Source organism: Curvibacter microcysteis (assembly GCF_028649455.1).
Classification (GTDB): domain Bacteria; phylum Pseudomonadota; class Gammaproteobacteria; order Burkholderiales; family Burkholderiaceae_C; genus Curvibacter; species Curvibacter microcysteis.
This window is the reverse complement of record NZ_JAQSIO010000015.1, coordinates 1-42290: the sequence shown is the minus strand read 5'-3', so window position 1 is coordinate 42290 and position 42290 is coordinate 1. Positions and strand designations below refer to the sequence as shown.

The window sequence follows — 42290 nt, the reverse complement described above, 5'->3', positions numbered from 1 at the left end:
TTCACAGCTACAGCTCAACGCGATCGCGAGACAATTGAACGAGAGGCCACGTAAGACACTTGGCTTCAAGACGCCCGCTGAGATGTTCAGCGAATCTGTTGCATCGACCGGTTGAATCCGCCGGCCTGAGCGGCCCGATGTCCCCGCACTGGCCCCGGTGGCCAGTGCCCGGCGCCCACCCAGCCTTGTGGTTGGGTGGGCGTTTTTCCAGGGGGGGGCTGGCCATGGGGTTTGCCGACCATGGGTGAGCTGAGTAAACTGTATGTATATACAGTTTGGAGGCCCATGGACGATTTCAGTCAGCCGGTGGTGTTTCAGCGGCCACCGACCGCCCTCAAGGGGCGAGGGGCTGCCAGCGGCATGGCGCACCGCTTTGAGCGCGATCAGCGCGAAGCCGTGGACGATGGCTGGCCAGTCTCCGAGGACGAGGCCTTTGCAGCCCAGACCTTTCCCACCCGCGTCATCCGCGAAACGGCTCGCAGCGCGCTGAGCCGCAACGACTCCCCCGACATTGCATTTGACCAAGCCATCAACCCCTACCGGGGCTGTGAGCATGGCTGCAGCTATTGCTATGCCCGGCCCACCCACAGCTACCTGGGTCTGTCACCGGGCTTGGACTTCGAAACCCAGATCGTGGCCAAGCACAACTTGCCCGAGTTGCTGGACCAGGCTTTGTCACGACCGGGCTACGTGCCCCGTTTGACCAATGTGGGTTCGGCCACCGACTGCTACCAGCCCGTGGAGCGTGAGCTGGGTCTGACGCGCCGCTTGATCGAGGTGTTTCAGCGCCACCGCCACCCGTTTTCCATCATCACCAAGTCCAGTCTGATCGAGCGCGACTTGGACTTGCTGGCGCCGCTGGCCCAGCAGGGCCTGGTGGCGGTCTACATCACCATCACAACGCTGGACGCGACGCTGGCGCGCCGCCTGGAGCCCCGTGCCGCCTCTCCCCTGCGGCGCCTGCGCACGGTGAAGACCTTGGCCGAGGCGGGCATCCCAGTGGGGGTCAGCGTGGCCCCGCAGATCCCGTTTCTCAATGAGGACATGGAGCGCGTGCTCAGCGCCGCAGCCGAGGCGGGGGCCGGTTCGGCCTTCTACACCGTGTTGCGCCTGCCCTGGGAGCTCAATGAGCTGTTTCAGCAGTGGTTGCAGCAGCATTACCCCGAACGCGCCGATCGCATCATGGCCCGGGTGCGTGATTTTCGAGGCGGGCAGGACTACCAGAGTGACTTCAAAACCCGCATGAAGGGCCATGGCTTGTGGGCCGATTTGCTGAACCAGCGCTTCCACAAAGCCTGCGCACGCTTGGGCCTCAACCGCGAGCGCCATGAGCTGGATGTGAGTCAGTTCTTGCGGGATCCGGATCAGGCGTTTCGTCAGCCAAGCTTGTTCGATGACCCGATCCAGGTGGACGCCGGCCCCAGTTCGCGCCGGGCGCCGGCCCATCCCGTGCGAACCGATTGAGCCCTCAGCCCGCTCAGAGCTGGGCGGCGTGGTGGCGCAGGTGGTCTTCGATCACGCTGGCCACGAAGTAGTAGCCGTGGTCGTAGCCGGCATGGCGACGCAGCGTCAGGGCCTGGCCCACTTGGGCGCAGGCGGCCTCCAGCAAGTGCGGGTGCAGTTGCTCTGCCAGAAACTTGTCGTTCAAACCCTGGTCGACCAGGATGGTCTGGTCCAGCAAGGCTTCACCGCGGGAGGCCAGCAGCTCGCAGGCATCATGTCCCACCCAGGCATGGCGGTCGCTTCCCAGGTAAGCCGTGAAGGCTTTTTCGCCCCAGGGGCAGCGCGTCGGGGCGCAGATGGGGGCCAGGGCCGACAAGGACTTGAAGCGCCCGGGGTGGCGCAGCGCCAGGGTCAGCGCGCCGTGGCCCCCCATGGAATGGCCAGTGATGCCCAGGCGCTGGCCATCGATGGGCAGGTGCTGGCTCAGTTGCGGCAGCAGCTCTTGCGTCAGATAGCTTTCCATGCGCCAGTGCGGGGCCCAGGGGGACTCGGTGGCGTCCAGGTAAAAGCCCGCGCCCACGCCCAGGTCCCAGGCTTCGGCTTCACCGGCCACCCTGGCGCCCCGGGGGCTGGTGTCGGGGCTGATCAGGGCCAGGCCCAGCTCGGCCGCCACGCGTTGCGCGCCGGCCTTGATGGCGAACGTTTCTTCGGTGCAGGTCAGCCCCGCCAGGTAGAGCAGGGCGGGCACAGGGCCCTGCTCGGCCTGCGGCGGCAGGTAGACCCCGACGCGCATGGGCAGGCCGATTTCGGCCGAAGCATGCTGGTAGAAGGTCTGGGTGCCGCCAAAGCAGGTGTGCTGGCTCAGGACTTGAAAGGGCGAGGTGGGGCTCATGGTCGCTGGGGTGAGGGAGCTCAGTAGATGACCACGCCGCGGATCGACTCGCCGCGCTTCATCAGGTCAAAGCCTTTGTTGATGTCTTCCAGCGGCATGGTGTGGGTGATCAGGTCGTCGATGTTGATCTTGCCTTCCATGTACCAGTCGACGATCTTGGGCACGTCGGTGCGGCCGCGTGCGCCACCAAAGGCCGAGCCTTCCCATTTGCGGCCTGTCACCAGCTGGAAGGGGCGGGTGCTGATTTCGGCGCCGGCCTCGGCCACGCCGATGATGATGCTGCGACCCCAGCCCTTGTGCGTGCATTCCAGCGCGTCGCGCATCACCTTGGTGTTGCCGATGCACTCGAAGCTGTAGTCGGCACCGCCGTCGGTGAGCTGCACGATGGCATCCACCACATTGGGCACTTCCTTGGGGTTGATGAAGTGGGTCATGCCGAACTGGCGGGCCATTTCCTGGCGGGCGGGGTTGATGTCCACGCCGATGATCTTGTCAGCGCCCACCATCTTGGCACCCTGGATCACGTTCAGGCCAATGCCGCCCAGGCCGAACACCACCACATTGGCACCCGCTTCGACCTTGGCGGTGAACAGCACGGCACCGATGCCGGTGGTGACGCCGCAGCCGATGTAGCACACTTTGTCAAAAGGGGCATCCTCACGGATCTTGGCCAATGAAATTTCAGGCGCCACCGTGTAATTGCTGAAGGTGCTGGTGCCCATGTAGTGGAAGATGGGCTTGCCGTCCAGGCTGAAGCGGCTGGTGGCGTCGGGCATCAGGCCCTTGCCTTGGGTGCCGCGGATCAGCTGGCACAGGTTGGTCTTGCGGCTCAGGCAGAACTTGCACTGGCGGCATTCAGGGGTGTAGAGCGGAATCACGTGGTCACCCTTTTTGAGCGTGGTCACGCCTGGGCCCACGTCGACCACCACACCGGCGCCTTCATGGCCCAGGATGGCGGGAAAGATGCCTTCCGGATCGGCACCCGACAGCGTGTAGTAGTCGGTGTGGCAGATGCCAGTGGCCTTGATTTCGACCAACACCTCGCCGAATTTCGGGCCTTGCAGGTCCACGGTTTCGATGGTCAGGGGTTGGCCTGCTTGCCAGGCGACGGCGGCGCGGGTTTTCATGGGGTGTGCTTTCTGCGGAAGTTGCTGGCATCGCAGATCGGATGCCTTGGCGCGCACTCTAGCGGAGTGACAAGGCCTTGGAAACCAAGGGGTCGGCTGTGCCTCACAATTTGGCCGTTGGCGGCGCCAGATTGGCCGCTGACATTCGCTGTGACCGCCTGCCTTGTTTGATGCTTTGTCCCGACATGACTTCGTCCCCCGTTTCGCTCCCCCCGCAGACCGTCCAGATCGTGGTCTACCCCGGCTTCAAGGCTTTGGAGGCCGTGGGCCCGCTGTCGGTGTTTGACTACGCCAACGTGCACCTCGCGCGCCGCGGGCAGGGGCCTGGTTATGTGGTCTCGGTGGCCGCCGAGGCGCTGGGCCCGGTGCGATCGGACACGGCCATGTCCTTGGAGGCGACCCAGGTGGTGGGGCAGGGGGCGGCTCCGGACACGGCGCTGATCGTGGGTTCGCGCGAGATCGAGCGCGCCTTGGCCGCCTCACCGGGCCTGGTGCACTGGGCGCAGACGGTGGCGCCCCAGCTCAAACGCTTGGTGGCCCTGTGTTCTGGCAGCTTTTTCTTGGCCGCCGCGGGCCTGCTGGACGGCCGCGCCGCCGCAACCCATTGGAGCGTTACCGACCTGTTACAGCAGCGTTACCCTGCGGTGCAGGTGGACCCCGATGCGATCTACGTGCACAGCGGCAAGTTCTGGACCTCGGCAGGCGTGACCGCCGGCATCGACCTGGCGCTGGCTTTGGTGGAGGAGGATTTCGGCCGCACCCTGGCGCTGGAGGTGGCGCGCGACCTGGTGATGTACCTCAAGCGCCCCGGCGGGCAGTCGCAGTTCAGCATGCACCTGGCCAGCCAGGCCACACGCCACCCGGGCATCCGCGAAGTGCAGACCTGGATCTTGTCGCATCTGGACCAAGCCATCAGCCTGGGGGAACTGGCCTCCCAGGCGGCCATGAGCGAACGCAATTTCCGCCGCGTGTTCTTGCAGGAGTGCGGCAGCAGCCCGTCCGAGTTCATCGAGACAGCCCGCCTGGAGGCCGCTCGCCGACGCCTGGAAGAGGCCAACAACCTGCCGCTCAAGACGGTGGCGGCCCAGGTGGGTTTTCAGTCTGAGCAGGCCTTGCGCAGCCTGTTCCTGCGCCGCCTGGGCATCACCCCCCAGGCATACCGTGAGCGCTTTGGTGGCGCCGCCCAAAGCAAGCCAGATGACTGAGTGGCCGCCTGCTTGGACGCCGGGCTGACGCGAAGGCCTGGCCCCATGAAAAAAGCCCGCCAGAAGGCGGGCTCGGAGCCTGATCGGAGCGGCCGAGGCGCGCTCCGAAAAGGGCCAGGATCAACGTTGATCCAGGGGCTTGACGTCGCGGCGCGGCGAGCCGGTGAACAGCTGACGCGGACGGCCGATCTTGTACTCGGGGTCACCGATCATTTCGTTCAGTTGGGCAATCCAACCCACGGTGCGGGCCAGCGCGAAGATCGCGGTGAACAGGCTGACGGGGATGCCGATGGCGCGTTGCACGATGCCCGAGTAGAAGTCGACGTTCGGGTACAGCTTGCGCGACACGAAGTAGTCGTCTTCCAGAGCGATGCGTTCCAGTTCCTTGGCCAACTTGAACAGCGGGTCGTTTTCCAGACCCAGGGCCTGCAGCACCTCGTTGCAGGTTTCTTGCATCAGCTTGGCGCGCGGGTCGTAGTTCTTGTAGACACGGTGACCGAAGCCCATCAGGCGCACGCCCGAGTTCTTGTCCTTCACCTTTTCCATGAACTCGCCGACTTTGGCCACGCCGCCCATGGCTTGGATTTCTTCCAGCATGTTCAGGCAGGCTTCGTTGGCGCCGCCGTGGGCAGGGCCCCACAGGCAGGCCACGCCCGCAGCGATGGCTGCAAACGGGTTGGTGCCCGACGAGCCGCACAGGCGCACGGTGGAGGTGGAGGCGTTTTGCTCGTGGTCAGCGTGCAGGATGAAGATGCGGTCCAGCGCCTTCTCGATGACCGGGTTCACCTTGTACTCTTCGCAGGGCGTGGCGAACATCATGTGCAGGAAGTTGCCGGCATAGCTCAGCGAGTTCTTCGGGTACATGAAAGGCTGGCCAATGCTGTACTTGTAAGCCATGGCGACCAGGGTCGGCAGCTTGGCAATCAAGCGGATGGCCGCGATTTCGCGGTGTTCCGGGTTGTTGATGTCCGTGCTGTCGTGGTAGAAGGCCGACAGACCGCCGACCAGACCGGTCAACACAGCCATCGGGTGAGCATCACGGCGGAAGCCACGCAGGAAGAACTGCATTTGCTCGTTGACCATGGTGTGCTGGGTCACGCGGTTCGTGAAGTCAGCCTTTTGGGTCTCGTTCGGCAGCTCTCCGTACAGCAGCAGGTGGCAGGTTTCGAGGAAGTCGCAGTTCACGGCGAGTTGCTCGATGGGGTAGCCGCGGTACAGCAGCTCGCCCTTGTCGCCATCGATGTAGGTGATGGCCGACTGGCACGAAGCCGTCGACAGGAAGCCGGGGTCATAGGTGAACATGCCCGTCTGCGCGTACAGCTTGCGGATGTCGATGACGTCCGGTCCGATGTTGCCGTGGTAGACCGGCAGGTCAACGCTGGGGCTGCCGTTGCTGAACGACAGGGTGGCTTTATTGTCAGCTAGCTTCATATTCACTTTTCCTATGGTTATTTGCCCATCTTCCGGTGGGGCACTGGCGTTGGGGTGGCTTGAGCGATCTCAAGGCACCAACAAAGCCAGGACCTCACGAACTTCTTGCGTGTCCAACGGTCCCACCGGCTGCTTGCGGCGCAACAGCAGGTCGAGGAGGTCGTTGTCTGCCAAATCCATCAAGGCGTACATGCCTCGTGCATGGGCCACCGTGAGGTGCTCCCCGTGCCGGGCAAAGAACTTCTCGATGAACAGGTCGTTTTCCAGCAGACCACGGCGGCAACGCCACTGCAGCTTGCTGTAGGCGCGCTGGCCCAGGGGCTCTCCTGCAGCGCGTCCGACGAGTTCACCGTCATCCCCCAGGTGGCTTGGCAGATCAAGTTTCATGCCAGTAGTCAATCAGACGGCCCGGCGGACCATCAATTCCTTGATCTTGCCAATCGCCTTGGTCGGGTTCAGGCCCTTCGGGCAGACGTCGACGCAATTCATGATGGTGTGGCAACGGAACAGACGGTACGGGTCTTCCAGGTTGTCCAGGCGCTCGCTGGTGGCTTCGTCGCGGCTGTCGGCGATGAAGCGGTAGGCCTGCAGCAGACCGGCGGGGCCGACAAACTTGTCAGGGTTCCACCAGAAGCTGGGGCAGCTGGTCGAGCAGCTGGCGCACAGAATGCACTCGTACAGGCCGTTCAGCTCTTCACGCTCTTCAGGCGACTGCAGGCGTTCCTTTTCGGGCGGCACGTTGTCGTTGATGAGGTAAGGCTTGATCGAGTTGTACTGCTTGAAGAACTGTGTCATGTCCACGATCAGGTCGCGGATGACCGGCAGGCCCGGCAGCGGCTTCAGGACGATGGTGCCCTTGAGCGTGTTCATGTTGGTCAAGCAGGCCAGGCCGTTCTTGCCATTGATGTTCATGGCGTCCGAACCGCACACGCCTTCGCGGCAGGAGCGGCGGAAGGAGATGGTCGGGTCCTGGGCCTTGAGTTTGATCAGGGCGTCGAGCAGCATGCGCTCGTGACCGTCGAGTTCGATCTCGATGGTCTGCATGTAGGGCTTGGCGTCCTTGTCCGGGTCGTAGCGGTAGATCTGAAAAGTACGTTTCGTCATATCGTGGGCTTTCGTGCAGGACGGAATCAGAACGTGCGGACCTTGGGCGGCACGCTCTCAACCGTGCGCGGCTTCAGGTTCACAGGCTTGTAGGTCAGGTTGTTGCCAGCGCTGTGCCACAGGGTGTGCTTCATCCAGTTGGCATCGTCGCGACCCAGCGGAGCGGTCGGGTGATCGGCCGGGTGTTCGTAGTCGTCCACGGTGTGGGCGCCACGGCATTCACGGCGAGCGGCGGCAGACACCATGGTGGCTTGAGCAGCTTCGATCAGGTTGTCGACTTCCAGTGCTTCGATGCGCGCGGTGTTGAACACCTTGGAGTTGTCGGCCAGGCCCACAGCCTTGGAGCGTTCACGCAGTTCAGCGATCTTGACCACACCTTGGTCCATGCTGGCTTGGGTGCGGAACACACCGGCGTGCTGTTGCATAGCTGCACGGATGTCGTTGGCCACGTTTTGCGCGTACTCGCCACCCTTGGCGTTGTCCAGGCGGTTCAGGCGCGACAGCGTGAAGTCAGCGGCGTCCGCCGGCAGCGGCTTGTGCGACTTGGTCTTGCTGGCGAAGTCGACGATGTGGTTGCCAGCGGCGCGGCCGAACACCAGCAAGTCGAGCAGCGAGTTGGTGCCCAGGCGGTTGGCGCCGTGCACCGACACGCAGGAGCATTCGCCCACCGCGTACAGACCGTTGACCACTTGGTTGTGCACGTCACCGTTTTGCACCACGACTTGGCCGTTGATGTTGGTGGAGATACCGCCCATTTGGTAATGGATGGTGGGCACGACCGGGATCGGCTCGCGGGTGATGTCGACGTTGGCGAAGTTGACGCCAATTTCGTACACCGAGGGCAGGCGCTTGTGGATGGTGTCGGCACCCAGGTGATCCAGCTTGAGCAGGATGTAGTCCTTGTTGGGGCCGCAGCCACGGCCTTCCTTGATTTCCTGGTCCATGGAGCGGGACACGAAGTCACGCGGGGCCAAATCCTTCAAGGTGGGCGCATAGCGCTCCATGAAGCGCTCGCCATTGCTGTTGAGCAAAATAGCGCCTTCGCCGCGGCAGCCTTCGGTCAGCAGCACGCCAGCACCGGCCACGCCGGTGGGGTGGAACTGCCAGAACTCCATGTCTTGCAGCGCGATGCCAGCGCGAGCTGCCATGCCCAGGCCGTCACCGGTGTTGATGAAGGCGTTGGTCGAGGCTGCAAAGATGCGGCCAGCGCCGCCGGTGGCCAGCAGCACGGTCTTGGCGTGCAGGATGTGCAGGTCGCCAGTTTCCATTTCGAGGGCGGTGACACCGACCACGTCGCCTTCGGCGTCACGGATCAGGTCCAGTGCCATCCACTCGACGAAGAAGCTGGTCTTGGCCTTGACGTTTTGCTGGTACAGCGTGTGCAGCATGGCGTGACCCGTGCGGTCAGCGGCTGCGCAAGCGCGTTGCACCGGCTTTTCGCCGTAGTTGGCGGTGTGGCCGCCGAAAGGACGTTGGTAGATCGTACCGTCGGGGTTGCGGTCAAACGGCATGCCCATGTGCTCCAGGTCGTACACGACCTTGGGGGCTTCCTGGCACATGAATTCGATCGCGTCTTGGTCGCCGAGCCAGTCGGAGCCCTTGACGGTGTCGTAGAAGTGGTAATGCCAGTTGTCCTCGTTCATGTTGCCCAGCGAGGCGCCAATGCCGCCTTGTGCCGCCACGGTGTGCGAGCGGGTGGGGAACACTTTGGACAGAACGGCCACGTTCAAGCCAGCGCGGGCCAGCTGCAGCGAGGCACGCATGCCGGAGCCGCCTGCGCCCACGATGACAACGTCAAACTTACGGGTGGTGATGCCAGATTTGGAGTAAGTCATTTTTTACAGTCTCCACAGAACTTGAATGGCCCAGCCAGCGCAAGCGACCAGCCACACGATGGAGAAAATTTGCAGGGAAAGACGAATGGAGACGGGCTTGACGTAGTCCATCCAGATGTCGCGCACACCGATCCACACGTGGTAGAGCAGGGCGATGATCACGGCGAAGGTCAGGGCCTTCATCCATTGGGTCGAGAAGATGCCCGCCCACTTGTCGTAGCCGATGGGGCCCGACGAGAAGATGACCTGAGCCAGCAGGATCACCGTGAACAAGGCCATCAGGCCGGCGGTCACGCGCTGGGCCAGCCAGTCGCGCAGGCCATAGTGGGCACCGACGACGATGCGCTTGGAGCCGTAGTTAACAGACATGGGTTGCTCCTTCAATCAATCAGTACAGGCCAAACAGCTTGGCGCCCAGCACCACGGTCAAACCGATGCTCAGGGCCAGGGTCACGAGTGCCGAGCTCTTGCCGAACTCTTTGCTCACCGCGTGGTTCACGTCCATCCAGAGGTGGCGCAGACCGGCGATGAAGTGGTGCAGGTAAGCCCAGATCAGGGCCAGTGCCACCAGCTTGATGAAGGCACCCGGCACAAAACCAAGGCCGCTGTTGAAAGCGGCCTTGAACTTCGAGAACGAAATTTCGGAGGAGACGGAAACGTCAAACATCCAGATGATGAAAGGCATCAACAGGAACATGATGAGACCGCTGACGCGATGCAGGATCGACACCCAGCCGGCCGGAGGCAGGCGGTAGGTGGTCAAATCCTTGAAGGCATTGATGTTGCGGAACTCAGGCCGCTTTTTTGCGAGTTCAGACATGGGAGGGTGCTTTCGTGGATGTAACTGCTCGGTAATTTCGTAAATGCAAACAACCCAAAATTCTATTGCAATGCAGCAAAGCGGACTCGGGTCGTTGCCTATTTTCGACGTTTCTCTTGGCTTTGCTCGCCTGAGGGAGATTAGTTGAGTTCGTTTCTGTAGTGATGTGTGTCGGTGCGGTAAAGGCCTCGCCGGAGCTCCATGGGGGTGTCGTTGTAGGTGTAAGCCACGCGCTCCACGCTGAGGAGCGGTGTCTGGGGCGGAATCTGCAGCAAGCGGGCCTGGGTTTCGTCGGGCAAAACCGCTTTCAACTTTTCTTCGGCGCGCACCATGCGCACGCCAAATTCAAGCTCAAACATCGCGTAGGTGGCGCCGTGATACTGAGCCATTTGCTCGGCTGTCAGGCCTTTGAAAGCATGTCCGGGCAGCCACAGGTCTTCGAGAATGGTGGGTGTGCCGCCGAAGGACAGGATGCGGCGCACCTGCAGCACCGAGTCGCCGCTGCGCAGCGCCAGTGGGCGCGCGACTTCGGCGCTGGCGCGGGTGCGTTTGCACTCGATGATGGTGCGCTGGGCCGGGCCTTCTGCGCTGCTGTCGCCGGTGTCCGGGATCAGCTTGAGGAAGCGGTATTGCACATGCTGCTCGGCATGGGTGGCCACAAAGGTCCCCTTGCCTTGGCGGCGCACCACCAGGTTGTCGGCCGCCAGTTCGTCAATGGCTTTGCGCACCGTGCCCTGGCTGACCCGGTAGCGGGCCGCCAGGTCCATCTCGCTGGGGATGGATTCCCCGGGCTTCCAGTCGCCTGCCTGCAGGCTTTGCAGAATCAAGCCCTTGATTTGCTGATAGAGCGGGCTGAATGCCGGCGTGGCCAGGCCAATGTCGTCGACAGCGGCGACATCGTTGGGGCTGGTGTTAGGCGGCGGCATGGTGGTGAGCGGTTGAACCGGTGTTGTCTCGTTCGGCGAGCCTATTTTTTGCGTTCGGCTCGGGTTCGCATCATATCTTATATAAGACATAAGACAAATTGACCAGGGTGCCGTAACCCGAGTACACTCCTTGGCTGTTTCGCAGGGCTCGGGCCTATGGTTCCTGAAACAGGTCCAGCACTGTGGCGACACCCGTTTTACACAACCTCCTGGAGTCCCTCATGAGCAAAAAGCCCGTCCGAGTTGCCGTTACCGGCGCCGCTGGCCAAATCGGTTACGCCCTGCTGTTCCGCATCGCCTCCGGCGAAATGCTGGGCAAGGATCAGCCCGTGATCCTGCAATTGCTGGAAATCCCCGACGAGAAGGCCCAGAACGCGCTCAAGGGCGTGATCATGGAGCTGGAAGACTGCGCTTTCCCGCTGCTGGCCGGCATTGAAGCCCACAGCGACCCGATGACCGCTTTCAAGGACACCGACTACGCTTTGCTGGTGGGCTCGCGTCCGCGCGGCCCGGGCATGGAACGTGCCGAGCTGCTGGCTGTCAATGGCGCCATCTTCATTGGCCAAGGCAAGGCGCTGAACGCCGTGGCTTCGCGCAATGTGAAGGTGCTGGTCGTTGGCAACCCCGCCAACACCAACGCCTACATCGCCATGAAGTCGGCTCCGGACCTGCCGGCCAAGAACTTCACCGCCATGCTGCGTCTGGACCACAACCGCGCTGCGTCGCAACTGGCTGCCAAGACGGGCATGGCCGTGTCGGACATCGAAAAGTTGACCGTGTGGGGCAACCACTCGCCCACCATGTACGCCGACTACCGTTTCGCCACCATCGGTGGTGAGTCGGTGAAGGGCCTGATCAACGACGAAACCTGGAACCGCGAAACCTTCTTGCCCACCGTGGGCAAGCGTGGCGCTGCCATCATCGCCGCTCGCGGTCTGTCGTCGGCTGCTTCGGCTGCCAACGCCGCCATCGACCACATGCGCGATTGGGCCCTGGGCTCGAACGGCAAGTGGGTCACCATGGGCATCCCGTCGGATGGCTCCTATGGCATCCCCAAGGACGTCATGTTCGGCTTCCCGGTGACCACCGAAAACGGCGAATACAAGATCGTCCAAGGCCTGGACATCGATGCCTTCTCGCAAGAATGCATCAACAAGACGCTCAAGGAACTGACCGACGAGCAAGCTGGCGTGGCCCACCTGCTCTGATCGGCCAGGTTGTGTCCATGAAGCATCCGCGCGAGGTCTTGCTCGAAGCTCAGGCCCAACAGGGCTTGCTGCCAGTCTGTGATCACTACAGCGGCGTGGAGCTGCGGATGCGAAAAAGCCTGCTGCTGCAGGCTGAGATGACCGAGCGCCTGGGCACCTGTGTTTTCGACGTCACTTTGGACTGCGAAGACGGTGCTCCGGCCGGTGCCGAGGCAGAACACGCCGCCTTGGTCGCCGAGTTGGCTTTGGGCGCTGCGCCCCAAGCCCGCGTGGCGGCCCGGGTGCACCCGGTCGACCACCCCTCTTTTGACGCTGACGTGCAGACCATCGTGGGTCGCGCCGGGTCCCGCCTGTGCCATGTGATGGTGCCCAAGGTGGAAACCGTGCAGGACGTCGAGCGTGCGGCCCGTGCCCTGGCGGCGGCGGGCCACCCTGACTTGCCCTTGCAGGTGCTGATCGAATCCCCCGGTGCCGTGCACCGCGCCTTCGACATCGCCGCCTGCCCGCAAGTGCAGTCCCTGAGTTTTGGGCTGATGGACTTTGTCTCCGCCCATGCGGGCGCCATACCTTCTGCTGGCATGGGGGCTGCGGGGCAGTTCACCCACCCGTTGGTGGTGCGTGCCAAGCTTGAAATCGCTTCGGCTGCCCATGCCTTTGGCAAAGTGCCCTCGCACTGCGTGGTCACCGAGTTCAGTGACCTGGCGGCCCTGCGTGCGGCGGCCCACAAGGCGGCGCGTGAATTTGGCTATGCCCGCATGTGGAGCATCCACCCGTCCCAAATTCAACCCATCCTCGACGCGTTTGCGCCCGAGGAGCGCGAGATCGAACTCGCCACCCGAATCATCACCTCGGCCCAAGCGGCCGACTGGGCGCCCATCAGCCATGCCGGTCAACTGCACGACCGGGCCAGCTACCGTTATTTCTGGCAAGTGCTGGAGCGGGCCCACCAAACTGGGCGCTCTTTGCCCATTGAAGCGCGGGCGTATTTCGCGCCCGTGCAGTCTTGACCCCCTGGAGGACCTCCTCATGAAATCCCTGCTCATTGCCGCCCTGATGCTGGGCGCCGCGTCCCTGGTCTCGGCCCAGTCGCCGAGTGCCGACGCGCACCACAAAGCAGCAGCCGACAGCAAGGCCAAGCCGGCCAAGCCCAAGCAAAGTGCCAGCCGCACCGAAATCAAAAGCACCGCCAAGAACATGGCGGCAGGTGTCGAGGCCGCTGAAGCCGCTTTGACGCTGGACGAGCTGGCCCTGGCCGAGCGCGTGCACACCGGCCGCATCACCTGCGAACTCGGTGCCTACGTCACGGTCAAGGCCGACGACAAGGCCCCGGGCTACTTTGACATCACCGGCAAGGGCTTCAAGTACCGCATGGCCCCGGTGGCCAGCCGCACCGGCGCCTTGCGCCTGGAAGACGAAAAAGCGGGCGCTGTGTGGATCCAGCTCGCCAACAAGTCCATGCTGATGAACCAGAAGCTGGGTCAGCGCCAGGCCGACGAATGCATGAGCCCAGAGCAAGCCATCGTGGCCGAGGCGCTGCGCAAGAACCCGGTGCCGGGCCTGCTGGACGCACCTGGCACGGCTTCTGCCTCGGCCAAATAACCCTTTCCAAAAACCGCCCCATTAGTGAACTGACAGGAGAACGACATGTTGCAAGCCTATCGCCAACACACTGCCGAACGCGCAGCCCTGGGCATTCCGCCCCTGCCGCTGGAAGCCAAGCAAGTGGCCGAACTGATCGAACTGATCAAGAACCCGCCCGCTGGCGAAGACGCCTTCCTGCTGGACCTGCTGACGCACCGCGTGCCCCCGGGCGTGGACGATGCCGCCAAGGTCAAGGCCAGCTTCCTGGCCGCTGTGGCCCATGGTGAACTGAGCGTGGCCCTGATCTCCAAGGCCAAGGCCACCGAGCTGCTGGGCACCATGGTGGGTGGCTACAACGTGCACCCCCTGATCGAACTGCTGGACGACGCCGATGTGGCGGGTGTGGCCGCCGAAGGTCTGAAGAAGACCTTGCTGATGTTCGACTTCTTCAACGATGTCGCTGAAAAAGCCAAGGCCGGCAACGCCAAGGCCAAGGAAGTGATCCAAAGCTGGGCTGACGCCGAGTGGTTCACCACCCGCCCTGAAGTCGAAAAGAAGATCACCGTCACCGTGTTCAAGGTGCCCGGTGAAACCAACACCGACGACCTGTCGCCCGCGCCCGACGCCTGGAGCCGCCCGGACATTCCGCTGCACTACCTGGCCATGCTGAAGAACACCCGCGAAGGCGCCGCCTTCAAGCCGGAAGAAGACGGCAAGCGCGGTCCGATGCAGTTCATTGAAGACCTGAAGAAGAAGGGCCACCTCGTGGCCTACGTGGGCGACGTGGTGGGCACGGGCTCGAGCCGCAAGTCGGCCACCAACAGCGTGATCTGGGCCACGGGCCAGGACATCCCCTTCGTGCCGAACAAGCGCTTTGGTGGCGTGACCCTGGGCGGCAAGATCGCTCCGATCTTCTTCAACACCCAAGAAGATTCTGGTTCGTTGCCGATCGAAGTCGACGTGTCCAAGCTCGAAATGGGCGACGTGGTCGACATCCTGCCCTACGAAGGCAAGATCGTGAAAGACGGCGCCACCGTCTCTGAGTTCAAGCTCAAGAGCGATGTGCTGTTTGACGAAGTGCGCGCCGGTGGCCGCATCAACCTGATCATTGGCCGCTCGCTGACCGCCAAGGCCCGCGAATTCCTGGGTCTGGCTGCTTCCACCCTGTTCCGCCTGCCGCAAGCACCGGCCGCCACCAACGCTGGCTTCACGCTGGCGCAAAAGATGGTTGGTCGCGCTGTGGGTCTGCCGGAAGGCCAGGGCGTGCGCCCAGGCACTTACTGCGAGCCGAAGATGACCACCGTGGGTTCGCAAGACACCACCGGCCCGATGACCCGCGATGAACTGAAGGACCTGGCTTGCCTGGGCTTCAGTGCTGACCTGGTGATGCAATCCTTCTGCCACACGGCCGCTTACCCCAAGCCGGTCGACGTCAAGACCCACCGCGAACTGCCTGCTTTCATCAGCAACCGTGGTGGCGTGGCCCTGCGTCCGGGCGACGGCGTGATCCACAGCTGGCTCAACCGCCTGCTGTTGCCTGATACCGTCGGCACCGGTGGTGACTCGCACACCCGTTTCCCGATCGGCATCTCCTTCCCGGCCGGCTCGGGCCTGGTGGCCTTCGGCGCCGCCACCGGCGTGATGCCCCTGGACATGCCTGAATCGGTGCTGGTGCGCTTCAAGGGCGCCATGCAACCCGGCGTGACCCTGCGCGATCTGGTGCACGCGATCCCGCTGTACGCCATCAAGGCCGGTCTGCTGACCGTGGCCAAGGCCGGCAAGAAGAACGTGTTCTCGGGCCGCATCCTGGAAATCGAAGGCCTGCCAGACCTCAAGGTCGAACAAGCATTCGAGTTGTCGGACGCTTCGGCTGAACGCTCGGCCGCTGGTTGCACGATCAAGCTCAACCCCGAGCCGATCAAGGAATACCTCACCAGCAACGTCGTGCTGATGAAGAACATGATCGCCGACGGTTACGCTGACGCTCGCACGCTGGCTCGCCGCATCGAGAAGGTCGAAGCCTGGTTGGCCAACCCCAACCTGCTCGAAGCCGACAAGGACGCCGAATACGCTGCCGTGATCGAGATCGACCTGGCCGACATCAAGGAACCCATCGTCTGCTGCCCGAACGACCCGGACGACGCCAAGTTCCTGTCTGAAGTCGCCGGCACCAAGATCGACGAGTCCTTCATCGGTTCGTGCATGACCAACATCGGCCACTTCCGTGCCGCCGCCAAGCTGCTGGGCAGCCAGCGCGACATCCCGGTGAAGATGTGGGTGGCTCCGCCGACCAAGATGGACCAGACCGAGCTGATCAAGGAAGGCCACTACGCCGCCTTCGGCAATGCCGGTGCGCGCACCGAAATGCCGGGCTGCTCGCTGTGCATGGGCAACCAAGCGCAAGTTCGTGAAGGCGCGACCGTGATCTCCACGTCGACCCGCAACTTCCCGAACCGCCTGGGCAAGAACACCAATGTGTTCCTGGGCTCGGCCGAATTGGCGGCCATCGCCTCCAAGCTGGGCAAGCTGCCCACCGTGGCCGAGTACCACGAAGCCATGGGCGTCGTGAACAAGGACGGCGCTTCGATCTACAAGTACCTGAACTTCAACCAGATTGAAGAGTACGCCGAGGTCGCCAAGGGCGTGTCGGCCTGATCAGGCTGCAAGGGGGGGGGCTGGTGCCCGACGGGCACCTCCCCACCAAGCCAACCCACCCGTGTCTGCGGGTGGGTTTTTTTTCGCCCGGCGCCAAGGTGAACATGCCGCCAAACGAGGCACATGGCGTGTGCCCTGGGGGTACGGCGGGCCTGTGCACCATCCCCAAAAAATGTGGATAAGTCTGGGGAAGACACTTGGGCATGCCGCCCAAAGCGAGTCCCCATGCGGCTTCCCACAGATTGCCTGTTCAATAGGCAGTGTGCAAAAGCAGCCCACCGGCGTGGCGGCTCACCCCGTTCAGGCCGGCTCAGTCAGCGCCTGCAGATGGACCGAGACCCCGCTGAGCACTGCATTGCCTGACAAGGGGTCACGCGCCTGATCCGACATCAGGGCATTGAGGTTGACCCCCGGCCTTTGCGCCGCGACCTGTTGGCGTGCCCCCGCCAGATCATGACCCCAGCCATGCGGCAGGCTGACCACGCCACGCATCATGCGTGGGCTCAGCTCCACCTGCACGCGCAGGCCTGGGGCGGTCGCTTGGGCATCCGTGGGCGGGGTTTTCAGCGCCAACCAGGCCCATGCACCATGTTGAAGCTGGAGGGTGGAGGCATCCTCGGGGTGCACAAGCAAGGTGCATCGCATCGGGCCTTTGGCCAAGGTGGGCAGGTTGTGCATCCAGCTGTTGTTGGAGCGAACCTCGCGTCGACCGATGAGCAGCAAGGCTTCTGACGACTCCTGAAGCGCTGCAGGCACCCGCTGCAGGTCAGCCAGCAGCCCGGCCGGCGCGAGGTCGATGCGCCCTGTTGTGGTGCGCAGCACCTCGGGCAGCCGGGGTGTCAGTGGCCCCAGGTCCAGTCCGCCTGGGGCTTGTTGCACCTCGGCCAGGGAGAGCGGGTAGGGCCCTTGGCACAAAGCCTGTGCCAATAGGCGTTGCGGCCCCTGCAGCCCGGCAGTGGCTTGGGCGACGGCCTCGCTTTGCGGCGGGGGGAGGCGGCGCAAATCGGTTTGGAACAGCTGCTCGTCCAGGGCCTGTGTGTCTTGCGGGCCCTGGGCGCCCTGGGCGATGGCCGCCAGGCGCAGCAGGGTCTGCCACTCCTCGGGCTGTCCAGGCGCCCGCTCGAAGACCGGCGCGCTGTAACGTGCGTGGTTGCGCCACGACATCTGCGGGTAGGGCACGTCGTAATGCAGGTCTTCCAGCGGCGAAGGGCCGGGCAGGATCACGTCGGCGTGGCAGCTGGTTTCATTGAGGTAGATGTCCAGGCTGAGCATGAACTCCAGGCCTTCGAAGGCCTTTGCCAGGCGCGCGCCGTTGGGGCTGGACAGCACCGGGTTGGTGGCCAGGGTGATCAGCGCACGGACTTGGTCGGCCCCAGGGGTTTCGATCTCTTCGGCCAGGCAGGTGATGGGCAGTTCACCCATCACCTCGGGGGCTTGGCTGACCCGGCTGTGGTGGCGGCCCAGCACCACGCCTCGGCCTTGACCCGCCGGGCCCAGGGTGTTGGCGGCAAAGGCGGCGGCCTTGGGGAACATCGTGCCCCCGACCTGGTCCATGTGGCCACTGAGCAGGTTGAGCAGGTCGATCAACCAGGTGTTGAGCGTGCCAAAGCTTTGGGTACAGGTGCCGATGCGGCCGTAGATCGCGGCGCGCGGTGTCTGCGCCAGTTCACGGGCCAGTCGTTCAATGGTTTCTGCGGGCACCGCGCAGCGGGCGCTCACTTGCTCAGGGCTGTAGGGGGACACGGCCTCGCGCACCGCCTCCAGGCCGTCGACCCAGGGGGCCGCAGCGCCCAGCTTCACCAGGTTTTGGGCGAACAGGCTGTGCAGCATGCCCAGCAACAAAAACACATCGCCTCCTGGGCGGATGAAGTGGTGCTCATCGGCCAGCTGGGCCGTCTCGGTTTGCCGAGGGTCGATCACCAACAGCTTGCCGCCTCGCGCTTGCAGGGCCTTGGCCTGGCCCCGAAAATCGGGCACGGTCCACATGCTGCCATTGCTGGCGACAGGGTTGGCGCCCAGCACCAGCAGCCAATCGCAATGGGCGATGTCGGGCACCGGCACCGTCATCCAGTGCCCATAGAGCAAGCCGCTGACCACATGGCGCGGCATTTGGTCCAAGGTGGCGGCGCTGAAGATCTGGCGCGTGCCCAAGGCTTTGAGCAATCGGGGGTAGTACAGCATCAGCCCCAGCTTGTGGGAGGTGGGGTTGCCGGCGACCATGGCCACGCTGTGTCGGCCGTGGGCCGCCTGAAGGGGCTGCAGGCGGCGCTCAATCTCCGCAAAGGCTTCTTCCCAGGTGGCTTCATGAAAGACGCCGTCGCGCTTGATCAGGGGCTGGCGCAGCCGGTCTGGGTCTTCATGCAGGTCTTTCAAGGCCACGCCTTTGGGGCAGATGTAGCCCCGGCTCAGCACATCGGCTTCATGGCCCCGGATGCTGATCACCCGGCCCTCGCTCACTTTGATCTCCAGCCCGCAGCAGGCCTCGCACAAGGGGCAGATGCGGTAGTGGGTCTGCTGGGGGCTGTCGCTCATGGGGCACCTCGGTATGGGCATGTGGGAATGCGCGCCATGGTGCCGCAGTGAGCTGGAACAAGGCGATCACCCGGGCGACAAACCAAAGGCCTGCTTGGCCACCATTCCGTCCACAGCTTCTGTGGACAAGTGTGTGGGTGACTCTGGGATGGACGCCGCAAACCCAGTATCCATGCGGGTTTCAACAGCATGCCTCATCTTTGTGCAGGGTTTACCCTGTATCGCAAAAATGCGCTCCATCAGGGTAAACAGAGCTCTGACAGGAGCCCAGTGTGGGGCGCCGGAGGGATGAGTGGCTTGGCAACAAAAGTTAGCAAAGGTGAGGACTTCGAGGCGTGTGGCGCCGTCCTTCGCACCCCGTCGGTCGCGGGTTGGCCTTGTGGCCCAGGACCTCTGATGGATTGCGCTACCGGCCCGCCTGAAAGTGCCCGTGTAAATGAAGCCCCCCTCCACTTGCATTGGCTTGCGTTTCTAAGAATGCCCCAGCAGGGCGATTTCTACACTCGCCCGACCAAGGCACTGGGCTGGCCTTGGGTCGTTTGAACCTGTTAACTGAGAGGTGATTTGAGATGAGCAAGATGAAATGGGCCGTGGCCGCGTTGATGGTGGGTGTTGCCGTGGCCGCCAATGCACAATCTGGAACCAAACCCGCCGCGCCTGCGGTGAAAGATGCGATCTTCATGGAAGACCAGTTGGTGAGCCGCTTCACCGTGCTGGGCGTGGACTTGGCCAAGCGCCAGCTGCAGCTGAAGTCGGGTGACGTCAGCTTCAAGGTTCGGGTGCGGGCGGGTGTGTCGATCGACAAGATCAAGGTGGGCGATGACATCGACACCTTGCTGGTCGTGCGTGAGGTGCTGGCCTTGCGCAAGGGCGATGGCATCAGCAAGAGCGAAACCAGCGTGGTGGAGGCCCCTGATGGCTCGCTCGAGGGCTTGCGCCTGGATCGCATCTACAACGTGGTGGCGGTGGACACCGGTGCATCGCGCATTCGACTCAGCGACGCGAATCACCAGATGGCCTGGCTGCGGGTGCGCAGCGTGGACGTCATGAAGGACGTCAAAGTGGGTGATCAGGTGCGGGCCATCTTGACGGTGGTCGAAGTCGCCGGCGTGCAAGCCAAGCCCTGAAGGACCTTCCTCGGCGGGGGCTGTGCCAGCCGGATCCAGGCTCAGGCACAGTACATCGGGCGAATGCAGTGCGAGCCGCCCAGGAGCGCCTCGCCGTCTTCAGGCTGCCGCCACAGCGGTGTCTGCTTCAAACACCCGGGCCAGCAGCGCCCCGGCAAAGCGGGCCTCCAGGGGAATCCGCACTTTCACCGGATTGCCTTGAGCCACCTCGATGGCTTGCCCTTCGGTGTTGCGCATCTGCTCCAGCTTCAGCATTTGGTTGCCACTGGGGTGGATCACCTCCAGCGTGTCGCCAACGGCGAAACGGTTCTTGGTTTCGACCTCGGCCCAGCCGTCTTCCACCTGACGCACCTCACCCACAAATTGGCTGCGGTGCGCCACCGAGTGACCGGTTTCGTAGTTCTGGTAGTCGTTGGCCGGACGCCGGTCCAGCAAGCCGGTGGTGTAACCCCGGTTGGCCAGGCCTTCGAGTTCGGTGATCAAGCCTGGGTTGAAGGGGCGGCCGGCCACCGCGTCGTCAATGGCGCGGCGATAGACCTGGGCCGTGCGCGACACGTAATACAGCGACTTGGTGCGGCCTTCGATCTTGAGCGAGTCGACACCGATCTTGGTCAATCGCTCCACGTATTCCACGGCGCGCAGGTCCTTGGAGTTGAGGATGTAGGTGCCGTGCTCGTCTTCCATGATGGGCATGAACTGGCCTGGGCGGCCAGCTTCTTCGAGCAGGTAAACCTGGTCGGCGGCGGGGTGACGCTGGCCGTCACCGCAGGCCGAGAAGCTGGTCTCAGCTTCTTGCTGGGCTTTGGCAAAGTCAAAACCCTTGTCCATGGGCACGGCCATCGCTTCGCCGGTGTTGGGGTCCACCGCCGTGGGGGTGGTGCTGTAGCTCCAACGGCAGGCGTTGGTGCAAGTGCCTTGGTTCGGGTCACGCCGGTTGAAATAGCCCGACAGCAGGCAGCGGCCTGAGTAGGCAATGCACAGCGCGCCGTGCACAAACACTTCGAGCTCCATGTCGGGGCACTCCTGGCGGATCTTTTCGATTTCGTCCAGGCTCAGTTCACGCGACAGGATGATGCGGGTGACCCCTACCTTCTGCCAGAACTTGACCGCCATGTAGTTGACCGTGTTGGCCTGCACCGACAGGTGGATCGGCACATCGGGGTAGTTGCCGGTGTCCATGCGCTCGCGCACCATCATGATCAGACCGGGGTCGGCCATGATCAGGCCGTCGGGCTTCATCTGGATCACGGGCTCGATGTCGCGCAGGTAAGTGCGCACCTTGTCGTTGTGCGGCAGCAGGTTGCTGGTGACAAAGAACTTCTTGCCCCGGGCATGGGCCTCGGCAATGCCTTGGCCAATCTGCTCTAGGCGGAACTCGTTGTTGCGTGCGCGCAGCGAGTAGCGCGGCTGGCCCGCGTAGATGGCGTCAGCGCCAAAGTCGTAGGCGGCTCGCATCTTGTCGAGCGAGCCCGCGGGCAAGAGCAGTTCGGGGGCTTTGAGGGTCATGGCTGGATTCTCCCCGGGATCGCCGGTGAAAGGGCTGGCGCGTCCTGGCGCCAGCGGGTCAATGGAGCGGCAGGCGGGTGGCCTGCCCGGGTTCTGGGTCAGTCCTTGGGGCGGAACGAAATGATCAGGCTGCTGGGTACCCGGCCATCGGTGTCACGCGGCAGGACCTCGGTTTTGTCGATGGCTTTCAGCACCGCCTCATCCCAGGCGGGTACACCGCTCGATTTGCTGAGCTTGCGGCCGACGATGGTGCCGTCCGGTGCGGCCCGCACTTCCACTTCGGCGACCGGGTTGCCAGCGATGTCATCGCTGAACACGATGTTGGGTTTGACCCGGGCCTTGATGCGTCCACCATAGCTCGCGGAAGGACCGGACGACTGCATCGCCGAACCCGTCGCATTGGGCCCGCCCGACGCGCCCGCCAGTCCCGCCATGCGCTTGAGGTTGTCAGCACGCTGCGCCTCCAGGCGCTTGGCCTCGGCGGCTTCTGCATCTTTCTTGCGCTTGGCGTCGGCTTCGGCCGCCTTGCGTTTTTCGGCCTCGGCCTCTTGCTTTTTGCGCTCTTGCTCTTTTTCCTTTTCACGCTGCAGCTGTTCTTGGCGCTTCTTCTCGGCCGCCTTTTCGGCGGCCTTGTCGGCCTCGCGCTTTTGCTGCAAGGCTTTTTCACGCTCTTGCTTCTCGCGCTCGGCCTTCTCCAGCTTCTCGCGTTTCTCGCGCTCTTTTTTGTCTTGCTCTTTTTTCTCGAGCTCGCGCTGGTGCTCCCGCTCTTTCTTTTCGAGCTCCTTGCGCTTGCGTTCTTTCTCCAGCGCGATCTGGGCGTCCTTGAGGGATTCGTCCGGGGCGGGCGCCGGTGGCGGCTTCACGGCGGGCTGTGGCTGCGGCGCTGGCGTTGGCTTGGGCGGCTCGATCTCGGGCGGCGGCGGGGGCGGCGGTTCGACCGCGCGCGGCGCTGCTTCCTGCGGCACGGCCGACCACAGCTCGGCCTCCACGGCGACCTCGACCGCATCGCGTTTCCATTGCACGCTGAAACTCAGCGCCAGCAGCAGCAGGCCGTGGGCCAGCAAGGCCATCACCACGGACGGACCGAGACCGCCCTGGGGTGGTGGGGCAAATTCGGAGCGGTGCAGGGCAGTCGTCGACATGTCGGACAGGGGGCGCCTCAGTTGCTCAGCTGGACCGACAGGCCCACGCGCTTGATTCCGGCGCGCTGCAACGCATCCATCACCTTGACCACCGATTCGTACTTCACATTGCGGTCGGCGCTGATCACGACGGGGTTGTTGTCATCGCCGTCCTGGGCCTCGCGCACCGCGGCCACCAGCTGCTTGGCACTGATGGATTGGGTTTTCTCAGGCTTGCCGGGGCTGCGCAGTTCGAGCTTTTCGTCTTTGCCAATGACCACCTGCACCACGCGATCGGGCTGCTTGGAGGCCTTGCCCACGCTGGGCAGATCGATGTTGCTGGGCGTGATCAGGGGCGCGGTCACCATGAAGATGATCAACAGCACCAGCATCACATCGATGAAGGGCACCATGTTGATCTCGTTGATGGTGCGGCGGCCGCGGCCGCGTGAAACCATGGCAGGCATGTGCTTCTCCTGGGGGCGCGAGCGGGCTCAGCGGCTGGTGGCCGAGGCAGCAGCCGCCTGGGCACCCAGGTTGCGCTGCAAGATGTTGGAGAACTCTTCGATGAAGGTCTCTTGGTGGATGGCCACGCGGTCAATGTCGCGCGCAAAACGGTTGTAGGCGACCACAGCGGGGATGGCCGAGAACAAGCCAATGGCCGTGGCCACCAGGGCCTCGGCGATGCCGGGTGCGACGGTGGCCAGCGTGACCTGCTGCAAGCCCGCCAGGCCCGTGAAGGCGTGCATGATGCCCCAGACCGTGCCAAACAGGCCCACGTAGGGGGAGACCGAACCCACCGAGGCCAGGAAGGACAGGTTGGACTCGATCACGTCCATCTCGCGCTGGAAGCTGGCGCGCATGGCGCGGCGCGCGCCGTCCATGAGCGTGCCCGCGTCACTGATGCGGCGTTCGCGCAGCTTTTGGAATTCGCGCATGCCACTGGCGAAGATGCGTTCCATCGGGCCCGATTGGCGGGCGTTTTGAGCCGCTGCGGCGAACAGGTCGTTCAGGCTGGTGCCGGACCAGAACTCGCGCTCGAAGTCCTCGTTGAGCGACTTCACCCGCTTGAGCGAAAACAGCTTGCGGAAGATGGCGGCCCAGCTGGCAATCGAGATGCCGACCAGCAGCAGCATGACCCCTTGGACCACCACGCTGGCGTGCAGCACCAGGTTGATGATGGACAGGTCTTGTGAGTTCATGAAAGTGCTTCCAGGATGTTCGAGGGAATGCGGGTCGGACGCAGGCTGGCCGCGTCAACCCAACCAATGCGGATCGTGCCTTCGCACAGAAGTTCCATGGGCTGGCCTTGGCCATCCAGCAGCCAGGCCTGCTGGGCGATCACCAGCGAGGCGCGGCCCCCGGTGTGCAGCGAGGCGCTGACCACGAGCTGGTCGTCCAGGCGGGCAGGGCGGTGGTAGCGGACGCTGGTCTCGCTGACCACGAACATGCCACCTGTGCTGTCGCGCAGCGCCTGCTGACCAATGCCCAGGCTGCGCAGCCACTCGGTGCGCGCCCGTTCAAAAAACTTCAGGTAATTGGCATAGAAAACAATGCCGCCCGCATCGGTGTCCTCCCAGTACACGCGCACGGGGTGGCGGAAGGCGGCTGCGGCCAAGCTGGCCGGGCTGGGGGGCGGGCTCATCCGGCCAAGGCCTTCAAGCGGGCCACCGCTTCTTGCAGGTGGGCCATGGAGCTGGCCGTTGAAAAACGCAGGAAGTCGGCTGTCTGGGCGGTACCAAAGTCGCGCCCCGGCGTGACCGCCAGATGGCTTTCCTTCATGAGGGTGTAGGCCAGGTCCCAGCTGCCTTGCACGCCCAGGCGAGCGCACCACTCGCGGCAATCCGCCCAGGCATAGAAGGCGCCATCAGGCTGCACCGGCACGCTCAGGCCAAGTTGCTCCAGCGCCGGGATGAAGTAGTCACGGCGCGCCTTGAACTCGGAGCGGCGCTGTTCGTAAACGGCCAGGGAATCCGGTTCAAAGCAGGCCAGGGCAGCATGCTGGGCCACGGTGCTGGCGCAAATGAACAGATTTTGCGCCAGGCGCTCGACCACGGGCACCAAGGCGTCGGGCACCACCAGCCAGCCCAGGCGCCAGCCGGTCATGTTGAAGTACTTGCTGAAGCTGTTGATGCTGATGATCTGGTCGTCGATGGCCAGGCCGGTGTGGCCGTAGGTGTCGTCGTAGCTCAAGCCGAGGTAGATCTCATCGACCAGGGTGACGCCGTCGTGCGACTTCACCACCTCATGAATGCGGCGCAACTCGTCGGGGTGGATCGAGGTGCCGGTGGGGTTGGAGGGCGAGGCCAGCAGCACGCCGCGTGTGCGCGGCGTCCAGGCTTGGCTGACCTTGTCGGCGCTCAACTGGTAGCGCTCGTCCGCCGTGGTCGGGATCAGCACCGCATTGCCTTCGGCCGCACTCACAAAGTGCCGGTTGCAGGGGTAGCTGGGGTCGGGCATGAGCACCTCGTCACCCGCGTCGATCAAGGCCAGGCAGGCCAGCTGCAAGGCGGCCGAGGCGCCTGCGGTGATCACGATGCGGCGCGCAGGCACGTCGGCGCCAAAGCGCTGTGCGTACCACTGGCTGATGCGTTCACGCAGCGGCTCCAGGCCGGTGGCCTGGGTGTACTGCGTGGCTCCGTCACGGATGGCTTTGTGCGCCGCTTCCTGCACCGCTTCGGGGGCGGTGAAATCGGGCTCGCCGATGTTCAGGAAGATCATGGGGCGGCTGCTGTTCGCCACCTCACGGGCCAGTTGCGAGGCGGCCTTGGCCACCTCCATCACGTAAAAGGGCTCAATGCGCCCAGCGCGGGTGGAGATTTTCATGCGTGCGGATCAGGCGCGGTTCAGGACGCGTCTGGGGTATCGGTCGAAGCAGCGGGCGGGGTGTCGGTCACAGCGGCGGCAGCCGCGGCCTTGGAACCGGCTTGGCCCTTGTCGGCGGCGACTTCGTCGGCGCGCAACTGAGGTGCCAGGCCGTTGAGCACGGCGTTCACGTACTTGTGGCCATCGGTGCCGCCAAATTCTTTGGTCAGCTCAATGCATTCGTTGAGCACCACGCGCCAGGGCACGTCAGGGCAGAACTGCAGTTCGTAGACGCCAATCCACATCACCGCGTGCTCGATGGGCGAGATCTCGGCCAGTTTGCGGTCCAGCAGCGGGTTGATGCGCGCGTCCAGCTCTTCGCTGATCGAGACGCAGCCATGCAGCAAGGTGTTGTAGTGGGCGGCGTCGGCCTTGTGGAAGCCCGACAGGTCGCGCGTGAAGTGGTCGATCGCGGTGGCGTCGTTCTTGCCGACCAGGAACTGGTACAGCGCCTGCAGCGCGAATTCGCGCGCACGGCTGCGGTCGGACTTGGACGCGGCCTTGCGGGCGCCGGTGCTCGTGGTGCCTTTGCGGGGCTGGCGCGGCGGGCGCGCGGAGGAGGGGGAGGTTTCGCTCATGACAGGTCTTCCAGCAGGTTGGCCATCTCGACCGCCACACGGGCTGCGTCGCGGCCCTTGTCGGTCTGGCGGGCCACCGCCTGCTCGAGGTTTTCGGTGGTGATGATCGCGTTGGCGATCGGGATCTGGTAGTCGAGGGTCAGTCGGGTCACGCCTGCGCCGGACTCATTGGCCACCAGTTCAAAGTGGTAGGTTTCGCCGCGGATGATGCAGCCCAGCGCGATCAGCGCGTCGAACTCATCTTTTTCGGCCAGCGCTTGCAGGGCCACAGGCACTTCCAGGGCCCCGGGCACGAACACGTGCTGGATGTGCTTGTCCTGCACGCCCAATGCCAGCAACTCGGCCTTGCAAGCCTCGGCCAACGCGTTGGTGATGCTCTCATTGAAGCGAGCCTGCACGATGCCGATGTGGAGTTTGCGGCCATCCAATTTGTCGGAAGTGCCTTTTTCTGCGCCAAACATGAGTCTTACTCCTTGGTGAGGTAGCCGGTGATTTCGAGGCCGTAACCCGCCATGCTGGGCATGCGGCGGGGGTTGCCCATCAGGCGCATGCGGTGCACACCGCAGGCGCGCAGAATTTGCGCCCCGATGCCGTAGGTGCGCAAGTCCATGCGGCCCCGTTCAGGGGCTTGGGCGGCACGTGCTCGGCCTTCGAACTGGGCCAACAATTCGTCAGCGCCTTCGCCGCAGTTGAGCAGCACGGCCACGCCCTTGCCGCTGGCGGCGAAGTGGGCCAGGCTGGCGTCCAGGCCCCAGGAGTGCATGCTGCGGTTGACTTCCAACGCGTCCAGCACCGACAGCGGTTCGTGCACGCGGGCGTCCACCACTTCATCGGCTTGCCACTGGCCTTTGACCAAGGCGATGTGAACGCCCTGGCTGGGCTTGTCGCGGAAGGCGTGGGCCGTGAACTCGCCATAGGCGGTTTTGATGCTGCGGCTGCCCAGTTTTTCGACCAGCGACTCGGTGCGGCTGCGGTATTCGATCAGGTCGGCGATGGTGCCAATCTTCAGGTCATGCTCGGCGGCGAAGAGTTGCAGGTCCGGCAAGCGGGCCATGGTGCCGTCTTCGTTCATCACCTCGCAGATCACCGAGGCGGGGCTGCAGCCGGCCATCGTGGCCAGGTCGCAACCTGCTTCGGTGTGGCCGGCGCGCATCAGCACGCCGCCTTCAACCGCTTGCAGCGGGAAGATGTGGCCAGGCTGCACCAGGTCGCTGGCTTGGGCATTGGGGGCCACGGCCGCTTGCACGGTGCGTGAGCGGTCAGCCGCCGAGATGCCGGTGGTCACGCCTTCAGCGGCCTCGATGGACACAGTGAAGGCCGTGGCGTGTTTGGCCCCGTTGTTGCTGACCATGGGCGGCAGGTTCAGGCGCTCGCACATCTCGCGCGACAGCGTCAGGCAGATCAGGCCGCGGGCGTAGCGGGCCATGAAGTTGATGTACTCGGGCGTGACGTGGTCTGCAGCCAGCACCAGGTCGCCTTCGTTTTCACGGTCTTCTTCGTCGACCAGAATGACCATGCGGCCGGCGCGCATGTCGGCCACGATGTCCTCGACCGGGGAAATGGCCACAGGCGTGATTTGTTTGCTAGTCATGGTTCTTGGGTTGAATGCAGGTTCCACGGGTCGTCTTGCGGGCTGGCAGGCCTTAGCGAGGGGACGGGTGGTACATGGTTGGTTCCGCAGCAGAATGCGCTTGGGCCAGGCCAAACCCGGCGGCGAGCCGGGGCTGGCGGTGGGCCGCCGTTCTTCAAGGGCCGGTTCAGCGGGCTGGGCCCGTCTGGGGACTGGCCTTCGACATCCCCCGATTATCGCCTCAAAGGTGGGTCGGGGTCTGCTTCCTGTGAGCTGGGAACCTGGCTTGAGCTCCAGGGGCCTCTTGCTTGAGGCGGCTCATGGGTTTCACAGGCATAAAAAAACCGGTCGGAGACCGGTTCGGTTGGCGCGACCCAGCCCGTGGGCCTGGCGCGCCAGGGCAGTGCCATCAAGCGGTCATTGACCGTTTTTTTCAGCCTTGGCCGCAGCGGCACCTTCGGCCTTGCGTTTGGCGCGGGCGGCCTTGCGTTCTTCTTTGGTGGCCTTGGCGGAGGCTGCTGGCTTGTCGCCCCCTGCGGCCGCATCGCCGTTTTCAGCCGCTTTGGACTCTTTGGCTGCAGCAGCACCGGCGGCCTTGCGGGCTTTGCGCGCTTCGGCTTTCTCAGCCGGCGTGGCGGTCGCAGAAGGCGCGGCTTTGGCACCAGCCGGATCGACTTCACCGGCGGCAAAAGCCTGGCCGGCGAGCAGTTGGGTCAACAAAACACCCAGGGACAAAACGAGTTTTTTCATGAGTTTCTCCAATAAAACCAAGCCAGCGGATCGGTGATGTTGGGAGCACCAGACCCGCACGATGTGCTTGGGCAAGGCAGGAGTCCTCTCGGAGGAGAGCGGCTGGTGCGCGTTGCTCAGCCAGTCCACTCTAATGGATTGGGTGCCTCCAGATATCTTATTTTTTACATTTGTTCGTACAGTGATTGAAAAAGGCCCAACTCGACGCGGACTTGATCAAGTGGCTTGACTTGGTCCTCTGTGGGCTGGGTCGATTCAGACCGGCCGCCATTCGTTGGCATGAAAAAAGCCCCGACGGCCTGGCGGCGGTCGGGGCTCGCAGCGACCGCATGGACGGTCTTTCTGTTGGAGGCTGGTGATTTACTTGTTCATCGGTTCAGCTTTGGCCGCCGCCTCGGCTTCGGCTCGGCGCTTGGCCCGCAGGGCATCTTGCTGCGCCTTGTTGCCTGAGTTGACCTGCAGTGCGCGGTCGTAGCCAGCCACATCAGCATTGCCACTTTCTGCCTTGGCCGAAGCCTTGGCGGCTGCAGCACCCTCGGCCTGGCGCTTAGCTCGAGCGGCATCCTTCTCAGCCTGGGTGGCGGGCTTGGCTTGCATCGCGCGGTCGTAGCCGTCGACGTTTGCGTTGCCGCTTTCAGCCTTGGCCGAGGCTTTGGCTGCATCAGCACCAGCGGCCTTGCGAGCGGCAGCAGCGTCGCTGGCGGTGTCTGCAGCGAACGCATTCAGGGCGAACAGGGAGGCCAGAGAGAAGCCCAGGGACAGTGTCAGTTTTTTCATTGATAGCTCCAGTAGTGTCAAAGTTACGTTGTCACCGCCAGGGCCCCGGCGAGGAGGTCAAAGGTTTGAGCGCCATCGCCAAGGTTGCCTTCGTACCCAAAAAATCAATTGGGGTGCACAACGTCACGGACTGTAGGAGAATCAATTTCTCATTTCGATCAATCTGACCCTAAATGTTACAAACTCTGCCATATTGAATCGTTTGGATAATATTTTTGCGTTTCAATTACGTGGGGCTGTCATCATTCGTTCCACGTAACGCGCCACGGTATCAATTTCCAGGTTGATTGCGTCCCCGGTTTTGAGGTATTGCAGGGTGGTGTTTTCGACCGTGTGAGGGATCAGGTTGATGCTGATGTCCGTGCCTTGATCGGTATCTGTGACCCGATTGACGGTCAGGCTCACCCCGTTCAAGGTGATCGAACCTTTGTAGGCCAGGAACCGGCCCAAGGCGCGCGGCGCCGTCACACACAACTCCCAGCTTTCGCCCACCTGCCCAAATGACGCCACGGTGCCCAGGCCATCCACATGGCCCGAAACAATGTGCCCGCCCAGTCGGTCGTTGGCGCGCAGTGCTTTTTCCAGGTTGACCGGGCCCGTGTGGGTCAAGCCAGAGGTCTTGTCCAGTGATTCGGCCGAGATGTCGATGGTGAACTGGCGTTGCGCGAGCTGCAGGCTGGTGACCGTCATGCAGGCGCCGTTGAGCGCAATGCTGTCGCCCAGGCCGACATCGTCGAGGTAGCCCGCAGGGGCTTCGATCGTCAGGCGCTTGCCGTGTTGTTGGCTGGCGCCCAGGTCTTGCAAGGCCACGATGCGGCCGATGCCGGTGATGATTCCAGTGAACATGGTTGTTTCCGGTGAGCAGTGAAAAAGTGAAAAAGAAAGATCAAGCCCAAGCGGGCTGAGCCGCGAGCCGTCAGCGTTGAGGGGCCTTGCGAGCCCGCAAGCGCAGGTCAGGTCCCACGCGCTCAAGGTCGGTGAAGACCAGCGCGTGGGTCTGGTCCAAATCGGTTTGTTCGGGCAAGGTGGCCAGCGGTCGGCCTGGGCCCAGGACCTTGGGGGCCACGTACAGCAGCCATTCGTCGATCAGCCCTGCTTGCATCAGTGCGCCGTTCAGGATCGGCCCCCCTTCGACGTGCAGTTCGTTGACTTCTCGGCGGGCCAGTTCGGCCAACATCGCAGGCAAGTCCACTCGGCCGTCCGCGCTGGGCAGCACCAGGACTTCGGCCCCACGTTCAATGAAGGGTTGATGCCGTGCGGGATCGCTGACCGTGGTGGCGAACCACAGAGCGCGGGCTTGGCCGAACAGGCGGGCCGACAGCGGGGTTCGCAACTGGCTGTCCAGCACCACCAAATGAGGCTGGCGAGGTGTGGCGACGTCCCGGACATTGAGCAAAGGGTCGTCGGCCAGCACGGTGCCCACACCGGTCAGGACCGCACAGGCCCGGGCGCGCCAGGCTTGGCCATCGGCCCGCGCCTCGGGCGACGTAATCCACTGGCTCTGGCCATTGTTCAGGGCGGTGCGTCCATCCAGCGAGCCCGCGATCTTGCTGCGCACCCAGGGGCGGCTTTCGCTCATGCGCGTGAGAAAACCGATGTTGAGTTCGCGCGCCTCATCGGCGCCGGGCCCCACCTCGACCTCGATGCCAGCCGCGCGCAGGCGGGCCAATCCCTGGCCGCTCACCAGTGGATTGGGGTCCACCAGGGAGGCCACCACCTTGGCCACGCCGGCTTCAATCAACGCGTCGCAGCAAGGGCCCGTGCGCCCTTGGTGGGAGCAGGGCTCCAGCGTCACATAGGCCGTGGCGCCCCGGGTGCTCTGGCCGCGTGCTTGGGCGTCGCGCAGCGCCATGACTTCGGCGTGAGGGCCTCCCCGCACTTGGGTGTGGCCACGTCCAATGACTTGGCCATCCGGAGCGATCAAGACCGCGCCCACGGCTGGGTTGGGAGGGCAGATCAGGCGGGCCTGATGGGCCAAGGCAAGCGCCTCTTGGATGGCGTGACGGGTCATTGAAAACAAAGTGCAGACGAACGGCTGTGACGCGAGGCCGTCGATCCAGGGGACCTCGCCATCACTCGATTGGGCGCAAAGCTTGCCAGGGGCTCAGCGTAGCGTCTCCGCCATGGTCTCGATAAGCCCTGCGCCGCGAAGTTTAAGCCTTCCGTGCCCGTCGCACCGGGCTCAGGGTTTGACCCTGCCCGAGGTGTTGGTGTGTCTGGCGCTGCTGGCCTTGCTGGGGGGCGCAGCCTGGCCCAGCCTGCGCCAGTTCCTGGAGCGACAACGCACCGAGGCGGCCGCCAACCACATGGTGGCGGCGCTGCAAAGGGCCCGGTTGGAGGGTTTGCGGCGCTCAGGGGGTGTGGTGCTGGCGCGTCTCAGTGGCCCCGACTGTCCAGCGTCACCGGCGGCGGATTGGTCATGTGGTTGGCTGCTGTTCGTCGATGACAACAACGACAAGCGCTGGACGCCGGGTGAGTTGGTGCTGCAGCAATACCCCTTGCAAGACCAAACCCTGGTCAGGCGCTCGGTCAACGCCGTCAGTCTCAGTGTGAACCGTTGGGGCCATTGGGGAGCGCTGGTGTTCAGCTTCAGCTTCATTCCGCCCTCTGGCTCTCTGGCCGCCTCCGTTCAGTTGTGCGGCTCCAGCGGTGGTCGGGTGCGCAAGATCAGCGGGGCGGTCCAATGCGAGCCAACATGAGGGGCGCCACGCCGAGCCGGGTTCAGGCCCGCGGCCGGTGGTCGCGGCGCGCGGCGGCTCGGGGCGGTTTGTTGATCGAGGTCCTGGTGTCTTGCTTGGTGTTGGCCTGGGCCTCGCAAGCCCTGCTCCAGTTGCAGCTGGGCAGTGCCGCCTACCAGGCAGGAGCCGACAGCCGATGGCAAGCGCAAAGCTTGGCGGCCGAGTGGTTGGAGCGTTCAGCCTTGCTGGCTGACGGACTCACAGGTGCTGGGGACTTGGCCGTTGGCTGGGCAGCGGCCTCCGCAGAACTGGCCTGCGACCAGCACGCTTGTGTGCCTGAGGCTCTGCTGCATTGGCAGCAAGCACAGTGGCAAGCCTGGGCTCGCACGCAACTGCCGCAAGGCGTGGCGGCTTTGTGGCCGGGGCAAGACCCTTCACAGGCGATGGGGGTGGCCCTGGCTTGGCAAGCCCCGGGGGGTGATGAGCCGTCCCGGCGGTGGTTGAATCCTGCGGCGATGGGGACGCAGCCCCGCCTGGCCTGTCCTCCAGAGCGTTGGTGCGCCTGGGTTTGGAAGGCACCATGAGCCCGGTGGCTGCGGTTCGCTGGGTGCGCCACGGCAGGGGGGTGTCTCTGGTGGAGTTGCTGGTCGGACTCACCCTGGGGGCGTTGCTCGTGATGGCCTGCATGGGTTTGTGGCTGGCCACCCGCAGCAGCACCGAGGCTCTGGTGGGACGAACCGCCTTGCAGAGCCAAGCCCAGCACACCCTGGCGCTGCTGACCCAGCAACTGCGTCAAGCCGGGGCCCTGGAGTTGCGTGGCCCGCCTGGGGCATGGACCCCATTGCAGCGGGTGGCGTTCAGCAGCCAGTGGGACGGGTTGGACGTCAATGGCGACGGGGTGCGTGACGGTGTGGCCCTTTGGGGTGAGGAGGGCGGCCTGCGCCCAGACGCCCTCAGCGTCAGTTTTGAATACCGCTCTGCCAACACCACGCCCGACTGCCTGGGCGCCGCTCCCGCGGCGGGGTCAAGCCGGGTGGACAGCCGATTTGCCGTCGTGTCTGGCGTCTTGCGTTGCCTGGGCTCAGGCAACAGCGCGGCCCAGCCCATCAGCAACCAGGTCGAGGACTTCCAGCTGCATTACTGGCTGCGTGACGGCGCAGGGGCGTCAATGCAGCATCAGTTGCTGCAGGCCGATCAGTTGGCCGGGCGTTGGTCGCAGGTGGTGGCGGTGGTTCTTTGTCTGCAGTGGGTGGCGGACCCGCGTGCCGCCGACCGGGCCTTGGCTGGCACCCGGCGCGACGCAGCGCAGGCCAAGGCGGCACTCGATTGCCATGAGGCGCCGTGGCCTGACGATGGGCGCATGCGCCTCACCTTGCGCCGCACCGTGTTTCTTCAAGGCCGAGGGAGCTTGTTTTGACGGCGGCTGCCCGGTCTCGCTCAGCCGGTGGCGTGGCCCTGCTCGTGGTGCTGGTGATGATTCTTTTGAGTGCCTTGCTGGCTTGGGTGGCGGCCCATCAAGCGCTGCTCAGTGAAACGCTGGCGGGGCAAGAGGTGGATGAATCCCTGGCCCTTGCGGCCGCCCAAGCCTTGCTGCGCGATGCCGAGCGCGACGTGCTGGGCCTGCGCGTGGAAGGGCAGCCCTGCCAGACACCGTCGGGTGTGCTGTCCTGCCGCGACCCCAGCGATGGGCCCACCTACCCGGTCGATGTCGAGGCCTTTGCGGCCCTGGTTCAGCGCCTGGCGGCCCGCACCCCGCCGTGTGAGAAAGGCATCTGCCTGGGGCTGGGGGATGCCGTCAGCGGTGAGAGCAGCAGCTTCTGGTGGCAAGCGGGCCAGCTCAAGACCTGGGTCGAAGGTGGTGGCGGCGTGCCCTACGGCCGGTACACCGGCGCCCGCTCCACCGGGGGTGGCAGCGCCTGGGGTGACGATCTGGATCTGTTGCAGGTCAGCGCCAATCGCGGTGCGTGGTACTGGGTCGAGGTATTGCCTTACCAGGTGGGCAGCTCGGCTTTCCAAGCGTCTGCCGCCCGGGGCCTCAGTCCGCTGGCTCCCTTGCCCGCCCATCCCTTTGTGTACCGCATCACGGCCGTGGTGCAGGGGCGAACCGCGGCCACCGCGGTCGTTTTGCAAAGTGTCTTGGTGCGCCAAGCGTTGGGGGGTGTATGAGGGCCTTGTTGTCTTTCACCTGGGGGCATGTCCGTCTTGCCGGGTGGCCCGGGCTTCTGGGCGGGCGGTGGCGATGGCGTGTCTTGTTCATCGCTTGGCTGGGCCCGGCCAGCGCGGCCCCACTGAGCTGGCCGGAACGCCCTTGGGGCAGCTTCCGAGGCGTGACACCCAACCTCATCGTTTCGGTGGCCGAGGGGCGTGACCTGAGCGCGTCGGAGTTGCAGACCTGGCAGCAGGGCCTGGACCTGGCCCTGGACACCGTCCCCGATGGACGCTTGCGCCTGGGCTTCCAATCCCTGGCGCGTTGCCAGCCGGGCTCGGCGGTCGTCAACCCCGAGCCCGGCTGCCCCGCACTGCGATTGCGGACGCTGGATGCCAATGCCCGGCAGCTGTGGCGACATTGGTTGCAAGGCCTGCGCCCCAGTGCCAACTTGTCGGCCCATGTCTTGATGGCTGAAGCGGGGCGCTTCATGCGCAGCCGGGGCCCCGAAGGCCCTTATGCCGCCCAACCAGGTCAGCAGGAGGCGCCCGTGGCCAGTTGTCGCAAATCCACCCACCTGCTGATCAGCAACGATGCCTGGAATGGTGTGCAAAGCGCTGAGGCCGGCGCCCTGCCGCAGGCCTCGGAAGACGGGCAACGGTGGAACTTGCCCGATGGCCGGGTCTACGACCCCTATGGCGCCACGGTTGCCCAGACCCGCGTGTACCGTGACACCCATGCCCACGCGGTCACCACGCCCAAGGGCCAGCCGCAGGGCAGTTTGGCCGACGTGGTTTTCACCCATTGGGCGCAAGACCTTCAGCCGGACTTGCCCGATCAGCTCACCCCCTTGTGGCATGAAATCGCCCAGCCAGAGCCCTGGGGCCTGGAGGCCTACTGGAACCCGCGCAACAACCCAGCCACCTGGCAGCACCTGTTGACCCACGCCTTGGTGTCTGGGGCTGGGGCCCGCTTGCCTGGCCCACAAGACGCTGGCCGAAGTGGGCCCGCCTGGGGCGGCCACGACCGTGCTGGGGATTTTGCGGCCCTGGTCGGTGGTCGTCTGGGCTGGTGCAACCCCTTGTCAAAGGCGTCTTCGGCAGATGGCCCCTGGCCACCTCAGGCCTGCACCTCCGTGCCTGAGGCCCGGCTGCAAGACCTGTGGCACGCGGCGCTCAATGGGCGTGGGCGCTTCATCGCCGCGGCCGATGCCTGGCGCTGGCGCCAGGGCTTGGACAGCCTGCTTGCGCAGGTGCTCAACGATGCGGCGTTGCCGGCCCAGGAGCAAACGCTTTTGACCCAGACCCAGTCCGACCCGCAAGGGGTCTTGCAGGCCGGCTTCCTGCAACGGTCCTGGCGCGGCTGGCTGCAGGCCTCGGCCTGGCAAGGTGTGACCGGCCTGGCGCGGGTGCCGACCTGGGAGGCGGGCGAGCAGCTCGACCGCGTGCCACCCGAACAGCGGGTCATCTGGAGCCACAACGGACGCCAAGCGATTCGTTTTGACTGGGCCGAGCTGTCGCCTTCACAGCAAGCCGCGCTGGCCGGGGTGCCTGCGGCCTGGGCCTTGCAGCCGGAGCACACAGAACAGGGCCAATCGCTGTGGCGCTATGCCCGCGGCGAGCGCTCGCTGGAGATGCGATGGGGCGGGCCCTGGCGCAACCGGGCTTCGGTGCTGGGCGCCATCGTGCACTCGCAACCCTGGGTGCTCAACCCGCCCGACGCCAGCTTGCCTGGGGTGGGCCATGCGGCCTTTGCCGAGCGCCTGCATGCGCGGCCGAGGCTGGTGTTTGTCGGGGCCCTTGACGGTGCCTTGCACGGTTTTGACGGGGCCACAGGCTTGGAGCGCCTGGCCTATGTGCCCCTCGGGGCCTTACCGGCGCTGCGAACATGGGCTGACCCCGCTGGATCGCGGCCTTACACGGTGGACGGATCCCCCTTCGCGGGGGACTTTTGGGACGGACAGGTCTGGCGCACCGCCCTGGTCGGCAGCCTGGGCCGGGGTGGGCGCGGCTACTTCGTGCTGGACGTCACCGACCCCAGCCGCTGGACCGACAGTCTGGCGGCACCTGGCGTCTGGTTGGACCGCACCGACGACCCCGACCCCGACCTGGGTCACCTCGTGTTCGCCCCTTCGCGCGACCCGGCCCAGCCGGATCGCAGCGGCCAGGTCACCCAGCTCAACAACGGGCGCTGGGCCGTGTTGCTGGGCAACGGGGTCAACAGCGCCTCGGAGCAAGCGGTGTTGTTGGTGCAGTACCTCGACGGTGCGCGCGAGCGCTTGAAGTTGCCCACGGACGGGCAGGGCGGCCAGGGCAATGGCTTGTCCACCCCCCAGGTGATCGACCTCGACGGCGACGGCCGTGCGGACTTGGTGTACGCGGGTGATCAGTGGGGCCAACTCTGGAAGTTCGACCTCAGTGCGGGCCAGTCGGCTGCCTGGGGCGTGGCCTGGGGGGGCCGCCCCTTGCTGGTGGCGCGCGACGCGTTGGGCCAGCCCCAGCCCATCACCGTGCCCCCGATGTGGACCCCCCACCCGTTGGGGGGCCTGATGCTCAGTTGGGGCACGGGCCGCGCTTTGAGCGAGGCGGACCTGCCAAGCAAGACGCCACAGAGCCTGTATTCGGTTTGGGACAACACCCCCATCAGCCAGGGACCCCAGGGCCTGGTGCTGGGCGCCAGCCAGCCCTTGCCGGCGCGTTGGCGCCAGACCCAGCCCGCGCCCTTGGTGGAGCAGCGCTTGAGCCCCTCGGAGGGCGTGAGCGACCCCCCGTTCTACCGATCCACCCGCGAGCCCGTGCCCTACGCTGGTCAGCCTGCCGCACGGGGTTGGTTCCTGGACCTGCCGACGCCGGGGGAGCGGGTGCTGGAGGCTGGACGGGCCGTGCAGCGTTTGTTCTGGGTGCACAGTGACATCCTGACTCAACCCGTGCCCAGTGCCGACGCGTGCGAAGAGCGCTGGTTGCCTGCCCAGGGGCGTGACTACCTGCTGGATGTGTTCACCGGCAGCGCCCCGGCGAGCGCCAGCGGGGTGTTGCAAACAGGGGATGCGAGAACGCCCTCCCGGGGGCTTGTCGGTGTCATCGCTTGGCGCTCGGGCGGCGGCCCGCGCTTGTGGCGAGGGCAAGGCCTGGGCGAGTGGCTGGGCGCAGGGGGCGGTGATGCGGCCACACCGGCCTGGCAGATCCGGGTGCGCGGCGCTGGCAGCCCTTCGGCCCGTCTGGGCTGGCGGAGGCTGCGGTGAGGGCCCGGGGACTCACCCTCATCGAGGTCTTGATCACCTTGGCCTTGCTGGGCCTGATGTGGGCCCTGGCCTGGCCCGGCTACCAGGCGCAGGTGCAGCGGGTGCGGCGCACCGAAGCCCGGCAAGCCTTGGTCGAAGGGGCCCAGTGGCTGGCCCGGGTGGCCACCGTGCAGGGCCAGTACCCCCTGGCCTCGGACTGGCCCAGCAGCCGGCAACGCAGCGAGACGGGCTTGTACCGGCTGCGCTATGCGCCCAGTGCCGACCGCACGGCCTACACCTTGAGTGCCACGCCCGAGCCAGGGCCTCAGCAAAGCGATGCATGCGGCACCCTGGTGCTGGACCAGGCCGGTGGGCGCAGCCTGGCCCAGGCTTCGGGCCGCGCCTCCGTGCGAGACTGCTGGGGCCGATGAGGTCGCCTGCGGGGCCTCACTGCTTGCGCTGCACGAACAGGTTGCGCTTGGCATCCTCCGGGTAGGCGAAGGTGACCGCGCCATTTTTGATCTGGCCCATGACCAGCATGTTGGCCGAAATCGCTTCTTTGTCCTGCGGGCTGAAGGGCTTGTCGTAAGTGGCCACGACGCCGTAGTAGGTCTTCATGCGGCCTTCCAGCGAGGCCTTGATGGCTTCGCCACTGATCTGGCCATCGCGCAAACCGAGCAGCGCGTACATCAGCAGGTAGCTGGCGTCGTAGGCGTTGGCGGCGGCCATGGGCACGGGGATGCGGCGCACCTTGTACTGGCGGGCATAGCTGGCCAAAAACGCGGCGCGGCGCTCGTTGCTGGGCTCGGCGATGAAGGTTTGCACCATCAAGGCCCCCTCGGCTGCGTCGCGTGCCCCCTCGATGAAGTTCGGGAACGACAGCGGCCAGGGCCCCACCTGAGGCACCTTCCAGCCCAAGGCTTTGCGCCCATTGGCGACCACGGCGTTTTCAGGCCCCACGGTGTAGGTGAAGACCACATTGGCGCCTGCGGCTCGAGCGCGCTTGAGCTCTTCGCTGAGGTCTTTCACGCCCAGGGCAAAACGAGCCACATGCACCGGCTTGAGCTGGCGTGCAGCCAGTGCCGCCACCACATCGTTGTGCCCCCCTTCGCCGTAGCCCGTGGTGTCGGCAAACAGCGCCACCCGGTCCCAACCCCGCTTGACCAAGTCGTCCACCATGAACGGGGCTTGCAGGGCATCGCGGCCTTGCACCCGGAAGATGTAGCTTTCCGGTGCGGGAAAGCGAGTGGTCAGGGCCGTGCCCGTGGCGCACGGGATGATCAAGGGGATGTGCGCGTTCTGGAACACCTCCAGTGACTTGGCGGCCACGCCGGTGTTGCAAAAGCCAATCGTGGCTTGCACCTTGTCTCGCACCAAGGCTTCGGACGCTTGGCGGCCCAGGTCCGGATCGGCCTGGTCGTCCTTCACCACGAGCTCCAAGGGTTGACCCAGGTAGCCGCCCACGGCGTTGATTTCGTTCACCGCGAGTTGGATGCCATTGAGCATGGGGACGCCGAAATCGGCCGATGGACCAGTGAATGGTCCTATCACCCCGACCCGGATCGGTGGCTTGGGCGCGGGCAGGGGGGCCGTCCCAGGCTGGGCCCAGGCCAGCGTGGCCATGCTGACCAGACCCAGCAGCACGGCCAGGTGGCGTCGAGGCCGCGCTGATTGGGGCCGCTGGCGCAGGGCCGTGTGGGAGAAGCGAAATCGAAATAGAGAGGTCACGTGGACAAGGCGCAGGGCCGGCAGCTCAAGGAGGCCCGACTGTAGGCGCCACCCCGGAGGTGGTAAACGGTGCTTACCCGAGGCCTGTGGGCCTTGCCAAATCGGATGCCCTGACCCATGTTGATCAGCCGCTACCATGTGCGAGCCCGCTCGGTCGATGTGGCTGCGGGCGCTTTCATCGACCCTGTACCCTGCCTGATGCTGTGAGCCCCCGAGAAATCAGAACCTATGGCATGTCCGAGCGAGCGGATCACCTCGATTTCGACATCCGCGAGCAGCTGGTGCGGCCGCCCCTGTTGCGACCGCATCGCCACGATTACTTCCAGATCCAGGTCAGCCTGGAAGGCGATGGCGAGCAGACCGTGGGCGCCAGCGTGCGGCCTTTTGCGGGCGGAACGCTGAGCTTCGTGCTGCCTTACCGGGTGCATGTGGTGTCGCACCCACCGGGCTCGCGCTACGTGATCATCAATTTCTCGCAGTCCTTTTGGCGCCCTGATCTGCAGGTGGATGCTCTGGATCTGGAGGATGTGCCCCTGAGCCTGGCCCCGGAGCTGGGCTTGTTCCTGTTCCAGGAATTCACCGACTTTCACTTCCCACCCGAGGCCTTTGCCGAGGTCCAGGCCCTGGTCAGCCGCATGCTGCGAGAAAACGCACAGCGCCGCCTTGGTTCCTTGGCGGTCTTGCGCGGCCTGCTGCTGCAACTGCTGGGCCTCAGCTGCCAGCAATTCGAAGCGGACTTGCTGCGTTTGTCAGCCGCGCGGGCCCAGCAAACCAGCCAACACGAGGCGCTGCAGCGGGTGGTGCGCTACCTGCGCGAGCACCTGGCGGAGGATTTGACCCTGGGCGACGCGGCTGCGGCGGCCTTTCTGTCGCCCAATTACCTGGCCAACCTGCTGAAAAAAGAAACCGGCAAAACCTTCACCGAGTTGCTGACCGAGCGGCGCATGGAGCGTGCCCAGGAGCTGCTGGCACACAGCTCGCAGCGCGTCATGCAGATCGCCCATGCGGTGGGCTTTGCCGACGAGTCCTATTTCACCCGGCGCTTCAGGCAAAGCGTGGGCCTGAGTCCCCGAGCCTGGCGCGAGCGGCTGCGGCACAAAATGGACGCCGCCATTCAGGCGCCGGGCGCGGACGCCGCCTGAATTCTCTGAAGCCTCCTTTGTGCTGGAAAAGCTGAAACCGCTGACCGGGCGTAAGCCATCGTGTGCCTAGAGTCGGAAGCTTGGGCTTGGCCCACCCCAACCAAAAGGAGACTTCCATGACCGATCTGAACAAGCGCCAGCTGCTGCAGGGCAGCGTGTTGATGACGGCCGCTGCCGTCACAGCCTGTGCCACCCCCGCCGACCCGGCCGCCCCCCGGCCTGGCAGCCAGCCCTTCAGCATCAGCCCCACCACGGTCCCGATCGACGCCGGGGGCTCGGCACCAGCGCAGTCCTTCCCTGTGCGCCGCATCTACTGCATCGGTCGCAACTACGCAGCGCACGCGCGCGAGATGGGCTCCGATCCGACGCGTGAGCCCCCCTTTTTCTTTCAGAAGCCCAGCGACGCCATCCAGTACGTGGCGCCAGGCCGGGTGGCCGACCACCCCTATCCCAGCTTGACCCGCAACTACCACTACGAAGTCGAATTGGTCGCCGCCTTGCACCGGGGTGGGCGCAACATCCCGCGTGAGCGCGCACTCGAATGCGTCTATGGCTACGCCTTGGGGCTGGACATGACCCGGCGTGATTTGCAGCGCGGCATGGGCGACCAGAAGAAGCCCTGGGAAATCGGCAAAAGCTTTGACCAATCCGCCCCCATCGGGCCCATCTACCCGGTGGCTCGGACCGGGCACTACACGGCGGGGGCGATCTGGCTGAAGGTCAACGGACAAATCAAGCAACAGGCCACCCTCAACCACATGATCTGGTCGGTGGCCGAGCAGATCAGCCAACTGTCTGAAGCCTTCGAGCTGTTCCCTGGGGACTTGATCTATTCGGGCACGCCTGAGAACGTGGGCCCCGTGGTGCGCGGGGACTTGATCGAGTGCCACATCGACGGTCTGCCAGAGCTCAACCTGCGCATCGTTTGACGCCGCGGCGCCGTCGCGCTGCGGCGGCACTTTCCGGTCGAAATGGTTTCAGTTTGTAGCTTTGTCGCCTGGGTGTCTTGTTCGGCCCGCAGGGGCTCGGGACAATGCGGCCGACGCGTGGCGCCGGCCCTGAGCCACGGGTTTTTCAGTGCACCCCAACCTGAAATTTTTCGCTTGGCAAGCCTTGGGCGACCAGGGCATCAGGGTAAAGCCGAGGCAGGTTTTGGGCTATCTGCGACAATCTCGCCTCCCGAAAATTTTGACCGTTCGAAGAATAACTTTCTAAATGAGCACTCTGACCACCGTTGAGATCCGTCCTGCCACCTTGCGAGATGCCAAAACCGTTGCCGAAATCCACACCGTGGCCTCTCAGGCCGCTTACAAAGGAATTGTTCCCGACGAGTACCTGAAGTCGTCTTCGACCGAAAAGCGTGTCGCCCAATGGCGTGAAGCCATCGAATACTGCGAGCCCCAGGTCCAAGTGGCCATGGACGAAGGCAAGGTCGTTGGCTTTGTCGGCTTCGATCGCTCGCGTGACCCGAAGTCCCGCCCCACCACCGGCGAAATCTGGGCCCTTTACGTGTTGCCCTCCCACTGGGACAAGGGCGTTGGCCTGGCCCTGTGGGACGCTGCCCGCGACGGCCTGTCCGAAGAAGGTTGCACCAACGTCACCGCTTGGGTGCCGCTGCGCAACGAGCGCGCGATGCGCTTCCTGGAACTGGCTGGTTTCAAGCGCGAGCTGACCACGGCCAAGACCACCCCCATGGGCGCCATCAAGCTGGAGGAAATTCGCCTCAAGCGCGCCGACCTCAACTGAGGTCAACAGCTCGGCCTTGCCGGGCAGGTCAGTGAAGGGCTGCGAGGCCAACAGGCCACGGTCGAAAGGCGGTGGCCTTTTTTGCGTGCTTGTTGACCTGGCGGCGCCGGCGAAAAAAAGCCCCAATCGGCAGGAAGCCGTTGGGGCTGGGGCCGCTGGTGCGGCGCTCCTCGCCTGAGCCGACGCCCGCTTGGGCGCCATGCCGTGCCGTGCAAGCTCAGAAGCTTTCCCAGTCGTCATTCCCGCTGGTGCTGCTGGCTTTGGGCGCGCTGGCCAAGGCCGGGGCGTTGGCGGCTGCTCGTTGTGGGCTGCTCAGGCTGGCTTGGCTGGGGCGTTTGAGGGCCGGTGCGGCCGGCGCACGGGCGGCTTGAGGGGCGGGGGTGTGACGCGGCTGTGCGCTGCTCCCAGCCATGTTCAGGGCCCCGCCCTGGAGCTTGAAGGCACTGACCACCTTCGCCAGGCGTGCCGCCTGGTTGCGCAGGCTGTCGGCGGCGGCCGCGCTCTCCTCGACCAAGGCCGCGTTTTGCTGCGTCACCTGGTCCAGCTGGTTCACCGCGTCGCCCACCTGGGCAATGCC

General features: G+C 64.7%; 39 protein-coding genes and 1 pseudogene. 15 read left to right on the top strand and 25 right to left on the bottom strand.

All coding sequences use genetic code 11. The features are described from left to right. Window positions 1–285 precede the first annotated feature (285 nt). Complete coding sequence (locus tag PSQ39_RS21250) at window positions 286–1464, top strand: PA0069 family radical SAM protein (protein WP_273929635.1); 1179 nt, start codon at window positions 286–288, stop codon at window positions 1462–1464. A gap of 13 nt (window positions 1465–1477) precedes the next feature. Here PSQ39_RS21250 and fghA read toward each other — a convergent pair whose 3' ends face one another. Continuing rightward, window positions 1478–2335: an S-formylglutathione hydrolase gene (gene fghA / locus PSQ39_RS21245; protein WP_273929633.1), complete on the bottom strand. Its 858-nt coding sequence runs from the start codon at window positions 2333–2335 to the stop codon at window positions 1478–1480. 20 nt (window positions 2336–2355) lie between these two features. Then, entirely contained in the window at window positions 2356–3462 is a 1107-nt protein-coding gene (locus tag PSQ39_RS21240) for an S-(hydroxymethyl)glutathione dehydrogenase/class III alcohol dehydrogenase (RefSeq protein ID WP_273929631.1), read from the bottom strand. A 185-nt stretch (window positions 3463–3647) separates the two neighbouring features. On the opposite strand from PSQ39_RS21240, the gene PSQ39_RS21235 reads away from it, so the two are divergent. Continuing rightward, a complete protein-coding gene (locus tag PSQ39_RS21235) occupies window positions 3648–4667 on the top strand; it encodes a GlxA family transcriptional regulator (protein WP_273929629.1) in 1020 nt (339 codons plus the stop codon). Between the two features lie 120 nt (window positions 4668–4787). Here PSQ39_RS21235 and PSQ39_RS21230 read toward each other — a convergent pair whose 3' ends face one another. The 7 genes from PSQ39_RS21230 to PSQ39_RS21200 all read right to left on the bottom strand — a co-directional run bounded on the left by PSQ39_RS21230 (window position 4788) and on the right by PSQ39_RS21200 (window position 10783). Then, entirely contained in the window at window positions 4788–6098 is a 1311-nt protein-coding gene (locus tag PSQ39_RS21230; protein WP_273929626.1) for a citrate synthase, read from the bottom strand. 69 nt (window positions 6099–6167) lie between these two features. Beyond that, window positions 6168–6485: an FAD assembly factor SdhE gene (locus PSQ39_RS21225; protein WP_273929624.1), complete on the bottom strand. Its 318-nt coding sequence runs from the start codon at window positions 6483–6485 to the stop codon at window positions 6168–6170. A gap of 12 nt (window positions 6486–6497) precedes the next feature. After that, window positions 6498–7202 carry a succinate dehydrogenase iron-sulfur subunit gene (locus tag PSQ39_RS21220; protein WP_273929623.1) on the bottom strand — a complete coding sequence of 235 codons (705 nt, stop codon included), beginning with the start codon at window positions 7200–7202 and terminating at the stop codon, window positions 6498–6500. 26 nt (window positions 7203–7228) lie between these two features. After that, window positions 7229–9037: a succinate dehydrogenase flavoprotein subunit gene (sdhA, locus tag PSQ39_RS21215; RefSeq protein WP_273929621.1), complete on the bottom strand. Its 1809-nt coding sequence runs from the start codon at window positions 9035–9037 to the stop codon at window positions 7229–7231. A 3-nt stretch (window positions 9038–9040) separates the two neighbouring features. Then, entirely contained in the window at window positions 9041–9406 is a 366-nt protein-coding gene (gene sdhD / locus PSQ39_RS21210; protein ID WP_273929619.1) for a succinate dehydrogenase, hydrophobic membrane anchor protein, read from the bottom strand. A gap of 19 nt (window positions 9407–9425) precedes the next feature. After that, window positions 9426–9857: a succinate dehydrogenase, cytochrome b556 subunit gene (sdhC, locus tag PSQ39_RS21205; RefSeq protein ID WP_273929618.1), complete on the bottom strand. Its 432-nt coding sequence runs from the start codon at window positions 9855–9857 to the stop codon at window positions 9426–9428. 140 nt (window positions 9858–9997) lie between these two features. After that, on the bottom strand, window positions 9998–10783 hold the full coding sequence (locus PSQ39_RS21200) for a GntR family transcriptional regulator (protein WP_273929616.1): 786 nt from the start codon (window positions 10781–10783) through the stop codon (window positions 9998–10000). Window positions 10784–11004: 221 nt separating this feature from the next. On the opposite strand from PSQ39_RS21200, the gene PSQ39_RS21195 reads away from it, so the two are divergent. Genes PSQ39_RS21195 through acnB form a run of 4 tightly spaced genes read left to right on the top strand, consistent with a single transcriptional unit; the run spans window position 11005 to window position 16227 of the window. Then, complete coding sequence (locus PSQ39_RS21195; protein WP_273929614.1) at window positions 11005–11991, top strand: malate dehydrogenase; 987 nt, start codon at window positions 11005–11007, stop codon at window positions 11989–11991. A 17-nt stretch (window positions 11992–12008) separates the two neighbouring features. Further along, entirely contained in the window at window positions 12009–12998 is a 990-nt protein-coding gene (locus PSQ39_RS21190; RefSeq protein WP_273929612.1) for an HpcH/HpaI aldolase/citrate lyase family protein, read from the top strand. A 19-nt stretch (window positions 12999–13017) separates the two neighbouring features. Continuing rightward, window positions 13018–13590 (top strand): hypothetical protein, encoded by a 573-nt coding sequence (locus PSQ39_RS21185; RefSeq protein ID WP_273929610.1) that lies wholly within the window; start codon window positions 13018–13020, stop codon window positions 13588–13590. A gap of 45 nt (window positions 13591–13635) precedes the next feature. After that, window positions 13636–16227, top strand: a complete 2592-nt coding sequence (acnB, locus tag PSQ39_RS21180) for a bifunctional aconitate hydratase 2/2-methylisocitrate dehydratase (RefSeq protein WP_273929608.1) — start codon at window positions 13636–13638, stop codon at window positions 16225–16227. A 300-nt stretch (window positions 16228–16527) separates the two neighbouring features. Here the strand turns inward: acnB and PSQ39_RS21175 are convergent, their stop codons facing one another. Beyond that, a complete protein-coding gene (locus tag PSQ39_RS21175) occupies window positions 16528–18759 on the bottom strand; it encodes a molybdopterin-dependent oxidoreductase (protein WP_273929606.1) in 2232 nt (743 codons plus the stop codon). A 569-nt stretch (window positions 18760–19328) separates the two neighbouring features. Between PSQ39_RS21175 and PSQ39_RS21170 the strand changes: the two genes are divergently transcribed. Then, window positions 19329–19886: a hypothetical protein gene (locus tag PSQ39_RS21170; RefSeq protein WP_273929604.1), complete on the top strand. Its 558-nt coding sequence runs from the start codon at window positions 19329–19331 to the stop codon at window positions 19884–19886. Between the two features lie 99 nt (window positions 19887–19985). Here the strand turns inward: PSQ39_RS21170 and trhP are convergent, their stop codons facing one another. The 13 genes from trhP to ribD all read right to left on the bottom strand — a co-directional run bounded on the left by trhP (window position 19986) and on the right by ribD (window position 31064). Further along, a complete protein-coding gene (gene trhP / locus PSQ39_RS21165) occupies window positions 19986–21392 on the bottom strand; it encodes a prephenate-dependent tRNA uridine(34) hydroxylase TrhP (protein ID WP_273929602.1) in 1407 nt (468 codons plus the stop codon). A 98-nt stretch (window positions 21393–21490) separates the two neighbouring features. Then, window positions 21491–22534 carry a cell envelope integrity protein TolA gene (gene tolA, locus PSQ39_RS21160; protein ID WP_273929600.1) on the bottom strand — a complete coding sequence of 348 codons (1044 nt, stop codon included), beginning with the start codon at window positions 22532–22534 and terminating at the stop codon, window positions 21491–21493. A 17-nt stretch (window positions 22535–22551) separates the two neighbouring features. After that, complete coding sequence (tolR, locus tag PSQ39_RS21155; RefSeq protein WP_273929598.1) at window positions 22552–22980, bottom strand: protein TolR; 429 nt, start codon at window positions 22978–22980, stop codon at window positions 22552–22554. A gap of 27 nt (window positions 22981–23007) precedes the next feature. Further along, a complete protein-coding gene (tolQ, locus tag PSQ39_RS21150; protein ID WP_273929597.1) occupies window positions 23008–23715 on the bottom strand; it encodes a protein TolQ in 708 nt (235 codons plus the stop codon). Beyond that, window positions 23712–24158 (bottom strand): tol-pal system-associated acyl-CoA thioesterase, encoded by a 447-nt coding sequence (gene ybgC / locus PSQ39_RS21145; protein ID WP_273929595.1) that lies wholly within the window; start codon window positions 24156–24158, stop codon window positions 23712–23714. The genes tolQ and ybgC overlap by 4 nt, the downstream gene beginning before the upstream one ends. Then, entirely contained in the window at window positions 24155–25339 is a 1185-nt protein-coding gene (locus PSQ39_RS21140) for a pyridoxal phosphate-dependent aminotransferase (RefSeq protein WP_273929593.1), read from the bottom strand. The genes ybgC and PSQ39_RS21140 overlap by 4 nt, the downstream gene beginning before the upstream one ends. A 20-nt stretch (window positions 25340–25359) precedes the next feature. Then, a complete protein-coding gene (nusB, locus tag PSQ39_RS21135) occupies window positions 25360–25956 on the bottom strand; it encodes a transcription antitermination factor NusB (RefSeq protein ID WP_273929591.1) in 597 nt (198 codons plus the stop codon). Then, window positions 25953–26417, bottom strand: coding sequence for a 6,7-dimethyl-8-ribityllumazine synthase (gene ribH / locus PSQ39_RS21130; RefSeq protein ID WP_273929590.1), 465 nt, complete (start codon window positions 26415–26417; stop codon window positions 25953–25955). Before ribH ends, nusB begins: the two co-directional genes overlap by 4 nt. Window positions 26418–26422: 5 nt before the next feature. After that, on the bottom strand, window positions 26423–27547 hold the full coding sequence (ribBA, locus tag PSQ39_RS21125) for a bifunctional 3,4-dihydroxy-2-butanone-4-phosphate synthase/GTP cyclohydrolase II (RefSeq protein ID WP_273929587.1): 1125 nt from the start codon (window positions 27545–27547) through the stop codon (window positions 26423–26425). A 396-nt stretch (window positions 27548–27943) separates the two neighbouring features. Beyond that, a complete protein-coding gene (locus tag PSQ39_RS21120) occupies window positions 27944–28276 on the bottom strand; it encodes a hypothetical protein (RefSeq protein ID WP_273929585.1) in 333 nt (110 codons plus the stop codon). 360 nt (window positions 28277–28636) lie between these two features. After that, a complete protein-coding gene (locus tag PSQ39_RS21115; RefSeq protein ID WP_273929583.1) occupies window positions 28637–29053 on the bottom strand; it encodes a hypothetical protein in 417 nt (138 codons plus the stop codon). Window positions 29054–29275: 222 nt separating this feature from the next. Then, window positions 29276–29899 carry a riboflavin synthase gene (locus PSQ39_RS21110; RefSeq protein WP_273929582.1) on the bottom strand — a complete coding sequence of 208 codons (624 nt, stop codon included), beginning with the start codon at window positions 29897–29899 and terminating at the stop codon, window positions 29276–29278. A gap of 70 nt (window positions 29900–29969) precedes the next feature. Next, window positions 29970–31064, bottom strand: a complete 1095-nt coding sequence (gene ribD / locus PSQ39_RS21105) for a bifunctional diaminohydroxyphosphoribosylaminopyrimidine deaminase/5-amino-6-(5-phosphoribosylamino)uracil reductase RibD (RefSeq protein ID WP_273929580.1) — start codon at window positions 31062–31064, stop codon at window positions 29970–29972. 112 nt (window positions 31065–31176) lie between these two features. On the opposite strand from ribD, the gene PSQ39_RS21100 reads away from it, so the two are divergent. The 5 genes from PSQ39_RS21100 (at window position 31177) to PSQ39_RS21080 (ending at window position 37528) form a co-directional block, all read left to right on the top strand. Continuing rightward, the gene (locus PSQ39_RS21100) at window positions 31177–31752 is read left to right on the top strand and encodes a GspH/FimT family pseudopilin (protein WP_409242067.1); all 576 of its coding nucleotides are present in this window, start codon (window positions 31177–31179) and stop codon (window positions 31750–31752) included. A 559-nt stretch (window positions 31753–32311) separates the two neighbouring features. Further along, entirely contained in the window at window positions 32312–33148 is an 837-nt protein-coding gene (locus tag PSQ39_RS21095; protein WP_273929576.1) for a PilW family protein, read from the top strand. Between the two features lie 32 nt (window positions 33149–33180). Continuing rightward, window positions 33181–33897, top strand: a complete 717-nt coding sequence (locus PSQ39_RS21090) for a pilus assembly protein (RefSeq protein WP_273929574.1) — start codon at window positions 33181–33183, stop codon at window positions 33895–33897. A gap of 83 nt (window positions 33898–33980) precedes the next feature. Beyond that, window positions 33981–37118: a pilus assembly protein gene (locus PSQ39_RS21085; protein WP_273929572.1), complete on the top strand. Its 3138-nt coding sequence runs from the start codon at window positions 33981–33983 to the stop codon at window positions 37116–37118. Continuing rightward, the gene (locus tag PSQ39_RS21080) at window positions 37115–37528 is read left to right on the top strand and encodes a type IV pilin protein (RefSeq protein ID WP_273929570.1); all 414 of its coding nucleotides are present in this window, start codon (window positions 37115–37117) and stop codon (window positions 37526–37528) included. The genes PSQ39_RS21085 and PSQ39_RS21080 overlap by 4 nt, the downstream gene beginning before the upstream one ends. A 16-nt stretch (window positions 37529–37544) precedes the next feature. Here the strand turns inward: PSQ39_RS21080 and PSQ39_RS21075 are convergent, their stop codons facing one another. Next, entirely contained in the window at window positions 37545–38720 is a 1176-nt protein-coding gene (locus PSQ39_RS21075; RefSeq protein ID WP_273929639.1) for an ABC transporter substrate-binding protein, read from the bottom strand. A 338-nt stretch (window positions 38721–39058) separates the two neighbouring features. Between PSQ39_RS21075 and PSQ39_RS21070 the strand changes: the two genes are divergently transcribed. From PSQ39_RS21070 to PSQ39_RS21060, 3 genes are all read left to right on the top strand, one after another. Further along, on the top strand, window positions 39059–39967 hold the full coding sequence (locus tag PSQ39_RS21070) for an AraC family transcriptional regulator (RefSeq protein WP_273929568.1): 909 nt from the start codon (window positions 39059–39061) through the stop codon (window positions 39965–39967). A 116-nt stretch (window positions 39968–40083) separates the two neighbouring features. Then, window positions 40084–40896, top strand: coding sequence for a fumarylacetoacetate hydrolase family protein (locus PSQ39_RS21065; protein ID WP_273929566.1), 813 nt, complete (start codon window positions 40084–40086; stop codon window positions 40894–40896). A gap of 286 nt (window positions 40897–41182) precedes the next feature. Beyond that, window positions 41183–41713: a GNAT family N-acetyltransferase gene (locus PSQ39_RS21060; RefSeq protein ID WP_409242066.1), complete on the top strand. Its 531-nt coding sequence runs from the start codon at window positions 41183–41185 to the stop codon at window positions 41711–41713. Window positions 41714–41930: 217 nt separating this feature from the next. Here the strand turns inward: PSQ39_RS21060 and PSQ39_RS21055 are convergent. Continuing rightward, a pseudogene (locus tag PSQ39_RS21055) lies at window positions 41931–42290 on the bottom strand (methyl-accepting chemotaxis protein); the annotation flags it as partial.

Bases quoted from the DNA above. Each gene is read 5' to 3' on its own strand.
- PSQ39_RS21250 (WP_273929635.1), top strand. From the start codon at position 286: ATGGACGATTTCAGTCAGCCGGTGGTGTTTCAGCGGCCACCGACCGCC.
- fghA (WP_273929633.1), bottom strand. From the start codon at position 2,335: ATGAGCCCCACCTCGCCCTTTCAAGTCCTGAGCCAGCACACCTGCTTT.
- PSQ39_RS21240 (WP_273929631.1), bottom strand. From the start codon at position 3,462: ATGAAAACCCGCGCCGCCGTCGCCTGGCAAGCAGGCCAACCCCTGACC.
- PSQ39_RS21235 (WP_273929629.1), top strand. From the start codon at position 3,648: ATGACTTCGTCCCCCGTTTCGCTCCCCCCGCAGACCGTCCAGATCGTG.
- PSQ39_RS21230 (WP_273929626.1), bottom strand. From the start codon at position 6,098: ATGAAGCTAGCTGACAATAAAGCCACCCTGTCGTTCAGCAACGGCAGC.
- PSQ39_RS21225 (WP_273929624.1), bottom strand. From the start codon at position 6,485: ATGAAACTTGATCTGCCAAGCCACCTGGGGGATGACGGTGAACTCGTC.
- PSQ39_RS21220 (WP_273929623.1), bottom strand. From the start codon at position 7,202: ATGACGAAACGTACTTTTCAGATCTACCGCTACGACCCGGACAAGGAC.
- sdhA (WP_273929621.1), bottom strand. From the start codon at position 9,037: ATGACTTACTCCAAATCTGGCATCACCACCCGTAAGTTTGACGTTGTC.
- sdhD (WP_273929619.1), bottom strand. From the start codon at position 9,406: ATGTCTGTTAACTACGGCTCCAAGCGCATCGTCGTCGGTGCCCACTAT.
- sdhC (WP_273929618.1), bottom strand. From the start codon at position 9,857: ATGTCTGAACTCGCAAAAAAGCGGCCTGAGTTCCGCAACATCAATGCC.
- PSQ39_RS21200 (WP_273929616.1), bottom strand. From the start codon at position 10,783: ATGCCGCCGCCTAACACCAGCCCCAACGATGTCGCCGCTGTCGACGAC.
- PSQ39_RS21195 (WP_273929614.1), top strand. From the start codon at position 11,005: ATGAGCAAAAAGCCCGTCCGAGTTGCCGTTACCGGCGCCGCTGGCCAA.
- PSQ39_RS21190 (WP_273929612.1), top strand. From the start codon at position 12,009: ATGAAGCATCCGCGCGAGGTCTTGCTCGAAGCTCAGGCCCAACAGGGC.
- PSQ39_RS21185 (WP_273929610.1), top strand. From the start codon at position 13,018: ATGAAATCCCTGCTCATTGCCGCCCTGATGCTGGGCGCCGCGTCCCTG.
- acnB (WP_273929608.1), top strand. From the start codon at position 13,636: ATGTTGCAAGCCTATCGCCAACACACTGCCGAACGCGCAGCCCTGGGC.
- PSQ39_RS21175 (WP_273929606.1), bottom strand. From the start codon at position 18,759: ATGAGCGACAGCCCCCAGCAGACCCACTACCGCATCTGCCCCTTGTGC.
- PSQ39_RS21170 (WP_273929604.1), top strand. From the start codon at position 19,329: ATGAGCAAGATGAAATGGGCCGTGGCCGCGTTGATGGTGGGTGTTGCC.
- trhP (WP_273929602.1), bottom strand. From the start codon at position 21,392: ATGACCCTCAAAGCCCCCGAACTGCTCTTGCCCGCGGGCTCGCTCGAC.
- tolA (WP_273929600.1), bottom strand. From the start codon at position 22,534: ATGTCGACGACTGCCCTGCACCGCTCCGAATTTGCCCCACCACCCCAG.
- tolR (WP_273929598.1), bottom strand. From the start codon at position 22,980: ATGCCTGCCATGGTTTCACGCGGCCGCGGCCGCCGCACCATCAACGAG.
- tolQ (WP_273929597.1), bottom strand. From the start codon at position 23,715: ATGAACTCACAAGACCTGTCCATCATCAACCTGGTGCTGCACGCCAGC.
- ybgC (WP_273929595.1), bottom strand. From the start codon at position 24,158: ATGAGCCCGCCCCCCAGCCCGGCCAGCTTGGCCGCAGCCGCCTTCCGC.
- PSQ39_RS21140 (WP_273929593.1), bottom strand. From the start codon at position 25,339: ATGAAAATCTCCACCCGCGCTGGGCGCATTGAGCCCTTTTACGTGATG.
- nusB (WP_273929591.1), bottom strand. From the start codon at position 25,956: ATGAGCGAAACCTCCCCCTCCTCCGCGCGCCCGCCGCGCCAGCCCCGC.
- ribH (WP_273929590.1), bottom strand. From the start codon at position 26,417: ATGTTTGGCGCAGAAAAAGGCACTTCCGACAAATTGGATGGCCGCAAA.
- ribBA (WP_273929587.1), bottom strand. From the start codon at position 27,547: ATGACTAGCAAACAAATCACGCCTGTGGCCATTTCCCCGGTCGAGGAC.
- PSQ39_RS21120 (WP_273929585.1), bottom strand. From the start codon at position 28,276: ATGAAAAAACTCGTTTTGTCCCTGGGTGTTTTGTTGACCCAACTGCTC.
- PSQ39_RS21115 (WP_273929583.1), bottom strand. From the start codon at position 29,053: ATGAAAAAACTGACACTGTCCCTGGGCTTCTCTCTGGCCTCCCTGTTC.
- PSQ39_RS21110 (WP_273929582.1), bottom strand. From the start codon at position 29,899: ATGTTCACTGGAATCATCACCGGCATCGGCCGCATCGTGGCCTTGCAA.
- ribD (WP_273929580.1), bottom strand. From the start codon at position 31,064: ATGACCCGTCACGCCATCCAAGAGGCGCTTGCCTTGGCCCATCAGGCC.
- PSQ39_RS21100 (WP_409242067.1), top strand. From the start codon at position 31,177: ATGGTCTCGATAAGCCCTGCGCCGCGAAGTTTAAGCCTTCCGTGCCCG.
- PSQ39_RS21095 (WP_273929576.1), top strand. From the start codon at position 32,312: ATGAGCCCGGTGGCTGCGGTTCGCTGGGTGCGCCACGGCAGGGGGGTG.
- PSQ39_RS21075 (WP_273929639.1), bottom strand. From the start codon at position 38,720: ATGGCCACGCTGGCCTGGGCCCAGCCTGGGACGGCCCCCCTGCCCGCG.
- PSQ39_RS21070 (WP_273929568.1), top strand. From the start codon at position 39,059: ATGTCCGAGCGAGCGGATCACCTCGATTTCGACATCCGCGAGCAGCTG.
- PSQ39_RS21065 (WP_273929566.1), top strand. From the start codon at position 40,084: ATGACCGATCTGAACAAGCGCCAGCTGCTGCAGGGCAGCGTGTTGATG.
- PSQ39_RS21060 (WP_409242066.1), top strand. From the start codon at position 41,183: ATGAGCACTCTGACCACCGTTGAGATCCGTCCTGCCACCTTGCGAGAT.